Source organism: Bradyrhizobium roseum, from assembly GCF_030413175.1.
Lineage (GTDB): Bacteria > Pseudomonadota > Alphaproteobacteria > Rhizobiales > Xanthobacteraceae > Bradyrhizobium > Bradyrhizobium roseum.
Genome location: NZ_CP129212.1, coordinates 744,462 through 800,229 on the forward strand (window position 1 = coordinate 744,462; position 55,768 = coordinate 800,229).

Consider the following 55,768-nt stretch of genomic DNA (forward strand, 5'->3'; position numbering starts at 1 on the left):
GCCGTCAGCAGGATCAGGCCGCGAAAGGCGGGGCCGGGGAACAACGGCTCCATGGTTGCAGGCTCCCTGCTATTTCGGTATCGCGCCGGCGGCTGCCGCGCTGTTCCTGAGCGCATCTGCGCGCGGCATGGCCTGGCCGCAGGCGGCGCTGAGCTGGTGCGAGTGCTCGTGCAGGCAGGCAAGTATCCGCCCGCCGCCGGGTTGCACGCCCGCGCACAGGCGGTCGTAATCGCTGCGACAAACCAGCATCAGCGTCTTCGCTTCACTGCGCATTTGCGGCGACAGCTGCGCCTGCGCCGAACAAGCCACGGGGAACGCGGCCGATATAACAGCTGAACCGGCCAGCGTGAGAGCCGGAATCGAAGGTATGGAAAACCTGGGCATCATGATCTCCTGTAAGTGACCGGGACAGTGGCGGGAGCCGCGACCGCCCGAGGCAATCAAGCGTCGGGCGATCGCTGCTGCCGTCAGTAGCGGGTGACGGTGCCCTGACGGGTGTAGGAGTTGCCGTAGGGGCCGGTGCGGGTCACGGAGCGCGTGCAGCTACCGTTGGCGCAGCCGCCCGAAGCCTGAACACTCGACGTTCCGCGCGGGCCGGTCGCAGTTCCGGAGCGGGTCCAGGCGCTGGCGTCGGCGACGGCAGCGATCGAAAGGGCGCCGGCAAGCGTGGACATGGCGATGAGCTTCTTCATGGTCGCGGTCTCCTCGATGGATGAAGGCTGCCGTTGCGGTAGCCATGCGAGGAGCATGCGGGCGCCATGTCAGCCGGATATTGCCGCGGAGAAACGGTTGGTATCGTTTTGTCGACCGGATGTAACAGTGTGTAACAACGCCGCTTCGGGCCTTGCACGGCGCGCGACCATGTCCACAATAAGGCCATGACCGCGCCCTCTGCTTCACTTTTGATCGTGGAAGACGATCCCGAAATCCGCCGCCTGCTCGCCGATTTTCTGCAGCAGGAAGGATTCGAGGTCGAGTGTGCCGACAGCGGCAAGGCGATGGACGCGGTGCTGCAACGGCTGCGTCCGGATCTGCTGGTGCTCGACCTGATGCTGCCGGGCGAGGACGGGCTTTCGATCTGCCGGCGGCTTCGTGCGGACGACAATATCCCGATCCTGATGCTGACGGCGAAGAGCGACGAGATCGATCGCGTGGTCGGCCTGGAAATGGGCGCCGACGATTATCTGGCCAAGCCTTTTGCGCCGCGCGAGTTGCTGGCGCGGGTCCGCGCTATTCTTCGTCGCGCCAGGGCGGCGCCGGCCAAGCTGCCGGTGCGGCGCTACGCGTTCGACAAGTTCGTGATCGATCTCGACGCGCGCAGCATCGAGTTCGGTGATTCCAGTCAGGATTCCCTGCAGCTCACCAGCGCTGAATTCGATCTGTTGGGCTGCTTCGTGCAGCGGCCACGCCGCGTGCTGACGCGCGACCAGATCCTCGACTGGACCCGCGGACGTTCCGCCGAACCGTTCGACCGCACCGTCGACATGCTGATCTCGCGCCTGCGCAAGAAGCTCGATGCCGCAAGCCCCGGCTCGGGGTTGATCACCACCGTGCGCAATGGCGGCTATCTGTTCACGCCATCCGTGAAGCAGGTGTCGTGATGCTGCGCGTGACGCTGGCCACGCGTCTTGCGCTGATCGTGATCGTGGCATTGTCGGCGATCAGCATCATCATCATTGCGGTGTTCTACCGGACGTCGGTCCGGGAAACCGAATCGGCGCGGCCTTCGCCGGGGCGGCTGGCGGCGATTGCGGAAATGGTCGAGCGGTCCGATCCGGCGATGCGCCGCACGTTCCTTGCGGCCGTGTCATCGCCGCAATTCGTGGTTCGCGTCGAGGCTGCCGGTGCTCCTGCAGTGCTGCCGCCGCGCATCGTGAGACCTCAGCAGGCCCGGCTTGACGATATCTACTCCGCAGCGCTGCCCGGGCGCGACGTTACAGTTTGGCCAACGACGGCTGCGACCCACGACCGCTGGTTTCCGCGGCTGGCGCGCGCAATGTCGAACGCGGTCGAGTTCAGGATCGGGTTGCGTACCGGCGAAACGCTGGTCGTCGACGCCACGACCCGCTTGCCCGTGACGTCGTTCGGCCTGCCGGTTGGTCTCGGCGTCGGATTGTTCGGCACCGTCGTGGCGCTGCTGGCCTTGCTGGTGATGCAGCGCGAAACCCGACCGCTGGCACAACTCGCGGCCGCCGTCGATCGCGTCGACCTTTCCACCGATCCGCCGCCGCTGCCCGAAGCGCGCCGCAGCGCGCCGGAGATTCGCGCGGTCATCGCTGCATTCAATCGCCTGCAGACGCGGCTGAGCGAAATGATGCGTGCGCGCATGACATTGATCGGCGGCATCGCCCATGACGTGCGGACGTTTGCGACCCGGCTGCGGCTGCGCGTCGAGAAAATCCAGGACGCCGCCGAACGGCAGCGCGCGGTCGCCGACATCGACGACATGATCCGCCTGCTCGACGACGCGCTGCTGTCGAGCCGCGTCGGCGCCGGACAGCTCTCGCAGGAGATGGTGGATTTTGCAGCGTTGGTGCGCACCGAGGCCGACGACCGCCGCACGCAGGGAGGGCGCGTCGAATTGTCGGCGGACGACGCGACGCGCGACGTCATCGTGCTCGGCGACCGGTTGGCATTGCGGCGCATCGTCGCCAACATCATCGACAACGCGATCAAATACGGTCGCGTCGCCTGCCTGCGGCTACAGTTGAACAATCACATGATCGTCCTGACCGTCGATGACGAAGGGCCGGGGATTCCGGCCGACCGGCGTCAGGCCATGCTGGAGCCGTTCAATCGCCTTGAGACCTCGCGCAACCGCGCCACGGGCGGTGCGGGGCTCGGGCTTGCCGTCGTGCGCAGCCTGGTGGAGGCGCATGACGGCACGATCGCTCTGATGGCAGCGCCGGGCGGCGGCACCCGCGTGCACATCGAATTGCCGGTGTTTCGTCCCGGCGCATGATTACGGGATGCCGGAGCGAGCCGCTCAATCCTTCCGGAACACGATCGACGCCATCCAACCCGTCATCAGCGCCATGGCCGCGGTGATCAGCCCGTAGACAAAACCGTGCTGCTGCGCCGTGGTGGCGACGAACTGCTCGAAGCCGACCTTGACGATCTCGAACGCGGTGTCGGTCTTGGCCACCAGGGCGCCGTCGGTGAACAGCTTGATCTCGACGTTATAGAGGCCGATCGGCACTTCCGCGGGCAGCGGAATGCTGGTGCGGAACAGCGTCGGCGTCAGGAAGGTCACCGCCGAGGTTTCCTCGCGATACAGCCCATGCTGCTTGCGCAGCCGCACGAAGGCGCTGCGGAACACATCGTCGGGCACCACGTCGGCGTAATCGCCGCTGACGCGCTGGGTCAGCAGCACGTTGTTCAACCCAAGCTGCTGCCGCCGCTGCACCTCGGGCGACGCGATGGCGTCGAACGGCCGGTTGGAGAACAGCGCCAGATAGGTCGGCACTTTCAGGAATTGCCGGGAGTCGGTGTTGATCCAGATCCCGAACTTGCGTTCCTTGCGGCGCGTCACCATGTCGGCGCGCGGGCCGGCCACCGTCACCACGAGATCATAGGTGCGATTGGCCGGCGTGTTGGCGTCCTTTTCCACCGAGCCGAACAGGACGAGTTCCTCGCCGGAGTAATTCGGCGTCACGGTGACGCGGTGGTTCGACACCGACACGATCAGCTTTTCGGCCCATGCGGGCGAGGCCGCGAGCGTAGCGCCCAGCGCAAGCCATCCAAGGAGGAGGATGAGGCGCGGGGTCATCCGGTCACCCCGGTCTGGCGAATGGTGAAGAGGTCCTCCGGGCGCAGCACCAGCTCGACGGCAAAGCGGACGCCGACGGCGAGCACCAGGAGGCCGAGCAGCAGCCGCAAATGTTCGCCGCGGATCTTCTGACCCGCGCGGGCGCCGAACTGCGCGCCGGTGACGCCGCCGATCATCAGGATCAGCGCCAGCACGGCATCGACCAGATGGTTGGTGATGGCGTGCAGCATGGTGGCGAACACCATCGTGACCAGGGTCAGGACCATCGAGGTGCCGATCACGGTCGAGGTCGGCACCCGCAGCACGTAGATCAACAGCGGCACCAGGATGAAGCCGCCGCCGATGCCCATCACCGCGCCGATGAAGCCGATGATGAGGCCGATCACCACGACGGGAATCACGGACAGATAGATCTTCGAGCGCTTGAAGCGCATCTTCAGCGGCAGTCCGTGGATCCAGACATGGCTGCCGGGGCGGCGCAGGGTGACCGGCCCGCCGCGACGGGCGCGCAGCAGCGCGCGCAAGCCTTCCCAGAACATCAGGCCGCCGACGGTGGTCAGCAGGATCACGTAGGACGTCGCGATCATCAGGTCGAGCTGGCCCAGCGAGCGCAGCAGCGTGAAGGTCCATACCCCCAGCGCCGTGCCCATCGTGCCGCCGGTCAACAGCACCGCTGCCAGCAGTGGATCGATGGCGCGCCGTCGCCAGTAGGACAGCGCGCCGGAGAACGAGGAAGCGGCGATGTGGCTGGCGACGGAGGCGACCGCAACCGCGGGCGCAATGCCGACGAAGATCAGCAGCGGCGTCATCAGAAAGCCGCCACCGATCCCGAACATGCCGGACACGAACCCCACCGCCGCGCCCATCGCCAGGATGAGGAAAACATTGACCGGAATGTCGGCGATCGGGAGGTAGAGCTGCACGCGCGTCTGCTTTTTTTAAGCTTTGCCGCACGAGACGGCCCGGTGGCCGTCCACGGCTTGGTTTCTGTTGTATCTGCCGGCAGTGGGAGCCGGTTCGCGCATGCAGTGCGTGCACAGGGCCGGTTCCCGCATCCCTGCATAACTGAATTCGGCCGCGTGAGGGACTAAAAATGCCCGGCAAGGCAAATTTTTGCCTGCTGTGTGCTCGCGTCGTCAGGGTGTTGAAACGCCGTTACAAATGCGGGAAAGCGAGGTCGCCCGCCGGCGGGCTCAGGGATTTCCGAGCGGGTCGGTGACGAGGTTCATTGCCAGCGCCTGTTTGGGGCTGAGCCAGCGAATTTCCCGGGTCTCGGACATCGCTTCGACGATGGCGGATGAGACCCCCATTTTGGTCATGTAGCCCAGCACGGCGCCGGAAATCCGCTGCGCTTCCGCGACGGGGTCATCGACGGGCCTCGTTGTGACAAACCTGTGAACGCCCAATGCCGAGCCCAGCACGCCGAAGCGGGTCTTGCCTCCGGCGTACACCATCACGCAGGCGCTGGCGCAATAGGCGGGTTTGACGCGGCCCGAGGCGTCGGCGCTGCCGACGGCGGTTGCGAGCCCGCGCTGGCGGATGATCTCGCCCATGATCGTGGCCTGGGCCAGATCGCCGCCGGGCGAGGCCAGCAGGACGATGTCGCCGGGAACAAGATTGGCCTGGTCCAGCCGGTCGCGAAACCAGTTCGCGGCGGCGGGGCCGATCGTCCCGCTGACGAACAGGGCGCGACGGCCTTTGACTGATGCATCGAGGTTGAGTGTGTCGATCACCTGCGAGGCCAGGCTCGGCGAGACGTACTGGTCCTTCCAGTAGTCCCAGGCATCCGGCTGCGACAGGTCGCGATAGGCGCGAATGCAGACGCCGGAGACCATCAGGATGAAGATGGCGATCGACCAGAAATGCCGTTTGTGTCGGGGCGGTTGCGGTTGCGGCGGCGGTGGGGACGTCTGACTGGCGGGGGTGCGTGGCGCGGCGACCGCGGGGCCGGTGGGCGACCTGCGAAAGCGGTTTTCTTCCTGGCGATCCTCGCTCGACAATCGGTCCTCATTGCAGTCCCGCCCGCATGGGGCCGGGCCGGCAGCACTATACGGATTTATGGCCGAGGATATGGCGGCGATGCGGTTGCCTGAACAGGCCGCGGCATCGCGGCCGTCTTAATGAATGGCGGCGGTGCGCTTGGTTACAGCCGGCTTGGTCGCGGGCTTGCCGGTGGCCGGTGCGGGAGCCGAATCCCAGCCGCCGGCGGGCGAGGCGACGTTGACGGCGTCGTCGGGCTGCGGCTCCGGCGTGAAGGTCTGAATCGCGAGCCGTGCAGCCGCCAGCGACTGGACGTCGAGGCGTTTGGCGACGTCGTCGCGCTTGCGCGCGGCATCCGCGTCGCCTTGGGCCGCCGCGAGGCTGAACCATTTGAAGGATTCGGCGAGGTTCTGTTCGACGCCGATGCCGCGGGCATAGAGGATGCCGAGGTTGAACTGGCTGTCGGCGACGCCGCGGTCGGCGGCCTTGCGGAACCAGGTCGACGCGCTCTTGTAGTTGGCACCCTTGCCGCCGCCGTCGGCGTCGAGCACGGCGAGATTATGCATCGCCTTGGCGCTGCCGCGCTCGGCCGCCTGCGCGTAGTAGCGTCGCGCGATGTCGACGTCCTTCTTCACGCTGAGGCCCTTCTCGTAGAAGGTGCCGAGTCGGAACAGCGCCGGCACCACGCCGGCCTGCGCCGCGCGGTCGTACCATTTCGCGGCCTGGTCGAGGTCCGGGGCGACGCCCTTGCCTTCGGCAAAGCGCACGCCGATCTCGTAAGCCGCAGCCGGGTCGCCCTTCAGCGCGGCAGTGCGCAAGGCCGGGCCGCCGATTCCATCGGGCAGCCGCTCGCTCGGCGGCACCGCGATCATGGCCAGCCTGGCGCCGGTGGCGGGCATGGTCGTGATCGCGCCGGTGATGTCGCTGGTCGCAGCCGGCGGCGCGGAAACCGGTAGCGCCGGAGCCGGCGGGGACGTCGGCAAAGACGGCGGGACGGCGATCCGCGCGCTGTCCAGCGTGTTCGGCGCGAAGGAATTGTTCGACTGCTTCTCGACCGGCGTCGGCGACATCATCAGGGGCGCGGCCGGCAGTGTCGGCGCCGCAGGCAGGACCGGAGCGCTGCTTTCCGCAGGCGCGGGAGCACGCGCCGGAGCTGCCGGTTCGCTGGGATGTTCCATCATCGGCAGTTGCAGCCCGCTGCCGGTGTCGAGCAGCGTCATCGCCATCTTGAACGTGCCGAGCACGATCACGACCACGCTCGCGCCGATCAGCAGCGAGCGGATCTTGGTCGACATTGTGGAGGGGACCTTGTCGTCCGCCTTCTCGCTAGCCTTGGCCTTGTCGCCGCCCTTGTCCTTCGAGGGTTTTGCGCGTCCTGGCTTCTCGAGCGGCGGCGCGGCGGCGGCGGCCTGCGCGGCGCGGCGGGCGGCGGCAATGAAGCTCGACGAACTGACCGGCTCTTTCGGCGCGGCGGCGATCTCGCTGATCGCGCTTTCGGAAGCCGCGATCCGTTCTGACGGCGAAGACATCCGAACCGGCGGCCGGGTACCCGGCTCGAGCGGATGATCCGGCGGCAGGTCCGGCGCGATGGCGGCGCGCGGCGCGGCGGCATGCGGCTCCAGGATGTCGCTGATCGCGCGCGGCGGCACCGGCGGGGCGGCGGGCACAGCCGTCTCCGCGACATGGAACTCGCGCGGCGCGGCGGCAAATTGCTCGTGCGCGCTGGACTGCAGCGCCGCGGGGTTCGGCAGTTCCGGCTTCGACTGCTGCGGCCAGGTCTGCAGCGGCGTCATCGGGCGGGGCAATTCCTCGCGCACTTCGATCGGCGGCGACGACAGGGGCGCAACCGGCGGCGCGGTGCGAACCGTACGCAGATCGCCTTCGATCGTGGACAGGCGGTCGACCACGTGGCCGAGCGTGCTGTTGACGGTCTCGAGCGAATCCTGCGTGCGGCGGTCGGTTTCCGTCTGGCTGAAGCGGATGTCGGACAACTCGCGCTTCACCAGATCGACGATGCCGGGGTCCATCGACGGGCCGGTGTCGGCGGGAGGACGATTGTTGGAATCGGCGAGCGCGACCAGGCTGGCGTGCTGGCGTTCCAGCGAACGCAAGATGTCGTGCAGGCCTTCCTCGACCCGCCCGAGATCGATGGCGGGCGTGGCGGAAGAGCGGTCGTTGCCGGAAGCTTCCAGGCGCTCGAGCAGGTAGGATACCCGCTGCTCGAGATGGGCAAACGCCGACGCATTGTCGCTGCCGGCCGGGATGCGGTCGAGCCGTTCGGACAGCGTGCGCACCGCATTTTCCAGCAGTTCGGAATGTTCGCTGGCAGCCGGCGGCTGCCTTGATTCCACGGTCGCGGTCAGCGCGGTCAGGCGCTGCTCGATCATGTTCCAGGCGTCGCTGTTAGCGTCGAAGCGCGGAAGCTGATCGACCTTGGCCGACAGCGTGTGCACGTCCTGGGCGAGCCGGGCCAGCGCGTCGTTGGAGGCGACGTTGGAGACGATGCCGCGCAACGCTGCGATCGCGCTTTCGAGCTGGTGCACGGTCGACGGATCGTCGTTCGAACGCAGGATCAGGTCGAGCTTGGCGCCGAGATTGCGGATCGCCTCGTCGTAGCCGGCCAACTGCTCGGCCGGCGTCAGCGAGCGCAGCACCTCGCGGATTTCGCCGAGCGCGCGTTCGATGCCGGCCAACGTCTGGCCGTCGCTGCCGTGCTGCTTGTTTTCGTCGATACGGCGGGACAGCGAGCGGATTTCGTTTTCGAGCGATTCGATTTCGCGGCGCGGCACCGCCTCGGTGATGGCCTGGCGGATCTCGGCGAGTTCGCTGCGGAACGCCGCGATCGATTCTTCCAAATGATCGGGACGATGCAGCGCCTCGATCTGGCTGGTGATCTTGAGCAGATGGCGCTCGAGCGAGGAAAAGTCCGGACCGGCCGGCGCGGCCTGCGCCGCACCCGTTGCCGATTGGCGTGGCGCCTGGCGCTGCGGCGGAGCGTCGAGTTCGTTCTGGCGGGCGACGATTTCGGCGATCGAAAAATCCATCGAGCCCGGGCTGAGCGGCGGCGAGGGGCGGTAGACCTGGGCGGCGGCGCGCTCGACAACGTCGGACTGACGCTGCTTTTCCTGCATCTGGGCCTGCCGGGTCGGCGCGGGGTTCGAGATCTGCGACAGTCGCGCGTCGAGGCGCGAGATGGCCTCGTTGAGCTGGCGGGCCACCGTCGGCTCGCTGCGGGTTTCGCGCGCCGGCCGTGAGATGTGCTCGATCTGCCGGGTGATCGAATCCAGCCGCTGGTGAATGTCGGCCACGTCAGGCATCTGCCGCGGCGCGGAAGACGCGCCGTAGCTGGGCGAGGCCGGCTCGCCGACGGTCGAATTGAGCCAGTCGTTCAAGGTCATGCCGGCGCGGCGTGCCGCCGCCTCGGCCCTTTCACGGACGGAGGGATCAATGCCGTCAACACTCCACGATACGCGCGAATTCATGCTTTCGTCCGGTTCCGCTTCGGCGCCCCACCAGCGCCATCAGCCTCCCCGCGCGTCCCAGAGTAGAGACAATCTCATTTCGGCGCGGGTCGCCTGCCTCAGCGTCGACTTTTTCGCGTTACGGTAAAGAACGGGTTAAAGAACGGGACGGACCGCGCCAAAAGTTACCGGCGGGGGCGAGTCCATCGCTTGATCCGGATTCAAGAATATCGAAAACAACCCCATGCACAGTAGGCAGGGGCTTGATCTAGCCGCTGTTTTCGCGGTCGCCGCGCAGGCCTTCTTCGATCGGCACCACGTTGCTCCGTTCCGCGCTGGCGGTGAGCGCGGACAGCGCCTCGATCGCCTCCTCGCACCACTCGGCCACCGCGCGCTCGTGCGCCAGGCCGATGCGCAGCCCGAGCAGCTTGCCGAGGTCGGCGGGCGGTGCGGTGCCGTCGGGGAAGCGTTTGTTGAGCAGGCGCTCGTAGCGGGCAAACCGGTCGCGGTGGTGCTCCAGCCGGGCCATCAGGTCGGTGCGCAATGGTTCGACATCGACGCTGTCGAGCGCATAGAGCCGCACCAGCAGGTCGTCCTTGATCGAGGCGGGTACGCTCGGCCGCGCGGCCCAGTTCCGCAGCGCGGCGCGGCCCTCCGGCGTCAACGTATAAACCAGCTTGTTCGGCTTGCCCGACTGCACCACCTCGCGGCCCTGGATATGGCCGCGGTCGCGAAGTTTGGTCAGTTCCCGATAAATTTGCTGGTGGTCGGCCTTCCAGAAGAATCCAATGGAATTGTCGAACGTCTTGGCGAGCTCATAGCCCGTCATCGGACGTTCGGTCAGGCAGGCAAGGATCGCGTCGCCTAGCGCCATGACGCCGGCCTCCGAGTTTACAGCGATTGACTTTATGCATAAAGTTGCATATGCGTCAATGCGCATAAGCGCCGGAGCGATCGGTTCCCCGGCGGTAGCTCAGTGCCCGTCAGAACGACCCGCCAGAGGAGACATGATGACCATGAGCGGCCTCGACAAGTGGTACGGCTACATGAAGTCCCATGACACGGCGGCGTTGTGGGATTTGCTGCACCCCGATGCGGTGTTCGAAAGCCCCGTCGTCCACACGCCGCAGCGCGGGCGCGACATCACCTTCAAATACCTGGCGGGCGCCGAGAAGGTGCTGGGCGGCCCCGGCTTCAAATATACCGGCGAGTGGCGCAACGACCATGGTGCCGTCCTCGAATTCGAGAACGAGATCGAGGGCATCAAGATCAACGGCGTCGACATCATCAGCTTCAGCGATGACGGTAAGATCACGCACTTCAAGGTGATGGTGCGTCCGCTGAAGGGAATCAACCTGCTGCACCGACTGATGGGGGAGCAACTCGCCAAACAGTGAGGCGCGGCTCGCGCGCCGTCGCCGTTTATGTCGCATCGGTCGATGGGATATTTGAAGCCAGCTCACTCCCCGGAATCTCTCGAACCGGATAAGGTCCGGGTCCGGTACGCCACCCGCGAATTTTATCTCGAACGCCTTCGCCACCCTTTGCCCCTGCCGGGAGAACATCATGCCGATCTACAAAGCCCCCGTGGAAGACGTCACCTTCCTGCTCAACGACGTGTTCCAGATCGACCGCTACGACAATCTGCCCGGCTTCAGCGACGCCTCCGCCGATGTGCGCGAGGCGATTTTGAGCGAGGCGGCAAAACTCTCCGAAGAGGTGCTGCAGCCGCTCAACCGCGTCGGCGACCTCGAAGGCTGCAAGCGGCATGACGACGGTTCGGTGACGACGCCGAAGGGATTCAAGGAAGCCTTCAAGCAGGTCGCCGAAGGCGGCTGGCTGGGCCTGTCGGCGCCGGCGGAATATGGCGGGCAGGGGCTGCCGGTGACGCTGAGCCAGGTCGTCACCGAATTCCAGAGCGCCGCCAACATGGCGTTCTCGATGTATGGCGGGCTCACGATGGGCGCCACCGCGGCGTTGCTGGTGCACGGCAAGCCCGAGCAGAAGAACATGTTCGTGCCGAAGATGATCGCCGGTGAGTGGACCGGCACCATGAACCTCACAGAGCCGCAATGCGGCACGGATCTCGGCCTGTTGCGCACCAAGGCGGTCAAGCAGGCCGACGGCAGCTACAAGATTTCCGGCACCAAGATCTTCATCTCGTCCGGCGAACACGACATGGCCGACAACATCATCCATCTGGTGCTGGCGCGCATCGAAGGCGCGCCGGCCGGCATCAAGGGGGTCTCGCTGTTCGTGGTGCCGAAGGTGCTGGTCAATGCCGACGGGTCGCTGGGCGCGCGCAACGGCGTGACGTGTGGCTCGATCGAGCACAAGATGGGCATCCACGGCAATTCCACCTGCGTGATGAACTACGACAACGCCACCGGCTGGCTGATCGGCGAAGAAAACAAGGGCATGCAGGGCATGTTCGTGATGATGAACGAGGCCCGCCTCGGCGTCGCCGTGCAGGGCCTTGCACAGTCCGAAGTCGCCTATCAGAACGCCGTGGCCTATGCGCGCGAGCGCCTGCAGGGCCGCGCACTGACCGGTGCGAAGGAGGCGGACAAGCCGGCGGACCCGATCATCGTGCACCCGGACGTGCGCCGCGTGCTGCTGACGATCCGCGCCTTCAACGAGGCCGCGCGCGCCATGGTGGTGTGGACCGCGCTGAAGAGCGACGTCGCCCACCGTTCCGCCGATCCGAAGGACCGCGAGGCGGCCGACGACCACATGGGCCTGATGACGCCGGTCATGAAGGGCGTGATGACCGACGTCGGCTTCTCCAATTCGGTGATGGCGCAGCAGATGTATGGCGGTCACGGCTATATCGCCGAGCACGGCATGGAGCAGTTCGTGCGCGATGCCCGCATCGCCATGCTCTACGAGGGCGCCAACGGCATCCAGGCGCTCGATCTGGTCGGGCGCAAGCTGCCGCGCAATGGCGGCCGCGCGGCGATGGCGTTCTTTGCCGAAGTCGGCGCCTTCGCCAAGGAGCACGGCGGCGATGAGGCGATGCAGCCGTTCATCACGCCGCTGTCGACCGCGCTCGGTCACCTGCAGCAGGCCACCGGCTGGCTGATGCAGAACGCGATGACCAAGCCCGACAATGCCGGCGCGGCGGCGACCGATTACATGCAACTGTTCGGCCTCGTTGCCTTCGGCTTCATGTGGGCGCGGATGGCCAAGGTCGCGCAGGACAAGATCGCCTCCAGCGGCGCAACGCCCTATCTCAACACCAAGCTCGTGACCGGCCGCTTCTTCATGGAGCGGATGCTGCCGGAAACCCACGTCCATCTCGCGCGCATCCAGACCGGCTGCGCCACCACCATGGAATTGGCGGCGGAAGCGTTCTGAGATTTCTCACCGCTGCTTCGTTCCGTCGTCTATAATATTACGAGCATCATACGGGAGGGCGTCATGCCTGAGGCATATATCTACGATCACGTTCGTACTCCGCGCGGCCGCGGCAAGGCCGACGGCGCGCTCCATGAAGTCACTGCGCTGGCGCTCGCGTCCGTGCCGCTGCAGGCGCTGAAGGAACGCAACAATCTGGCGGAGGACGTGGTTGATGACGTCATCCTCGGCGTGGTCGACCCGGTCGGCGAGGCGGGCAGCGACATCGCGCGCTTCGCGGCGCTGAAGGCGGGGCTCGGCGAATCCGTGCCCGGCGTCCAGATCAGCCGCTTCTGCGCCTCCGGCCTCGATGCCGTGAACTTTGCCGCGGCCCAGATCATGGCCGGCCAGCATGAACTCGTGATCGGCGGGGGCGCCGAATCGATGAGCCGCGTCGGCATCGGCGCCTCCGGCGGCGCCTGGCCGATGGATCCCTCGATGGCGGTGCCGTCCTATTTCATGCCGCAGGGCGTCTCGGCCGACCTGATCGCGACCAAGTATGGTTTCTCGCGCGACGATGTCGACGCCTATGCGGTGCAGAGCCAGCAGCGCGCCGCAAAAGCCTGGGACGAGGGCCGCTTCAACAAGTCGGTGGTGCCGGTCAAGGACATCAACGGCCTGACCATCCTGGCCAAGGACGAGCACATGCGACCGACCACGACGATGCAGTCGCTCGGCCAGCTGCAACCGTCCTTCGTCGTCATGGGCCAGATGGGCGGCTTCGATGCGGTGGCGATCCAGTCGCATCCCGAGGTCGAGAAGATCAACTATGTGCACCACGCCGGCAACTCCTCGGGGATCGTCGACGGCGCCGGCGCGGTGCTGCTCGGCAGCAAGGAAGCCGGGGCCAAGCACAGCCTGAAGCCGCGCGCCAAGATTCGCGCCTTCGCCAATATCGGCTCGGAGCCCGCAATGATGCTGACCGGGCCGGTCGATGTCACCGAAAAGCTGTTCGAGCGTTCCGGCATGAAGAAGTCGGATATCGATTTGTTCGAACTGAACGAGGCGTTTGCGTCCGTCGTGCTGCGTTACATGCAGGCGTTCGATATCGATCCGTCCAAGATCAACGTCAATGGCGGCGCGATCGCGCTCGGTCATCCGCTCGGCGCCACCGGGGCGATGATCCTCGGTACCGTGCTGGATGAGCTGGAGCGGACCAACAAGTCCACCGCGCTGGTGACGCTGTGCATCGGCGGCGGCATGGGGACGGCGACGATCATCGAGAGAGTGTGATCGTAGGGTGGGTTAGCCGAAGGCGTAACCCACCCTACCACCGCGCATGAAGCGGTGGGTTACGCTTCGCTAACCCACCCTACGCGACCGACGAATTTCAAATTCAACCGCCGCGCCTTTGATCGGCTGCCGGCACCGAGGGAGCAACCACCATGGCCTTCACGAATTTCAAGCTGGAAACCGACGCCGACGGCATTGCGCTCGTCACCTGGGACATCCCCGGACGTTCGATGAACGTGCTGGACGAGACCTCGACCAGCGAACTCGAGGCGATCCTGAAGCAGACGACGGAGGACGCCGCGGTGAAGGGCGTCGTCATCACCTCCGCCAAGGACGCGTTCTGCGCCGGCGCCGATCTATCGATGCTCGAGGGCATGAACGTCGCCTATGCCAAGATGCTGAAGGAGAAGGGCGAGGAAGCCGCCAACCAGATGCTGTTCGACCAGGCCCGCCGCTTCTCGCTGGTGCTGCGCGGCATCGAAACCTGCGGCAAGCCGTGGGCGGCGGCGATCAACGGGCTGGCGCTCGGCGGCGGCTTTGAGGTGACACTGTCCTGCCACTACCGCGTCGCGGCGGAGAATCCGAAGACGCGCCTCGGTCTGCCCGAGGTGAAGGTCGGCCTCTTCCCGGGTGCCGGCGGCACCCAGCGCGTGCCGCGGCTGGTGCCGCCGCAGGATGCGATGACGATCCTGCTCAAGGGCGATCCGGTGACCGTCGAGAAGGCCAAGGCGCTCAATCTGATTCACGCCGTGGTGCCGGCCGCTGACCTGGTCAAGGCGGCAAAGGACTGGATCAAGGGCGGCGGCAAGGCCGTCGCGCCCTGGGACGAGAAGGGTTTCAAGCTGCCGGGCGGTCCGGTGTTCTCCAAGGCCGGCATGATGATGTTTCCGGCCGGCAACGCCATCTACCGCCGCGAGACCTATGACAATTATCCGGCGGCGCGCGCCATCATGAGCTGCGTCTATGAAGGCCTGCAGTTGCCGATCGACGCCGCGCTGCGCGTCGAGTCGCGATACTTCACCAAAGTGCTGCGCTCCAAGGAAGCGGCGGCGATGATCCGCAGCCTGTTCCTGTCGATGCAGGAGCTGAACAAGGGCGCCCGGCGTCCGGCCAACGTGCCGCCGACCAAGATCAAGAAGGTCGCCGTGATCGGCGCCGGCTTCATGGGTGCCAGCGTCGGCTACGTTTCGGCGAAGGCCGGTCTCGACGTCGTCCTGATCGACCGCGACCAGGAGAGCGCCGACAAGGGCAAGGCGCACGCCAAGAGCGTCATCGACGGTCTCATCGCCAAGGGCCGCGCCAAGCCGGCGGAGGCCGACGCCATCCTGTCGCGCATCACACCGACCGCGGACTACGCCACACTTGGGGATTGCGACCTCGTCATCGAGGCGGTGTTCGAGGATCGCAAGGTCAAGGCGGACACCTTCGCCAAGGCGCAGCAATATCTCAAGCCGGACGCGATCTTCGCCTCCAACACCTCGACGCTGCCGATCACCTCGCTCGCCGAAAGCTTCAAGGAGCAGGGCAAGTTCGTCGGCATCCACTTCTTCTCGCCGGTCGAGAAGATGATGCTGGTGGAAATCATTCTGGGCAAGAACACCGGCGACGTCGCGCTGGCTGCCGCGCTCGACTATGTGCGGGCCATCGGCAAGACGCCGATCGTCGTCAATGATTCACGCGGCTTCTATGCCAACCGCTGCGTCGGCCGCTACATCGCCGAAGGCAACGAGATGTTTTTGGAAGGCGTGCCGCCGGCGATGATCGAGAACTGTGCCAAGATGGCCGGCATGCCGGTCGGCCCGCTCTCGCTGTCGGATGAAGTCGCCCTCGATCTCGGCCTCAAGGTCATCAAGGCGACCGAAGCCGATCTCGGCCCCAACGCCATCAACCCCGACCAGAAGAAGCTGATGGTGGAGCTGGTCGAGAAGCAGGGGCGTCTGGGGCGCAAGAACAGCAAGGGATTCTACGACTACCCCGAGAAGGGCAAGGGGCAGAAGAGCCTGTGGCCGGGTCTCTCCGCGCTGCAGCCGAAGCAGCTCGATCCGGATACGCTCGACATCGAGGAATTGAAGCAGCGTTTCCTGGTGGTGCAGGCGGTGGAGGCCGCGCGCACGGTGGAGGACCACGTCATCACGGATCCGCGCGAGGCCGATGTCGGCTCGATTCTCGGTTTCGGCTTCGCGCCGTTCACCGGCGGCACGCTGTCCTATATCGACTTCATGGGCGCTCGGAAGTTCGTCGAACTCTGCCACAAGCTCGAGGCCAAGTATGGCGCGCGCTTCACCCCGCCGAAACTGCTGGAAGACATGGCGGCGAAGGGCGAGACGTTCTACGGCAGGTTCGCGCCGAAGAAGGCCGCGGCGTAAGGCTGCGCAGCAAACACAGCGTCGTCCCTGCCTTCGCCGGGACGACGGCAGAGTGTGGGCTAACCCCTCAAACCATCCGCGGCTGCACGATCAGGCTGTTCAGCTCATCGCGGCTCTGCGGCTTGGCGAACTTGACGGCAAATCCGTCCGGCGCGTGGCGGATGACGCGGCCGACGCAGGCGCCGATGGCGAGCGGCGTTCCGATCGGGGGCTGCAATTCCGACGTCACGGCGACGCCCGACTTAGAGGCGTCGATGACGAAGCAGCTGTGAATGGCGCCGTCGGCCAGTGTCAGGGTGGTCTGCGCGGCTTTCGGGACGAAGCGCGGCGCATTGCGGACGTCGACGATGCTGGCGGGATCCTGGGTCTTCTTCTCCAGCCAAGTGAGCTTGTTTGCGAGCTTCGCGCGCATCGTCTGCGTCATCTCGAGTTCAAGCAACACACCGCCTCGCGCGGTGTCGCTGATCATGCCCTCGAAGTTGCCGATGTCGCGGAAATAGGAAATGAGATTGTCGCCGACCTTGCCCGCTACGGGCATGTCGACGATCATCCGGAACGGCGAAACGCGCGTCGCGCGGCAGGTGAAGGTGCGAAGCTTGCCCTGCGGATCGTACCAGTTGGAAAGCACATAGCTGCCTTCCATCACGATATCGACGGCGCGCTGCTTCAGGAATCGCTCGATGGACACGACCGGGCCTCACGGAGAGTACAATACCGCTTCAGCAGATTTTCGATCGTTGTGGTGAAGCACTGAACGATGAAACGCGGCATTGGCCGGATACGACATGCCCGGCGGATATCCTCGAAGTTACGAGCGAGTCGCTAAAAAACCGTGATATTTTGCTGCATTTTGTAGGCTTCCGGCTCGTTACTTCTACGTATTTTTACAGGGTATTCGCGATTTTTGGATGAGGTTCTGACGATCGCACAATCGGGAATTGCCGGAGATACCTTGCGCCGCCTTGCGCAAAAAAACGGGTGAGGAGTTTACATCTTCCTCACCCTTTCGATTGCAGCCATCCGTCGTCGCTGTGGTCGGCTGCGATGCGCCGGCGCCTTACGCCGCCTTCAACAGCCCTTCTTTGGTGAGCGCTTCCTGCACCTTCGGGCGGGCGGCGACGCGGTTCTTGTAGGCGACAAGATTCGGCATAGCGGAGAGGTCGAACTTCATCCGGTCCGCCCACGACAGCATCGTGAACAAATAGCCGTCGGCGACGGTGAAATCCTTGCCCATCAGGTAATCGCGGCCGCCGAGCTGGCTGTCGACATACTTGAACTTGCCCATCACCCGGTCCTTGAAGAATGCCTTGGCCTCGTCGGCGAGTACCGGCGAGAACATCGGGCCGAAATTCTTGTGCAGCTCTGCGGTGATGAAGTTCAGCCACTCCAAGAGCTTGTAGCGGTCGCCGCTGTCGCGGGCGGGGGCGAGGTTCTTCGCCGCGGCCTGGTCGGCGATCATCTGGACAATGACCGGCCCTTCGGTGATCAATTCGCCCGAATCGAGCGCCAGCGCCGGCACCTGGCCCTTCGGGTTGATCTTCAAAAAGTCGTCACCGTTCTCCAGCTTCTTGGCGCGCAGGTCGACTTTCACGAGGTCATAGGGCAGACCGGCCTCGAGTAGCGCGATATGGGGGGATAGCGAGCAGGCGCCTGGGGAATAGTACAATTTCATCGGCTTTTCCTTCCCTCGTAATTGATTGACGGGCTGACTAAATGCATCTGCATGGAATAGTCAAGATTGATGCAGGTGCATTTAGTGCGCTACACTGATCTCCGACTGATATGGACGGGACTATGAAACGCAAACCTTCGACCGAGGCGACCGCCGCCTGGATCCGCCTGATGCGGGTGCAGAGCCGGGTGCTCGACGCCGTCGAGCAGGATCTGAAGAAGGCGGGCTTTCCGCCGCTGGCCTGGTACGACGCGCTCTTGGAACTGTCGCGCGCGCCGTCCGGCGAGATGCGCCCGGTGGAACTGGAAAAGCAGATGCTGATCCCGCAATACTCGACCTCGCGGCTGATCGACCGGCTCGTCGACGAGGGACTGGCGGCGCGGCGCGAATGCAAGATCGACAAGCGCGGCCAGTTCGTCGAGATCACCGAGGCCGGACGCGAAATGCAGAAGAAGATGTGGAGCGCCTATTCGGCGGCGATCGAAAAGCACGTCGGCTCCAAATTGTCCGACGCCGACGCCATGAAGCTTTGCGGCCTGCTTGACCGGCTGGGCTGCTCGTGCTCCGAGGTCAAGGCAGCCGCCGCCCGCGACGGCGTGCCGGCGCGATGACCGCCCTGAACTTTTTCGTTGTTGCGGACGATGCCGTCCGCATTCCCTTGGCCACTCGGCGCTTTCGGTCGAATCGCCTGACATCCGGATGTTCCCATGGCGCGTGACCAGATCGATATGAGGCCGCTGGAATCACGCGACGAACTCGTCGCGTGGTTCGAGGCCGGCATCAAGCCGCCGTCCGAGTTTCGCATCGGCACCGAGCACGAGAAGACCCCGTTCACGCTGGAAGGCCATCAGCCCGTCCCCTACGAAGGCGCACGCGGCATCGGCGCGCTGCTCGAAGGCATGCAGCTCCTGCTCGGCTGGGAGCCGATCATGGAGGGCGGCAACATTATCGGGCTCTACGACATCACCGGCGGCGGCGCGATTTCGCTGGAGCCCGGCGGGCAGTTCGAGCTGTCGGGGGCGCCGGTCGAGACCATCCACCAAACCCAGTCCGAGCTGATGGCGCATCTGGCGCAGGTGCGCGAGATCGCAACCCCGTTGGGGATCGGCTTTCTCGGGCTCGGCATGACGCCTTCCTGGTCACGATCGCAGATGCCGGTCATGCCCAAGGGCCGCTACAAGATCATGACCAACTACATGCCGAAGGTCGGCAAATACGGCCTCGACATGATGTACCGCACCTGCACGGTGCAGACCAATCTCGACTTCTCCTCCGAAGCCGACATGGTCAAGAAGCTCCGGGTATCGGTGGCGCTGCAACCGATCGCGACCGCCTTGTTCGCCAATTCGCCGTTCACAGAAGGCAAGCCGAACGGCTTCCTGTCGTTCCGATCCGAGATCTGGCGCGATACCGACAATGCGCGTGCCGGCATGATCCCCTGGGTGTTCGAGGACGGCATGGGGTTCGAGCGCTGGGTCGATTACGCGCTCGATGTGCCGATGTATTTCGTCAAGCGCGGCGACCAGTACATCGACGTATCCGGCATGTCGTTCCGTTCGCTGATGGCGGGCCGCCTCGACAATCTCGCCGGCGAGCGCGCGACCATCTCCGACTGGGCCAATCATCTCTCGACGATCTTCCCGGAAGTCCGCCTCAAGCGCTATCTGGAAATGCGCGGCGCCGACGGCGTGCCGTGGGGCCGGCTGCCGGCATTGCCGGCGTTCTGGGTCGGGCTGCTCTACGACGACCAGAGCTTGAACGCGGCCTGGGATCTGGTCAGCCACTGGACAGCGCAGGAGCGCCAGGCCTTGCGGGACGACGTGCCGCGCTTCGGCTTCAAGGCCAGGATCCGGGATCGCTATTTGTTCGAGATCGCCCGGGAGTGCCTGACGCTGTCGCATGCCGGCCTGCGCCGGCGTGGCCATATCGATCAACTCGGCCGCGACGAGAGCCGCTACCTCGAACCGCTGGAGCACATCCTGGAAGCGGGCCGGACGCCCGCCGAAGAGATGCTGGACAAGTTCAACGGCCCGTGGGGCGGTTCCGTCGAGCCTGTATACCAGGAATACGCGTTCTGACCGAAGGGCCTGCCTGAACTTTCGCGGCCGTTCATCCACCGTACAGGTTGATGGCGCTCAAATGGCCAATCAACGGTCTGTGCGGGAGGGTTTTGCCGTCCCGCGCCGCAACGCGTACTCGAAAGCAACCCGCGAATGGGGACTGGTCGCCTGCTCAGGGCGTGTGTGGTGATGCTTGCCCTCTTGGCGGCGGCCGCATCCGTGCGCCCGGCGCAGGCGCAGGCGAATTTCGACCGGCCGGGCAGCGACTATCTCAGCGCCCCCGTGACCTCGGGCGACCCGGCCGAATGCGCGCTGGTGTGCGAACGCGACCGCCGCTGCCGCGCCTGGACCTTCAGCTACCCGACCGACCTCGCCAACCGCGCGGTGTGCTGGCTCAAGAGCAACGTGCCGCCGCGGGTGCAGAGCGATTGCTGCGTCTCCGGCGTCCGTGGCGCCGGCGTGCTCGAACGGCGCAACGACGCCGTCGAAACCTCGATCGACCGCTTCGGCGGCGACTACAAGAGTTTCGACCTCAAGCGCAGCGACGGCGACGACGCCTGCAAGGCCGCCTGCGCCGCCGACAACAAATGCCGCGCCTGGACCTATGCGCGGCCGGGCTACGCCGGCAAGGAAGCGCACTGCTTCCTGAAAAAGGACATCAAGCCGCCGCGCCGGAAGGCTGGGTTTATCTCGGGCGTGGTCAGGTAACATTTCGGGCGGCTGCTTCGTACCTCCCACTGCGACGCGCGTGCTGACAAATATGGCCGGCGGCGCGGTATCAGGGAGATCGAAATGTCCACGATGAAATTCTCGCGCAGGTTCTTTCACGCGGCCGTGATCGGGGTGACGCTGCTGGCGGCAGGATGGTCGCTGCCGGCGTCGGCCGGCAGTGCGGTGCCGTTTTCCGCCGAAGCCTTCAAGGCGGCCCAGGCGGGCGGTGGCCCGATCCTGGTCGAGATCCATGCCGACTGGTGTCCGACCTGCAAGGCGCAGACGCCGATCCTGGAAAAGCTTGCGGCGGAGCCGAAGTTCAAGGACCTGAAAATATTCCGCGTCGATTTCGACGGGATGAAAGCGGCGGTGAAGGACTTCAAGGCGCAGAGCCAGTCGACCCTGATCGTGTTCAAGGGACCGGCCGAGCGCGGCCGCTCCGTCGGCGACACCAAGCCGGCCTCGATCGCGGCGCTGCTCGACAAGAGCCTGTAGCGTAACGCCGGTGGGCACGCTCGCACTGGCCTTTGCGGCCGGATTACTGTCGATCTTGTCGCCCTGCGTGCTGCCGCTGGTGCCGATCGTGCTCGGGGCCGCGGTCGCGGCCCATCCGTTCGGCGCATTGGCGCTGGCCTCGGGCCTTTCGGTCTCGTTCACGGGCATCGGCCTGCTGCTGGCGGTGGCGGGCTTCGGGCTCGGCATCGACGCCGGCTTGTTTCGCGTCGCTGCCGCCATCGTCATGATCGCGCTCGGCGCGGTGCTGCTGGTGCCGTCATGGCAGGCGCAACTGGCGGCCGCCGGCAGTCCGGTGTCGGCCTGGGCCGACCGGCAGTTCGGCGGCGTTGCCTCCTCCGGGCTCGCCGGCCAGTTCGGCATCGGCCTTCTGCTCGGCGCGGTCTGGTCGCCCTGCGTCGGCCCGACGCTGGGGGCCGCGTCGCTGCTCGCCTCGCAGGGCCGCGATCTGCCGCAGGTCGCGCTGACCATGGCGGTGTTCGGCATCGGCGCCGGCCTGCCGCTGGTGTTGCTCGGGCTGCTGTCGCGCGCCACCCTGATGCGGGTCAGGGCGCGGCTGATGTCGGCCGGCAGTCTCGGCAAAGGTCTGCTCGGCGCCGCCTTCATCCTGATCGGGGTGGCGATCGTCACCGGCGCCGACAAGCGGATCGAGGCCGCGCTGGTCGAAGCGTCGCCGCAATGGCTGACGGATTTGACGACGTCGTTCTAGCTATGCGATGGCAGGCAGCACTGTGATTTCGGGCCACAATGATTTCCAACGCGCGGCTTTCGCCGCATAGTTCGCCGCCGAAAAATTCGGCGCCGGATTGGGGCGCACGATCATCGCCGCGACATCGTCAAAGCCGTTCGGTGCGTACACCTCATAGCCATGCTCCGTGCGCCGCAGCCCGATCTGGGTGTTTTTGGTAAGGAAGCGGTCGATGCCGTCGCTCGAACGGCGCAGTTCGGGATAGGGCAGGCCGTGTTTTTCGCCGTACCACAGATGCACGCGCGCCTGGTTGCGGGCCTCGACCCCGATGCCACGTTTTGTGAGGCGCTCGGCAAGCGTGCGGATGATCCTGTCTTCCGCTTCCCATGAGGTGTCGGGATCGAAATAGAACACGTCGTAATCGTTGATGCCGTAATCGACCGCGCGCCCGGTCAATACGTTCCACACCGTCTGGACCAGACATCCCGCCACCAGCCAGGAATCCGGCAGTCCGAGTTGAAACAGTTCTTCGGTAATGATGGCGTTGGCGGGATTCTTTAGAACTGCTGTGAGGAACTGGTCCTGATCCATCGGCCCGCCGCCTACTCCTCACCTGGATGACGAAAGCCTCACTGCACGGACGTAAAGAACCGCGCCAGCCGGAATCCCGACAGCCACGTCCATACCGGCTGGCTGCGCATGCCGAGATCCCAGGAGCCGACCACGGCGTCCGCCCGGCCGATCAGGCTGTCGACCGGCAGCAAGCCGACGCCGCCGTCGCGCACCGCGACGCGGCTGTCGGCCGAATTGTCCCTGTTATCGCCGAGCACGAACAATTTTCCCGGCGGCACCGTCACCTCGGGCGTGTTGTCGAGCCGGCCATTGTCGCGGATCTTGAAGATGGCGTGGCTGACGCCGTTCGGCAGCGTTTCGACAAACTTGTAGGCCCGCTCGGTGTTGCCGCGCTCGTCTTCCGCCGTGCCGATCCCGTCCGGCTTCAGCGCGGCGGCGTGGTCGTTGATGAAGAGCTGTCCCTGCCGCAGCTGGATGCGGTCGCCCGGCAATCCCACGACGCGCTTGACCCAGGCTTGCGAGCGGTCGCCCGGCCAGCGGAACACGACGACGTCGCCGCGCTTGGGCGTGTCGCCGAACAGGCGGCCGGTCTCCGGCAGCGTGATCTGGATCGGCAGCGACGACGCGCCGTAACCGTAGGGGAATTTTGACGCCACCAGCGCGTCGCCGATCAGCAGCGTCGGCTCCATCGAGCCGGACGGCACGTAGAACGGCTCGGCGATCGCGCCCTTGGCGACGAACACGATGCCGACGATCGCAGCCAGCTGCACGGCCTGGGCGCGCCAGCTCGACGGCTTGCCCGGACGGTGCTTTTCGCCGGCCGTTTTCGCGTCGCTCACTAGCCGGTTCCTCCGACCGTGATCTTTTCCATCCGCAGCGTCGGCTGGCCGACGCCGACCGGCACGCCCTGGCCGTTCTTGCCGCAGGTGCCGATGCCGGTATCGAGCGCGAGGTCGTTGCCGACCATGGTGATGCGATGCAGGTCGGTCGGCCCGTTGCCGATCAGCATGGCACCCTTGAGGGGGGCGCCGAGCTTGCCGTTCTCAATTTTGTACGCCTCGGTGCACTGGAACACATATTTGCCCGAGGTGATGTCGACCTGGCCGCCGCCGAAATTCGCGGCGTAGATGCCGTTCTTCACCGAAGCCAGGATCTCCGCCGGATCGCGCTGGCCGGCCAGCATGTAGGTGTTGGTCATGCGCGGCATCGGCACGTGGGCATAGCTCTGGCGGCGACCGTTGCCGGTCGGCTTCATGTTCATCAGCCGCGCGTTCTGGCGGTCCTGCATGTAGCCGACCAGGATGCCGTCCTCGATCAAAACCGTGCGGTTGGTCGGCGTGCCCTCGTCGTCGATCGAGAGCGAGCCGCGCCGCGACGCCATGGTGCCGTCGTCCACCACCGTGACGCCCTTGGCCGCGACCTGCTTGCCCATCAGCCCTGCAAAGGCCGACGTCTGCTTGCGGTTGAAATCGCCTTCGAGGCCGTGGCCGACCGCCTCATGCAGCATCACGCCGGGCCAGCCGGCGCCGAGCACCACGTCCATTTCGCCGGCCGGGGCTGGCACCGATTCCAGGTTGACCAGCGCCTCGCGGATCGCGCCGTCGGCCGCCTCGCGCCACGCCTTGGTCTCGATGAAGCGCGCATAGCCCTCGCGGCCGCCATATCCCTTGCTGCCGCTCTCCTGCCGGTCGCCTTGCCCGGCGACCACGGAAATATTGACCCGCACCAGCGGGCGGATGTCGCGATAGCTCTCGCCGTCGGGGCGCAGGATTTCGACCACCTGCCAGGTGGCGCCGAGGCTGATGGAAGCCTGCCGCACCCGCGGATCCTTGTCGCGGACATAGGCGTCGATCTCGGCCAGCAGTTTCACCTTGGCCTCGAAGCCCGGCGCTTCCAGCGGATTGTCGTCGCCGTAGAGCCGCACGTTGGTATGCGCCGGCGCCGCGGCAAAATGGCCGCTGTATCCGCCGCGCACCGCCGCCACCGCATCCGCCGCGCGAATCAGCGCCGGCAGGGAGACGTCGGACGAATGCGCATAGCCGACGGCGTCGTCCTTGACGGCGCGCAGGCCAAACCCTTGGCTGGTGTCGTAGGTCGCTTGCTTCAGCCGGCCGTTGTCAAAGCCGAGCGCTTCGGTCTGGCCATATTCCAGAAACAGCTCGCCATCGTCGGCCCCCTCGAGACCCCGCGTGATCTCGCGACGAACGGCATCGCGGTCGAGATTGGCGCGGTCGAGCAGGGAAGTTGTCGCGGGATTGGTCATGCAGGCTCCGATTCAGCGCAAATGCCGGGGGCGTACCCACTCTCGCAGGAACGACAATCGCCCGAAGATAGTCATGCGCCCAACGAAAGGGGAGCCCCCTCACGGCAGCTTGTCATACCCTTCCCCCAGCCCGTTCAGGCTGAGCGGAAAGCCGATGCCCTCTTCGGGCGTCTCAAAGATAATGAAAGTTGCGGTTTTGGCGCTCCGGAGCTGGCCGAGCAGCTTCTCCTCCAGCACCACCTCGGCCACGCATCCGTTCGGCAGGCAGCGGACGAATCCAGCCCGGCCGACGTCCTGGTTGTCGAGCTTCAGCCCGAGCCCTGACGGCAGCAGCACGCCGAGCGGCGCGACCACCCGCATCAGCTTGCTCTTCTGGTCGGCCGTCTTCAGCACGATCACGGTGAGGCCGGCGTTGGAGCGGTCCTCCGCTACCACGCTCTGGATCAGGGCGCATTGCTCGCCCTGGGCACCCGGCGGGGTGTCGCAGCGGATCTGCCAGTCGCCATGGACCGAGCGCACCGCGCCCTGGGCGGTGGCGGCCTGGGTCAGGCCCAGCATGAGGGCCGCGGCGAGCAGGCCGGCCAGCCAGCGGGCCGGTTCCCGACCCACTCTCGCCTGATGTTTCGAACGCCCCATCTGGGTCGATCCTCTTATCGATTTCCGGCGGTGCAGGGACATTTACGGCCCAGACCGCCAAGCCTGCATTGTAACTGGACTTATCCGGACTGATACGCAATGACGGCGCCTTGAAGGCGGTCCGCGGCCAATCCACGCGGTCCGGCACCGGCCTTTAGCCTTACCGAATCAGACCCTCGAGGACCGCTGCACCTGTGCCTACATCCGGCAATCGGACTGTCAAGCGCCGAAGCCCCCGCCGCGCGGCCGGGACTGCCTGATTTAACGAGAAAATCCGACATCCGCTGAATAGCAGGTGAAGCATGGCTTTGTGCCTTACTACTGCATTGCGAGCGCCCTGGAATTATGGTTTGAGAGGCGGGATTTCGACGCGTTCTAACGATCTGGCCCGACTACTTTTGAAGCTGGACTTCCAAAGTACCTCCGGTTGGCCGTTTGTGAGGGCGGATCGTGCGGCATTTTTCGCCATTCGGCGAAAGTGCTTTGGGGACTTAATTCAAGGGAGCGCGAGCGGCATGAAGATGTCGAGTGGCCAGATGGGCCGGCGATTGCTGGGGTTTTTGGTGGCGGTCATGACGCTTGCCGCCGGCGGGACGGCGCTGGCGGCACAACCCAAGCCGTGGGAAATCACGCTGCAGGACGCAGCCACCCCGGTGATGGAAAGCATCATCAGCTTCCATAATTTGCTGTTGTGGATCATCACGATCATCACTTTGTTCGTGCTGGCGCTTCTGGTCATCGTGGTGGTGAAGTTCAACGCCAAGGCCAACCCGGTCCCCTCCAAAACCACCCACAACACCCTCATCGAGGTGGCTTGGACGCTGATCCCGGTGCTGATCCTGGTCGCCATCGCGGTGCCTTCGTTCCGTCTCTTGTTCCTGCAGCTCGACATTCCCAAGGCCGACCTCACGGTGAAGGTCACCGGCAAGCAGTGGTATTGGAGCTACGCCTATCCCGATAACGGCAAGTTCGAGTTCGATTCGCTGATGGCGGCGGACAAGCCGCCGCGCCTGCTCGGTGTCGACAACGAGATGGTGGTGCCGGTCAACAAGGTGATCCGGGTCCAGACCACCGGCGCCGACGTCATCCACGCGTTCGCAGTGCCTTCATTCGGCATCAAGATCGACTCGATCCCCGGCCGCCTGAACGAGACCTGGTTCAAGGCCACCAAGACCGGCATGTATTACGGTCAGTGCTCCGAGCTGTGCGGCAAGGATCACGCCTTCATGCCGATCGCGGTCAAGGTGGTCTCCGATCAGGAATTCGCTTCGTGGGTCGAGGCGGCGAAGAAGAAATATGCGGCCAACCCGGCAAACACTTTCGCCTCGGCCGGTGGTCAGGTTGCGCAGTAAGGCGCGGCCAGACGACGAGCTGAGCGATAAGCCGACGGACAAGGGCGACGGGACCTGAACGGGTCCGAAAAGGGACTGCAAGGCAGGATTTCAAAATGGCAACGACCGCAGCGACACACCACGATCACGCCCATGACGATCATGCGCATGCCAATCCGACCGGATGGCGGCGCTGGGTCTATTCGACGAACCATAAGGACATCGGCACGATGTACCTTATTTTCGCGATCTTCGCGGGCATTATCGGCGCCGCGATGTCGATCGCGATCCGCATCGAGCTGATGTACCCGGGCGTCCAGTTCTTCCACGAGTCGCACACCTACAATGTGTTCGTGACCTCGCACGGCCTGATCATGATCTTCTTCATGGTGATGCCGGCGATGATCGGCGGCTTCGGCAACTGGTTCGTGCCGCTGATGATCGGCGCGCCCGACATGGCGTTCCCGCGCATGAACAACATCTCGTTCTGGCTGCTGCCGGCCTCCTTTGCGCTGCTCCTGATGTCGACCTTCGTCGAAGGTGCGCCGGGCGCCAACGGCGTCGGCGCGGGCTGGACCATGTATGTGCCGCTGTCGACGTCGGGCCATCCGGGACCGGCCGTCGATTTTGCGATCCTTTCGCTGCATCTGGCCGGCGCCTCCTCGATTCTGGGCTCCATCAACTTCATCACCACCATCTTCAACATGCGCGCGCCGGGCATGACCCTGCACAAGATGCCGCTGTTCGTATGGTCGATCCTGGTGACCGTGTTCCTGCTGCTGCTGTCGCTTCCGGTGCTCGCCGGCGCCATCACCATGATGCTGACCGACCGCAATTTCGGCACCACCTTCTTCTCCGCCGATGGCGGCGGCGACCCGCTGCTGTTCCAGCATTTGTTCTGGTTCTTCGGTCACCCCGAAGTGTACATCCTGATCCTGCCCGGCTTCGGCATGATCAGCCAGATCGTCTCCACCTTCTCGAAGAAGCCCGTGTTCGGCTATCTCGGCATGGCCTACGCCATGGTCGCGATCGGCGGCATCGGCTTCGTGGTGTGGGCGCACCACATGTACACCGTCGGCATGTCCTCGGCGACGCAGGCCTATTTCGTCGCCGCCACCATGGTGATCGCGGTGCCGACCGGCGTGAAGATCTTCTCCTGGATCGCCACGATGTGGGGCGGCTCGATCGAGTTCCGCACCCCCATGCTGTGGGCGATCGGCTTTATCTTCCTGTTCACGGTCGGCGGCGTCACCGGCGTCGTGCTGGCCAATGCCGGCGTCGACCGCGTGCTGCAGGAGACCTACTACGTCGTCGCGCACTTCCACTACGTGCTGTCGCTCGGCGCCGTGTTCGCGATCTTCGCCGGCTGGTACTACTGGTTCCCGAAAATGTCGGGCTACATGTATTCGGAGGCCATCGGCAAGGCGCACTTCTGGGTCACCTTCATCGGCGTCAACCTGGTGTTCTTTCCGCAGCACTTCCTCGGCCTGTCGGGCATGCCGCGCCGCTACATCGACTATCCGGATGCGTTCGCGGGCTGGAACCTGGTGTCGTCGCTCGGCTCCTACGTTTCGGGCTTCGGCGTGCTGATCTTCATCTACGGCGTGGTCGACGCGTTTGCGAAGAAGCGGGTGGCCGAGGCCAACCCGTGGGGCGCCGGCGCCACCACGCTGGAATGGACGCTGCCGTCGCCGCCGCCCTTCCACCAGTTCGAAGTGCTGCCGCGCGTCCAGTAAAGCCACTTCGCGGCGCGCAGCTGTTGCGCGCCGCAGTCTTCGTGAAGCGAGATCAATCTTGTCGGTAGTCGATCACAACGCCATCGATGCTCTTCCCCGGATTTCCGAGGCGGAGGTCGGTGATTACCTCGCGCTGTTGAAGCCGCGGGTGATGTCGCTCGTGATCTTCACTGCGCTGGTCGGCCTCGTGATCGCGCCCGGCCATGTTCACCCGGTGCTGGCGTTCACCGCCATCCTGTGCATCGCGGTCGGGGCAGGGGCCTCGGGTGCGATGAACATGGCGTATGAAGCCGACATCGACGCGCTGATGTCACGCACCGCCAACCGGCCGATCCCGCGCGGACGTATCACTTCCGGCGAAGCGATGGCGTTCGGCCTGATCCTGGCATTCTTCTCGGTGCTCACGCTCGGTATTCTCGTCAATTTGCTGGCGGGCGCGCTGCTGGCGTTCACGATCTTCTTCTACGTGGTGGTCTATACGATGTGGCTGAAGCGCTGGACGGCGCAGAACATCGTGATCGGCGGCGCCGCGGGCGCGCTGCCTCCCGTCGTGGCGTGGGCCGCGGCCACCGGCTCGCTGTCGATGGAGCCGCTGCTGCTGTTCCTCATCATCTTCTTCTGGACCCCGCCGCACTTCTGGGCGCTGGCGCTGTTCCGGTCCGACGACTATGCCCGCGCCGGCGTTCCGATGCTGCCCGTCGTCGCCGGGCCGGATGCGACGCGGCTGCAGATCCTGCTGTACACCATCGTGCTGGTCGCGGTCGCGGTCTCGCCGTGGCCGCTTGGCTATTTCGACGCGGTCTATGGCGTCACCTCGCTGGTGCTCGGCGCCGGCATGATGTGGCTGGCGATCGAGGTCTACCGCTACCGCGAGGGCAAGCAGGCGCAGCGCGCGACGCGCCGGCTGTTTGCGTTCTCGATCCTCTATCTGTTCGCGCTGTTTGCGACCCTGTTGCTCGAAGTGGTCGTCCGCGCCGTCATACCTTTGATCGGGTAGGGAGCGCATGGCGACCACATGGACGACAATCAGAAGCCGGATGGAATCGTCCTCACAGAGGCGCAGAAAAGAAGCCGCCGCCAGCGCTCGATCGCGATTGCGCTCGCGCTCGGCGTTCTCGTCGTGTTGTTTTTCGCCGTCACCATGGTCAAGGGGCCGGCAGTTCTCGTCCGGCCCATGTGATTGATAGCTGAGATGGAAAACGAACCGCAGAAGCCCAAGGCAATGACGGGGAGCGGCAAGGCCGCCCCGCGCCGCACGCTGACACGCGATGCGGTTGTCGCCTCGATCTGCGGCTTCGTCGTGGTGTTCATGGTCGGTGCGTCCTATGCGGCCGTGCCGTTCTACGACTGGTTCTGCCGCGCCACCGGTTTCAACGGCACCACGCAGGTCGCGACCTCGGCGCCGTCGGACGCGCCGCTGGCGCGCAAGATTTTTGTGCGGTTCGACGCCAATGTCGGCCCCGGCCTGCCGTGGAAGTTCGAGCCCGAGCAGAACGAGATCGAGGTCAGGATCGGCGAAGTCGTCACCGTGTTCTATCACGTGACGAACCAGGCCGCGCGCGCCACCGCAGGCGTTGCCGCCTACAATGTCGCGCCGCTCACCGTCGGCGCCTATTTCCAGAAGATCAACTGCTTCTGCTTCAATGAGCAGATCATGGGGCCGGGCGAGAAGCGCGAGATGCCCGTGGTGTTCTACGTCGACCCCGCGCTGGCCAAGGACAGCGAGAACGACGGGCTGAACACGATCACGCTATCCTATACCTTCTATCCCGTGCGCGAGACCGCGCCGAAGCCGCTGGCGGCCGGCGAGGGCGACAAGCGCAAGGGAAACCTGTGACAAGAAGCCTGTGACTGCCGGTTTTCGTATCTGACGGAAATTCGGCTTCGAGATTTGAGACGAATATGTGCCGAAGGGAACGGCACATGCAACGGAGAGACCGCAATGGCTACGGCGCACGCGAAGCACCACGACTATCACCTCGTCGATCCGAGCCCGTGGCCCGTGGTCGGCTCGATCTCGGCCTTCGTCATGGCGGTCGGTGCGATCACCTGGATGCATCACATGACCGCCGCAGCTCCGTTCATCTTCGGCTTCGGCACCATCGGGGTGCTCTACACCATGGCGAGCTGGTGGGGCGACGTGATCCGCGAAGCCCAGTACAAGGGCGACCACACCCGCGTGGTGCAGATCAGCCATCGCTACGGCATGATCCTGTTCATCGCCTCCGAGGTGATGTTCTTCGTCGCCTGGTTCTGGGCCTTCTTCAATTCAGCGCTGTTCCCGGCGGATGCCGTTCACGCCACCCGCGACGCCGTGTTCGGCTGCGGTCCGGGAACGGCGATGGGCGCCTGCAGCGTGCCGGGCACCTGGCCGCCGAAGGGCATCGAGACCTTCGACCCCTGGCACCTGCCGCTGCTCAACACGCTGCTGCTGTTGACCTCGGGCACGACCGTCACCTGGGCGCATCACGCGCTGCTCGAGAACGACCGCCAGGGCCTGAAATACGGCCTGATCCTCACCGTGCTGCTGGGCGCCGCCTTCACCTGCGTGCAAGCTTATGAATACGCCCACGCCACCTTCGCATTCTCCGGCAACGTCTATGGCGCCACCTTCTTCATGGCGACCGGCTTCCACGGTTTCCACGTGCTGGTCGGCACCGTGTTCCTGCTGGTGTGCCTGATCCGCGCCTATGCGGGACATTTCACCTCGAAGCAGCATCTCGGCTTCGAATTCGCCGCCTGGTACTGGCACTTCGTCGACGTGGTGTGGCTGTTCCTGTTCGTTTGCATCTATGTCTGGTTCCGCGGCGCGGGGGCTGCGGCCGGCGGGCACTGATCCAGATTAGACGTGCTACAAGGGGGCGGCCGGAAGGTCCGCCCCTTTTTGCTTTTTCTTCCTTCTCCCCTTGTGGGAGAAGGTGGCGGACGCAGTCCGCCGGATGAGGGCTTCTCTCGACGAGCAAGACTCGCAGAGGCAAACCCCTCACCCGTCTCGAATGAGCTGACGCTCATTCGATCCACTCTCTCCCACGAGGAGAGAGGGAAAAGGATGAGTATGATGCCTGATCAATCACCCACTCTGGCCGAGAGCGCGCTGCGCGGCATCGCCTGCCGCTGCCCGCGCTGCGGCAAGGGCAAGCTCTATGCGGGCTTCCTCGACCTGCGTCCGAACTGCGAGGCGTGCGGGCTCGACTACGCCTTCATCGACGCCGGCGACGGGCCTGCGATCTTCATCATCATGCTGGCGGGCGCCATCGTCGTCACGGCGGCGCTGATCGTCGAAATCAAGTACCAGCCGCCGTTCTGGCTGCACGCGGCGTTGTGGCTGCCGCTGATCCTGGCAACCACGCTGCTGCCGCTGCGCTCGATGAAATCGCTGTTGATCGCGCTGCAATTTCACCACAAGGCGGCGCCCGGCCGGCTGATCGACCGCGAGCCGAAATGAGCGGTGTGTCATCACGGCGGCCGGCGGTCACCGGCTTCGCCATCTTCACGCTGCTGATGGTGATGGCCTTTACCGGCCTCGGGATCTGGCAATTGCAGCGCCGGGTCGCCAAGCACACTCTGATCGCGATGCTGAACGAGCGGCTTGCGGCTGCGCCCGAGGCGCTGCCGTCGCCGTCGCAATGGACCTCGCTGACGCCGGCCAAGGACGAATTCCGCCGCGTCAGCTTTACCGCCACCTACGCGCCGGTGCCGGACGCGATGGTGTACAGCGCGGGTTCTGCCGTTCGCATCGACGTCTCCGGCCCGGGCACCTGGGCGTTCCTGCCGGCGCAACTCGCCGATGGCAACACCGTGGTGATCAACACCGGTTTCGTCCAGAACACGATGCAGGATCGTGGCCAGCAGGATCGCGCAGCAGGCCGGCTGATCACGGGCGACCCTGTCGAACTCACCGGCTATCTCCGGTTTCCGGAAAGCGCCGGCACGCTGACGCCGCCGGAGAACACGACCAAGCGGCTCTGGTTCACCCGCGATCATCTCGCGATGGCGCGCGCGCTGGGCTGGGGCGAGGCCCGCAAGGCCGTCGCGCCGTTCTACATCGATCTGGAAACGCCGGCGCCCGGGAGCGGCATTCCAAAGCCCGGCCCGCTCTCGGTGCATCTGAAGGACGATCACCTGCAATACGCCATCACATGGTTTACGCTGGCATTCGCGGTCGTCATCGCCTTTGGCGTGTGGTGGCGCGCCCAGCGCCGCGCCTGAGCTTTAGCGGCCGCGCCCGTATTCCACCGGATGGTTGCCGGAACCTTTGTTCCCCACAATGGTTGCTGTCCAACCTGCAAACCGGGCAACAGGCCGTTCAGTGTCCATTCATGACGATCGCCATATTCCGCCAGCCGCGTCAGCGCTGGGGACGACGTATATCGGTGTGGATGGGATTGCGGGTTTGGCGGACGATTTCGATCAGGTTGCGCTGGTGGTCGATTGGCTCGACGCCTGCCGGAATCGCGACCTCGCCGCCTTGCTCGACCTTTATGCCGACGATGCGAAGCTCGAATGCCAGTGCGGCCAGGCCAAGGACAGCCAGGGGCGCGCCGAACTCGAGTCCTACTGGCGGCCACGCCTCAAGACGCTTGCCCCGGCCGCTTTCGGGCTGGAGGAAATCACGCCCGCCGCCGGGAGCGTCGTGCTCGATTATCTGAGCTACGAGGGAAAGCCGGTCCGCATCGCATTCAGCTTTACGCGCGACGGCAAGATCCAGCACACCTTCTGTGCGCCAGCGGGGCAGACGCAGCGCGAGCCGGCCGCCGGCATTGTGCATCAGGCGGACTGACCGCCATCTTCTTCTGTACCCCGTGCGCGCGATGCGACATCGCTCAACGGAAGCCGGCAGCGCACACGGGTACGACCTTCCTCGCGCAGCAATTCGAACGTTCCGCTCAGCGCCCGTGCCCGCTCCAGCATGCCGGTCAACCCCCGGCCGAACATCTGATCCGCGGCAAAGCCGACGCCGTCGTCGACTATTTCCACGATCGCCTCGCGGTCGTTGATGTCTGCCGTAACGTGCATCGCCTTCGCGCCGGCGTGGCGAAGCACGTTGGTGACCGCCTCCTGGATCACGCGGTAGATCGTCTGCGACAGCAAGCCGTCGACACCGTTCAGGTCGGCGTCGATCTTTGACGTCACTGTGAGGCCGGGCGGCTGCGTCCTCGCGTTCTGCAGCAGCGTCTGGATGCTGCGCTCCAGGCCGAGCTCCTGGATGTAGAGCGGCCGCAGCCGGTCGAGGATACGGCGGTTCGCCTGCTGCAGCGTTTCGACCGACTGCAGGATTCCCTCGGCGGCAGCCTTCGACTTGGCCTGGCCTGACGGGATCGATTCCAGCAGCGCCACCGTGTTGGCGCGGATGCCGAACAGCAGCGGGCCGAGTTCGTCATGCAGCTCGCGCGCCACGTCCTGGCGCTCGTCGTCCTGCAAGGACACGATCTGCCGCAACAATCGACGGTTGTCGTGGCTAAGCCGATTGAGGGTGCGGGCGAGTTCGTTGGCTTCCTGCGCGCTCTTGCGAATCTCGGGCGGGCCGGAGGGCGCGATCGGCTGTTCGTATTCGCCCGCACGCAAGCGCGTCAGGCCCTCGCCGAGGCTTTGCAGCGGCTGCAGCGCAGAACGCGTGGCGAAATGGGCGATGGCGCCGGTCAACAGCATCAGGCTGATACCCGCGCAGGCGATCGCGAGAAATCCGATCCACTTCTCATAGATGTCGGCGGATATGTCGGGCGCGACGACGATGTCTCCAACCTGCTTTCCCCCGATTTCGACGGGGAAGGCTGCTTTTAATTCGGGCAGGACGAGCAGGCGGACGAACCAATCAGGCACCGTATCCGGCAGGCCATGCACCTCGGGCGGCCGATCATCGGAGACGCTCCCTACATGTCGAAAGCGGATCCCTTCAGAAGTCCCGAGCGACCGTACGAACGCATCCAGCGTCGCCTGCGGATTCTGGGACGCTTGAAGCGCGCCGTTGAGCGCGGCCGCAACGGCCTTGGCTGAACGTGCGGCTGGTTCGGTTTCCTCTAGAAGTTGCGTCGTGGCAAAGATCTGGAGCGAGACAGCTCCAGCCAGCAGAGCGACAGCGAACAACAGCCCGAGCAACAGCAGCAGTCGCGCGCGAAGAGAAAGCCTTTCCCATATCCGGATCAATATAACCCTCGCAACCCAAGATTTCTCTTTTAAAAAATCGCCAACGGCCTATTTAATCCCGAAGGGGATGAGTGAATGCAGAATATTACCAGATCGGCAACCAGGGTGTTGATCGTCGACGACCATCCGGTGGTCCTGTCGGGTTGCAGGTCGCTGTTTGCGTCGGACAATACAGTGCGTATCGAAGAAGCCGCCGACGCCAAATCCGGGCACCGCGCCTATGTGGCGAGGCGGCCCGACGTCACCGTGATCGATATCAAGCTTCCGGATGTGTCGGGTTTCGAACTGATGCGGCGCATCCGCAAGGACGATCCCGACGCCAGGATCATCATGTTCAGCATGAACGACGATCCGGCGTTCGTGGTGCGCGCCATCGAGATGGGCGCGCAGGGTTACGTTTCGAAATGTGACGATCCGAGGTTGCTGGTGAAGGCCGTGCGCAAGGTGGCTGCCGGCGACAATTTCATTTCGCCGCAACTGGCGGAAGCGGTGACCTTCTCAGGTGCTTCGATCAAGGCCAATCCGGCGTCGCAGATGACAGCGCGCGAACTGGAAATATTGCGGCTGCTCGGCCGCGGCGACAAGATCGTCGAGGTCGCCGATGCGCTGGAGATTTCCTACAAGACGGTGGCCAACACCACTTCGCTGCTCAAGCAGAAGCTCGGCGCCAAGAATCATTCGGACCTGATCCGGATCGCGGTGGAGATGGAACTCGGCTGAACCGGCCGCGCCGGTCGGGCGCGACCCGTTCGAGCCGCTGCATTCGCGCATCGCCCGGGCAATGGAATGGCGAGCGCGAATCCAGCGAAGGCCTATCGTCAGTGACGGTAGCCGCGTCCCCTGTGCCAGCCGTGCTTGTGGTGGCCGCGTCCCCTGTACCATCCGTAATGATGTCCGCGTCCCCGATGCATGCCATGGCCGCGCCCATGCTTGACCTGGACTACGGAGCCGTCTTCCGCGGCCATCGGGGCCATACCCAGCCTGGCGGAAGCGGATGCGCTCATGGCTAGCGAAGCAATCAATGCGGCGCCTATCAGGACAATTCGTCTCATCAAGTTTCCTCCCGTTCGCGTGATTGACGTCATGCACAAGCGAGCCGGCGAGCGTTTGTTCCTGAGGGCGGGAAGCAAAAGCGGTCATGAGGAATGTCGGCCATCCTTCTGTTCATCTACGAGCGCGATGCTGCGGCGCACCCGGAAGCTGTTTTAAGGTTGCTGTAGATGTCTCGGGAAAAAGTTGCAATATGTGGGCTCGATGTGGAGGCGGGAGTGAGGAATGGCTGACAAGGATATCGTGGAGATTGCCTGCACCCGAGCGTGGGGCGTCTATCTCCTGATCCACCGCAATATCGCCGAGACCGACGTCCGTCGCGAAAAATTGCGGCGTTTTATCTGTGAGCGTTGGAAGGCCGGCACTAATGAAAGCGAGCTGCTGGCCGTCGAAGGCCTCAAATATCTCAAGACGCTGGACGGGCCGCCGGCCGGCTAGCGGTTCACGCGGCGGTTGCCGGAGGAAATATTTAATTCGGGAAAAATAGGAACCGTGGACTTCTTCGGGTGTTGACCGGCCGTTGTGAAAACTTGAGGAGGAAGCCTTGAAGAAATTTCTGATGACGGGAGCGCTAATCCTTGCCGCGTCGGCGGCTGCTGAAACCGCGGTCGCTGCCGAGTTCTACGTGGTTCGCGACGCCTCCACGAAGAAGTGCACGATCGTCGATACCAAGCCGACGACCACCACGACCACGGTCGTCGACAACGGCACGTTCAAGACCAGGACCGAAGCCGAAACCGGCATGAAGACCATGAAGGTCTGCACCGAGTAACGACAGACCCTTCCAAGAGAGAGAGCCGCGGCGCTGCCGCGGCTCTCTTTTTGTTTGGCAATGGCAAGTGCGCGGCGTCAAATCCCGCGTGGCGGGAATATGGCGGTGGACTAAAAATGTTTGCGCAGCCGGGCGCTCGAATTGGCGTAAAAAGGCGCTAGAGTGATGGCATGGAAAACGTCACGCGCCCCCTGCCGTTCTCGGCGTTCGAATGGCTGCTGTCCGGGCGCTACTTGCGGGCGCGGCGCAAGGAAGGGTTCATTTCCGTCATTGCCGGCTTCTCGTTTCTCGGCATCATGCTCGGCGTCGCGACGCTGATCATCGTGATGGCCGTGATGAACGGCTTTCGCAAGGAGTTGATCGACAAGATCGTCGGCATGAACGGCCATCTGGCGGTGCAACCGCTGGAGTCACCGCTGACGGACTGGCAGGACGTCGCAGCGCGCATCGGCCAGGTGTCGGGCGTGAAGCTGGTCGTTCCAGTGGTGGACGGTCCGGCGCTGGCCTCGTCGGCGCAGACCGCCTCCGGCGTGCTCATTCGCGGCATTCGCGCCGACGATCTGAACAAGCTTGCCTCGGTCGCCAGCAATATCCGGGATGGCTCGCTGGAGGCATTTCAGCAGGGAGAGGGCGTCGCCATCGGACGCCGGCTTGCCGAACAATTGAGCTTGCGCGCCGGCGACCCCATCACGCTGGTCGCGCCCGGCGAAAACCTGACGTCGAAGGCCGTTACGCCGCGCATGAAGCCGTACAAGGTCGCGGCGGTGTTCTCTACCGACATGTCGGAATATGATTCCGTGATGGTCTTCCTGCCGCTCGCCGAGGCGCAGGCCTATTTCAACCGCGCCAACGACGTCAGCGCGATCGAGATCTTCCTCGAAGCCAGGCCGGATCGGGTCGACGATTTCCGCAAGCCCGTGGCGGACGCCGCCGCGCGGCCGGTGTACCTGGTCGACTGGCGGCGGCGCACCTCGGCGTTTTTCGCCGCGCTCCAGGTCGAGCGCAACGTCATGTTCCTGATCTTGACCCTGATCGTGCTGGTGGCCGCGCTGAACATCGTGTCGGGCCTGATCATGCTGGTCAAGGACAAGGGCAGCGATATCGCCATCCTGCGCACCGTGGGTGCCTCGCGCGGATCGATCATGCGGGTGTTCCTGATCGCGGGTGCCGCGATCGGCGTGGTCGGCACGCTGACCGGGCTCCTGGTCGGTATGCTTGTTTGTGTGAATATCGAAAAGATCCGGCAATTCCTTTCCTGGATCACCAACACCGAGCTGTTTCCGCCAAAGCTCTATTTCCTGTCGAAAATGCCGGCGGAGATCGATTTCGGCGAGACCGCCGCCGTGGTGGCCATGGCGTTGACGCTGTCCTTCCTGGCGACCCTCTATCCTTCCTGGCGTGCGGCCCGGCTCGATCCGGTCGAGGCGTTTCGCTATGGCTAGCGGGACGCCTTGTCGACCGCTCGGCCTAGCTTCTTTTTGACCCCATGGCATTTCCCCTTCGCCGCAAACGCTTTATGGTGGCCCTTGCTTCGCCCCGGGGCGAAATAAATTCATGATGGATATCAAAGGCTTGGCATAAGGCTTGCGCCTTTGGAGGGTGGTTTGACGCGCTATATTTCGACGCGGGGGGAGGCCCCGGTCCTGGGTTTCTGCGATGTGATGCTGACCGGGCTCGCCCGCGACGGCGGTCTTTATGTGCCCGAGATCTGGCCGCAACTCTCTGCCGAGACCATCGCGGGATTTTTCGGCCGGCCCTATTGGGAAGTCGCCGTCGACGTGATCAAGCCGTTCGCCGCCGGTGAAATTTCCGACGCCGATCTCGGCCGCATGGCGAACGAAGCCTATGCCACCTTCCGCCATCCCGCGGTAGCGCCGCTCGACCAGATCGGGCCCAATCAATTCGTGCTGGAACTGTTTCACGGCCCGACGCTGGCGTTCAAGGACGTTGCGATGCAGCTGATCTCGCGGCTGATGGATCACGTGCTGGCCAAGCGCAATCAGCGCACCACCATCGTGGTCGCGACCTCGGGCGATACCGGCGGCGCCGCGGTCGACGCGTTCGCGGGCCTCGACAATGTCGATCTGGTCGCGCTGTTTCCGAACGGGCGGATCTCCGACGTGCAGCGGCGGATGATGACGACGGCGGGTGCGCCGAACGTGCATGCGGTGGCGATCGAGGGCACGTTCGACGATTGCCAGGCGCTCGTGAAGGCGATGTTCAACAACCACGGCTTCCGCGACGCGGTCGCGCTGTCCGGCGTCAACTCGATCAACTGGGCGCGGATCGTGGCGCAGGTAGTCTACTATTTCACCTCCGCCGTCGCGCTCGGCGCGCCCGCGCGCGCCGTGGACTTCACCGTGCCGACCGGCAATTTCGGCGACATTTTTGCGGGCTATGTCGCGAAGAAAATGGGGCTGCCGGTGCGCTGGCTGCGCATCGCCTCCAACATCAACGACATCCTGCCGCGCACGCTCAAGACCGGCATCTACGAGGTGAAGGAAGTTCACGCCTCCGCGTCGCCCTCGATGGACATCCAGATCTCCTCGAATTTCGAACGGCTGCTGTTCGAGGCGAGCGGCCGCGACGCCGCCAGCGTTCGCCGGCTGATGGACTCCCTGAAGCAGTCCGGGCGCTTCGTGCTGCCGGACGCGATGCTGGGCGCGATCCGCGAGGAGTTCGACGCCGGCCGCGCCGACGAGACCGAGACGTCGGCGGCGATCCGCGCCGCCTGGCGCGAGGCCGGCGATCTCGTCGATCCCCATACCGCGGTGGCGCTGGCGGTGGCCGAGCGCGACACCTCGGATTCGCGGATTCCCAACATCGTGTTGTCGACCGCGCATCCCGCGAAATTCCCCGATGCGGTGGAAGCCGCCTGTGGCGTGCGGCCGCAACTGCCGCCCTGGCTCGATGGACTCATGACCAAATCCGAACACATCACGGTAATGAAAAACGATTCAGCCGAAGTGGAGAAATTCGTGCGCTCGGTGAGCCGTGCCGCGAAGCAGGGAGTAGCCGGATGACCGTTGACGTTACCAAGCTGCCGTCCGGCCTGACCGTCGTCACCGACAGCATGCCGCATCTTGAAACCGCGGCGCTCGGCGTCTGGGCCGGCGTCGGCGGCCGCGACGAGAAGCCGAACGAGCACGGCATCTCGCATCTGCTCGAACACATGGCCTTCAAGGGCACGACGCGCCGGTCTTCGCGCGAAATCGTCGAGGAAATCGAGGCGGTCGGCGGCGATCTCAACGCCGGCACCTCGACCGAGACCACCGCCTATTATGCGCGGGTGATGAAGGCCGACGTGCCGCTGGCGCTCGATGTGCTGTCCGACATCCTGGCCAACCCGTCCTTCGTGCCTGACGAACTGGAGCGCGAGAAGAGCGTCATCGTGCAGGAAATCGGTGCGGCGCAGGACACGCCCGACGACGTCGTGTTCGAGCATCTTAACGAGCTCTGTTTCCCGGATCAGCCGATAGGCCGTTCGCTGCTCGGCACCGCCAACACGCTGAAGGATTTCGACCGCGACATGCTCAGCAATTATCTGTCGACGCATTACCGCGGCCCCGACATGGTGGTGGCCGCCGCCGGCGCGGTCGACCACCAGCGTGTGGTCGAGGAAGCGGCGCAGCGATTTGTCAGTTTCGACGCCACGCCGGCGCCGAAGCCGACGCCCGCGATGTTCGGCAAGGGCGGCTCGCGCGTGGTGCATCGCGATCTCGAACAGGCGCATCTGACGCTGGCGCTCGAGGGCGTGCCGCAGACCGACCTGTCGCTGTTCTCGCTGCAGGTGTTCACCAACACGCTGGGCGGCGGGATGTCGTCGCGGCTGTTCCAGGAAGTGCGCGAGAAGCGCGGCCTGTGCTATTCGATCTACACCTTTCACGCGCCCTATTCGGACACCGGCTTTTTCGGCCTCTATACCGGCACCGATCCCGAGGACGCGCCGGAGATGATGGAAGTGATCGTCGACGTCATCAACGACGCCGTGGAAACCCTGACGGAAGCCGAGATCGCCCGCGCCAAGGCGCAGATGAAGGCAGGCCTTCTGATGGCGCTGGAAAGCTGCTCCTCGCGCGCCGAACAGCTGGCGCGCCATGTGCTGGCCTACGGCCGGCCGCAGACGGTGGAAGAGCTGGTCGCCCGCATCGATGCGGTCAGCGTCGAATCGACTCGCAATGCCGCGCATGCGCTGCTGTCCCGCAGCCGGCCGGCGGTGGTCGCGCTGGGCAGCGGCCGGGGGCTGGACACGGCGGTGTCTTTTGCGGAAGGATTAACGAGGTCGAAAGCGAAGTCGCTGCTACACTAACGCCAACTTCTCCCCTCAAGATTGCGACGAGGGAGAGGTAACTCGGGCGGGAGAGTTGAGGGCATGGCCCTGTTTCGTTTGCCAACCAGCGGACCGGCCGCGCTCGTGCCGCGCGGCCATGGGCTTCTCTTGCGCGCGCCGCAGATGGCGGACTTCCTGCAATGGTCGCAGTTGCGCGAGCACAGCCGCGCCTATCTCACGCCATGGGAGCCGATCTGGCCGTCGGACGATCTGACCCGCGCCGGCTTTCGCCGCAGGCTGCGCCGCTACGCCGAGGATATCGCCGCCGACCGCTCCTATCCGTTCATCATCTTCCGCGCCTCCGACGGCGCGATGATCGGCGGCATCACGCTCGCCAATGTCCGCCGCGGCATCGTGCAGGCCGGCACGATCGGCTACTGGGTCGGCGAGCCCTATGCCGGGCGCGGCTACATGACCGCGGCGCTGCGGGTGCTGCTGCCGACGCTGTTCGGCGAGCTCAGTCTGCACCGCATCGAGGCCGCTTGCATTCCCACCAATTCGCCCTCGATCCGGGTGCTGGAGAAATCCGGCTTCACCCGCGAGGGGTTGGCGCGGCGCTATCTCTGCATCAACGGCGTCTGGCAGGACCACCTGCTGTTCGGCCTGCTGCATGAGGATTTCCGCGGCTGAACCGTTGATTTCCAAGCTGTTTGGTGGCGTTTGGGTGGCCTTGGGTTCGCCGCCATTGGGCTGCTATAAGGCCGCCGGGGTCAATGACAGGGCATGATGAATCAGGGACGTCGCATGGGTGACAATCATTTGGCGAGGATGATGGCGGCTGCGGCGGTCGCGGGCGGGCTGGTCTGCCTGGTGGTGGCGCCCGCATCGGCGCAGTCGCTCACCGACCGTTTCAAGAGCCTGTTCGGCGGCAAGTCGGACGAGGCGCCGGCGACCAGCGCGCCGGGGGCGGCGGTACCGCAGGACACCGGCGATCTGACCTGCCCTCCGGTTACGGTAAGAGCCGGCGCATCCACCTACGCGGTTGCGGCGCCCGGCAAGCAGCCGGTCGGCAACGACCTCAAATTCCAGGCGACGATCTCCAGAATGGCGCGCGAATGCAGCGTCAATGCCGGCGTGATCACGGCGCGGATCGGCATTCAGGGCCGCGTTATTGCCGGTCCGGCCGGCGCCCCTTCGTCGGTCCAGGTTCCGATTCGTGTGGCGGTGGTGCAGGGCGGCGTCGCTGAGAAGACCATCGCCACCAAGGCCTACCAGACAACGGTCACCATGACCGAAGGCGGCAGCGAGCCGTTCACGCTGGTGGCCGAGGATCTGACCTATCCGGCGCCTGCCGGCGCCGTCGGCGACAGCTATATCTTCTATATCGGTTTCGATCCGCAGTCCCTGAAGCCGGAACGCGCGGCGCCGAAAAAGAAGAAGCAATAAAAAAGCCGGCGCGATCGTCTCGCGCCGGCTTTTTGTTGGGTTTGAAAACCGCTCAGTTCAGCTTGGCGCGAACCTCGGCGATGCCCCTGGTGAGCAGGTCGTCGGCGACCGAGCCTTTGACCGACTTCGCCAGGATGGCCGAGGCGGCGTCGACTGCGGCGTTGGCGGCGGCGGCGCGGACGTCGGCCAGCGCCTGGGCTTCGGCGAGTGCGATCTTGCTCTCGGCGGTCTTGGTGCGGCGGGCGACGAAGTCTTCCAGCTTGGCCTTGGACTCCACCGCGATGCGTTCGGCTTCGGCCTTGGCATTGGCGATGATTTCCTCGGCCTCGCGTTCGGCGCTGGCCCGGCGGGTCTGGTACTCGCCAAGCAGCTTCGCGGCCTCTTCCCTGAGACGCTTGGCGTCGTCGAGTTCGGCCTTGATGCGCTGGGCGCGATGATCGAGCGCCGTCAGCACCGCCTTGTGGATGCCGAGATAGGCAAACAGCGCCATCAGGATGATGAAGGCGATCGCGACCCAGGTTTCCGGTTGGGCAAACATCCCGTTATCCCTTCAACGTGGCATCGACGGCGCTGCTGACGGTCTTGCCGTCGGGCAGCACGCCGGTGAGGCGTTGCACGATCGCGCCGGCCGCGTCCGCAGCGATGCCGCGGACGTTGCTCATTGCGGTTTCGCGCGTCGCCGCGATCTGCTTCTCGGCGGCGGCGAGCTTGGCGGTGAGCTGATCTTCCAGCTTCTTGCGCTCGGCCTCCGCCGTGGCGTTCAGGTTGTCGCGGGTCTCGTTGCCGATGGCCTGCGCGCGGGAACGCGCCGAAGCGAGCTCCGTCTCATAGGCCTTCAACGCAGCGTCGGAATCGTCCTTCAGCTTCTGCGCCGCGGCCAAGTCGCCCTCGATCGCGTTCTGACGTGCATCGATCACGCTTTCGACGCGTGGCAGCGCGAAGCGGGATACGATCACATAGAGCGCGACGAATGCGATAACGAGCGACACCAGCTGCGAGGCAAACGTGCTTGACTCGAACGGAGGAAATGTTCCGCCGTGGCCGCCGTCTGCTTCGGTGTGGGCACTGGTACCATGACTTTTTTCAGCCACGGGGTTCTCCTGTTGCCGTCAGGCGCGCCGCCCGGGGGGCGGCGCGGGAAAGTGCAGTTCAGAGCGGAACGAAAAGTAGCAGCAGCGCGACCAGCAGCGAGAAGATGCCGAGCGCTTCGGTCACGGCGAAGCCGAAGATCAGGTTGCCGAACTGGCCCTGCGCAGCCGAAGGATTGCGTATCGCCGCGGCGAGGTAGTTGCCGAAGATGAATGCCACGCCGATTGCCGCGCCGCCCATGCCGATGCATGCGATGCCCGCGCCGATGAATTTTGCTGCTGCCGGTTCCATTTTCTAGAGCTCCTTGAGAGATAAGACAGAGTGAGGGTAGAAATTCCCCGGACGCTTAGTGTCCCGGATGAATGGCGTCGTTGAGGTAGATGCAGGCGAGGATCGCGAACACGTAGGCCTGCAGGAATGCGACCAGCAGTTCAAGCGCGGTCAGCGCCACCGTGAGCGCCAGCGGCGCGATGCCGCCGATCCAGCCGATGGTGCCGAGCGAGACGCCGAGCATGGCGACGAAGCCAGCGAACACCTTCAGCGCGATGTGGCCGGCCAGCATGTTGGCGAACAGACGCAGCGCATGCGAAACCGGCTTCACGAAGAAGAACGACAGGACTTCGATGAAAACGACCAGCGGCATAACAAAGGCCGGAACGCCGGAGGGCACGAAAATCTTGAAGAATTTCAGGCCGTTTTTGTACACGCCGTAGATCAGAACCGTGAACCAGACCAGAAGAGCCAGCGCCGTAGTGACGATGATGTGACTCGAAACCGTAAACGTGTAGGGAATGATGCCGATCAGGTTCGAGACGCAGATGAACATGAACAGCGAGAAGATCAGCGGGAAAAACTTCATGCCTTCCGCGCCGGCGGTCGAGCGGATCGTCGCGGCCACGAACTCGTAGGAGATTTCCGCGATCGACTGCAGCCGTCCGGGCACCAGTTGTCCTCTTGCCATGCCGCCGATCATCAACAGCGAAATCACCGCTACCGAGAGGAACATGTAAAGAGATGAATTGGTGAAGGCGATCGTCTGATTGCCAATACGGCCGATCGTGAACAGGGGCTCGATATTGAACTGATGGATCGGGTCGATTTTCATCCGCGCGGCTCGTTATCCACCGGCCTGGCCGGCAATCGAATTTCAACTGTCGTGACTTCCCGTCGACGCTCAGCGCCTGCCTGGACCTGCGCCGGCGGTTCGCACCACGTTGACCACACCGGCGACGAAGCCGAGCAGAAGAAACACGATGAAACCGAACGGCGATGTCGACAATAAACGGTCGAACCCCCAGCCAATCGCCGCCCCGACGACAACGCCCGCGACCAATTCCGAGGAGAGCCGGAAACCAAGCGCCATAGCAGAAGCTCTGGCGGCTGTGTCTCCGCTTTCAGTTCCGGGTTGATCAGTCTTGATTTTGCGGCTGTCGCGAATTTCGGACAATCGGGTATCGAGACTTCCGAGCCTTGCGGAAAGCGCAGCTTCGTCGGACGACGATTTATCGCGATCGCCACTTACGTTGTGTTTCTTGTCCTGGGCCATGCCCACGACACTAAACGATGCCAACGGTTGATGGAAATTACGCCCGTCACCCTTGAAAGCCGCGCGGACCATACTTAGCGCGTCTATTCAAGTCAAGATTAGGTCGCATCGGGTTATTTTGTTGATTTAATTGATGTTTTTCAGTCTTGGCCTGCGACATGGTAGACCCGGGATCGCAGTGCAGCAGGTTTGCCACAGGTATCGATCTTGCGCAGCCTTGAGCGCTCTGTTGGGATGTCGAAAGCGAAGCAGGAATCCCTTGTGCCGGAGCCCGCATGCCACGTCAGGTTGATTACTATTTCTCGCTCCAATCGCCCTGGGCCTATATCGGCCACCAGTCCTTTCGTCGCCTGGTAAGTACTTATGATCTCAAGGTAAATCATAAACCTGTGGTGCTGGTCGACCTGTTCTCGGAGACCGGCGGGTTGCCCCTGTTGAAGCGCCACCCGGTGCGGCAGCGCTACCGGATGGTTGAATTGCAGCGCTGGCGCGACAAGCGCGGTTTGACATTTCATCTGCAGCCGGCGAACTGGCCGTTCAACGCGCGTCTGGCCGATGGCGTCGTGATCGCGGCGCTCGAGGCCGGCCACGATCCCGACAACTATCTGCGCCGCGCCTTTGCCGCCGTCTGGGAAGATCAGCTCAACCTTGCCGATCCCGCAACCATCGCAAAACTTGCCGATGACTCGGGGCTTCCCGGCCAGGAACTGGTGGAGCGTTCCGGCGCGGAGGACATCAGCGCCAGATATGAACAGAATCGGCAGGAGGCACTGGACGCCGACGTGTTCGGCTCGCCGGTCTACGTGCTGGACGGCGAGGTGTTCTGGGGGCAGGACCGCCTTGAATTGCTGGACGACGCATTGAAGTCCGGCCGGGCGCCCTATACCTCAAAGGTCCAGGACGCGCCTTGAAAGCGCCCCGGCGGTCGAGGAAACCGGTAACTCCTGAGGCGGGAGCAAGCCCATGAGCACAGCGAGATCGTCGTCGAAATTCTCCACGATTTTCTTGCTGGCCGTTTGCTGCGCTGGCGCCGGTCAAGCGCTTGCGGGCCCGATGCCCGAGACCGAGAACGGCCGCTACGCGCTTTCGCCGGCGGGTGACGGCGTGCTCCGTCTCGACACCCGCACCGGCGCGGTCTCGACCTGCAACAATTCTGGCGCGGGCTGGGCTTGCTACACTGTGCCCGACGAGCGCGCGGCGATGGACAGCGAAATCGGCCGCCTGCAGTCCGACATTGTCCGCCTGCAGGCCGAGAACGAACGACTCAAGTCGCAGCTCGCCGCGCGCGAGCCGGCGGTGCCCGGCAAGATAGAAGAGCCTTTGCCGAAATCGGACTCGCTCAAGCCCGCCGAGCCGAAGGCGGCGGAGGGCGGCCGCAAGATCGAAATCCCGCTGCCGAGCGACCGCGACATGGACCGCATGATGTCGTTCCTGGAGCGGGCGTGGCGGCGCCTGATCGAGATGGCCAACCGCGTGCAGCGGGACATCGACGGCAAGATTTGACGGGTAGCTCCGTCGTGCGTTGCGCTTTCTCCTCTCGTCGTCCCGGCGAAGGCTGAACTTGTAGGGTGGGCAAAGCGAAGCGTGCCCACCGTCTCACAACGAGTTCGATGATGGATGGTGGGCACGTCGCTTCGCTCCTTTGCCCACGCTACAAAGATAGGCATTATGACTTCACCCAAATCCCTCTCTCGCACGACGCCTTCCGTCGTCACCGCCAATACCATCGTCTCCTCGCTGCTGACGGTGGAAACGCGCGGCGCAGGCTTTACCGACCTGAGCTCCGAAGTGACAAAATTCCTGCGCGACGTGCATGCGCGCGAAGGCGCAGTGACGCTGTTCATTCGCCACACCTCGGCGTCGCTGACGATCCAGGAAAATGCCGACCCGACCGTGCTGGTTGATCTGGCCACCGCGCTCGATCGCCTCGCGCCGGAGAGCGCCGGATGGCGTCATGACACCGAGGGGCCGGATGACATGCCGGCGCATATCAAGGCCATGCTGACGTCAACCTCGCTGCACGTCCCGGTGCTGCAGGGCGCCCCCGCGCTGGGCACGTGGCAGGCGATCTATCTGGTCGAGCATCGCGCGCGGCCGCACCGGCGCGAGATCGTGCTGCAGTTCGTCGGCGTGGCGGAGTGAGGCGGCCGCAAAGCAAAACGGCCGCGGATCGCTCCGCGGCCGTTTCATGATCTCGTTACGCTGAACGAAACCGATTACTTCGTGATGTCGACGTCCTTGGTTTCCGGCAGGAAGAAGAAGCCGACAACCGCGGTGATCGATGCGAAGATGATCGGATACCACAGACCCGCGTAGATATCGCCGGTCGAGGCCACGATCGCGAAGGCGGTCGCCGGCAGCAATCCGCCGAACCAGCCGTTGCCGATGTGGTAGGGCAGCGACATCGAGGTGTAGCGGATTTTGGTCGGGAACAGTTCGACCAGCATCGCCGCGATCGGCCCGTACACCATGGTGACGTAGATCACCAGGATGAACAGCAGCCCGATCACCGCGGCGACCTGCGGTTTGAAGATGTCGAACGGATGCGTCATCTTCACGATCTGGGCGTCGCCGGCCTTCGGGTAGCCCGCGGCCTGCACCGCCGCCAGCACGGCTGGATTCGATGTCTTGGCATCCGCATAGGCCGTCTCCTTGCCGTTGACGACGACTTTTACGCCGGAGCCTGCGGCGCCGTAGCTGGTCGTATACCTGACCGACTGCTGCGCGAGGTAGGCGCGGGCCGTGTCGCAAGGCGCCGTGAAGACGCGGGTGCCGACCGGGTTGAACAGATCGCCGCACAGCGCGGGATCCGAGACGACCTCGACCTTCACGGTTTCGATCGCTTTCTCCAGCGCCGGGTTGGCGTTGGAGGTGATCATCTTGAAGATCGGGAAGAAGGTCAGCGCCGCGATCAGGCAGCCTGCCAGGATGATGGGCTTGCGGCCGATCTTGTCGGACAGCACGCCGAACACGATGAAGAAGCCGGTGCCGAACAGCAGCGACCAGGCGATCAACAGGTTGGCGGTGTAGCCATCGACCTTGAGGATCGATTGCATGAAGAACAGCGCGTAGAACTGGCCGGTGTACCAGACCACGCCCTGGCCCATCACGCCGCCGAGCAGGGCGATGATCACGATCTTGGCGTTGCTCCAGTTGGCGAAGGCTTCGGTCAAGGGGGCCTTCGAACTCTTGCCCTCATCCTTCATCTTCTGGAAGACCGGCGATTCATTGAGCCGCAGCCGGATCCAGACCGAGATACCGAGCAGCAGCACCGAGACCAGGAACGGAATACGCCAGCCCCATTTCGCGAATTCCGGTTCGCCGAGCGCGGTACGGGTGAACAGGATCACCAGCAGCGACAGGAACAGGCCGAGCGTGGCCGTGGTCTGGATGAACGAGGTGTAGTAGCCGCGTTTGCCCATCGGGGCATGTTCGGCCACATAGGTTGCCGCACCGCCATATTCGCCGCCGAGCGCGAGGCCCTGCAGCAGGCGCAACGCGATCAGGATGATCGGCGCCGCGATGCCGATGGTCGCCGCGTTGGGCAGGATGCCGACGATGAACGTCGAGAGGCCCATGATCAGGATGGTGACGAGGAAGGTGTATTTGCGGCCGACGATGTCGCCGACGCGACCGAACACGATGGCGCCGAACGGACGGACGATGAAGCCCGCGGCGAACGCCAGCAGCGCGAAGATGTCGCGCGTGGCCTGGTTGAACATCGGCTGGTTTGTCGCGGGATCGATCACGCCGAAGAACTGCGCGCCGATCACGCTGGCGAGCGAGCCGAACAGATAGAAGTCGTACCATTCGAAGACGGTGCCGAGCGAGGAAGCGAGAATGACGAAACGTTCGTCCTTCGTCATTCCTGCGGCCTTGCCGGATGTGGCAGTCATAGTGGACATTTCAACACTCCCCAAAATTGATGCAAAGTCCGCCCTTGCCGAACTTGGCCGGATTAGCTGGGCTTGGTGCCAAGGTAACATCCCCGTGAAAGCACCCCCAATACGACTTTCGGCCCTTTGCACGGCGTGTGCGGCCGGGTTTGTGCGGGGTCCCGCGGAACGCGGAGGCGTATTGCAGCGCACAAGTGTGCGGGTTAACTGCTTTCAAACATGATAGGATTGGCCGCTTGCGCTCGTCTGTCCAACGCGGGACAAAGCGGAGCGGACCCCTCGCAAGCCAGTGCAAGAGAGCCGAATGACGACCTCTGCCATTACCCGCCTCGTCATCGCCGATGACCATCCGCTGTTCCGCGATGCGTTGCGTCAGGCGGTTGTCAGCGTCATGGCGTCCGCCGTCGTCAGCCAAGCCGGCTCGTTCGACGATCTTACCGCGATGCTGGAACGGGATTCCGAGGTCGACCTGATCCTGCTCGATCTCACCATGCCTGGAATCTCCGGCTTCTCAGGCCTGATCTATTTGCGCGCGCAATACCCGGCGATCCCGGTGGTCATCGTCTCCGCCAGCGACGATGCCGGAACCATCCGCCGCTCGCTGGATTTCGGCGCCTCCGGCTTCATTCCCAAGCGCTTCGGCGTCGAAACGCTGCGCGACGCGATCATGAAGGTGATGGAGGGCGAGGTCTGGGTTCCGCCGGACACCGATCTGTCCTCGGCCGACGACCCCGACATGTCGCGCCTGCGCGACCGCCTGGTAACGCTGACGCCGCAGCAGGTGCGGGTGCTGATGATGCTGTCGGAAGGGCTGCTCAACAAGCAGATCGCCTACGAGCTCGGCGTCTCGGAAGCCACCATCAAGGCGCACGTCTCGGCGATCCTGCAGAAGCTCGGCGTCGAGAGCCGGACCCAGGCCGTGATCGCGGCGGCGAAGATTGCCGGCGGCCAATGGCGCCAGGGCACGCCGACGGGTTAGCATCCGACGTAAACTCTCGGCCGTCATTCCGGGGCGCGCCTTTTTGGCGCGAACCCGGAATCCAACAAGCAACGGGTCCAGCGGTGAATTGGATTCCGGGTTCGCGCCAAGGGGCGCGCCCCGGAATGACGACCATCTATTCCGCCGCCACCATCTGCTGCGCGCGCCATTGGCCGAGCAGCGCGCGCAGCGAGGCCGGCTTCACCGGCTTGTTGAGGATCGCGATGTTTTCCTCGCGGGCGGCGGCGCGGACGTTGGGGCTGCGGTCCGCCGTGATGAGGATGGCTGGAATGGCTTCGCCGAAGCGGCGGCGGATCTCGCGGATCGCGGCGACACCGTTGCCGCGGTCGAGATGGTAGTCGACCAGGAGGCCGGTCACGCTGTTGCCGGAGGCTTCGATCGCTGCGATCGCGGCGTCCGGATCGGCCACCGCGATCACCTCGGCGTCCCACGCCGTCAGCAGCGTCTTCATGCCGTCGAGGATCGCCGGATCGTTCTCGATGCAGACGATCAGGGCGCCGCTCATCGGCGTCTTCGAAAGCGGCGTTGCGCTGGTGACCGCGGCGGTATGGTCGATGGCGTTGGCAACCGGCACCGTCACCGAAAACACCGAACCGCCGCTGGCGGTGGCGTCGATCGCGATACCGTGGTTGAGCACGCGCGCCAGCCGCTCGACGATCGACAGGCCAAGGCCGAGGCCGCGCGCGATCCGTGCGCCCTGTTCGAGGCGGTGAAATTCCTTGAAGATCTCGCCGCGCTTGGTCACGGGGATGCCGACGCCGGTGTCCCAGACGCCGATCTGCAGCGACTGTCCGTGGCGGCGGCAGCCGACCAGCACGCGGCCGCGCGGGGTGTATTTGATGGCGTTGGAAATGAAATTCTGCAGCAGCCGGCGCAACAGCGAGCGGTCGGACTGCACCGGCAGCGAGCAGGGCACGAAGGTCAGCTTCAGCCCCTTGGCGCGGGCGATCGGCGCGAACTCGATCTCGAGCGAGCGCATCAGGTCGGCCATCTTGAAGCTCGAGATCGAGGTCGTCATCGCGCCCGCGTCGAGCCGCGAGATATCCAGCAGCGCGCCGAGGATTTCCTCGATCGCCTCCAGCGAGTCGTCGATGTTCTCGACTAGGCGCGAATCCTCGCCGCCGGTCTGCCGCTCGACCATGCTCGTCACATAGAGCCGCGCCGCGTTGAGCGGCTGCAGGATGTCGTGGCTGGCAGCCGCCAGGAACCGCGTTTTCGAGATGTTGGCGTCCTCGGCGGTGCTCTTGGCCTGGGCCAGCTCGGAGTTCAGCCGCGTCAGTTCCTCGGTGCGGTCGCGCACGCGTTTTTCCAGCGTCGCATTGGCGCGTTCCAGCGCCTCGGCCGCCTCAAAACTCGGGGTGACGTCGGAAAAGGTGATGACGAACCCGCCGCCCGGCATCCGGTTGGAGCGGACCTCGATCACCATGTGGCGGTCGGGCAGGCGCTCCAGATAGGGGGCGCCCTCGGTGGTGTAGGCCTCCAGCCGCCGCTGCAGCAGCGTATCGGGATCGCCAGGATCGGCTGCGCTGACGGCGCCCATGAATTCGAGGATTTCCTGCAAGGGAATGCCGAGCTGCACCAGATGCGGCGGCAGCGCGAGGATTTCGCCGAACTGGGCGTTCGAGCAGATCAGCTGCAGGTCCGCATCGAACACCGCAATGCCCTGGCGCACATGGTTCAGCGCGGTCTGCAGGATCTCGCGGTTGAAATGCAGCGCGGCGTGGGAATCGTCGAGCAGTTTCAGCGCGGCCTTGGCAGAGACGGTGCGCTTGCGCAGCAGCAGCGACATCACGAGGCGCGAGGAGGCCGCCCCGATCGAGGAGGCGATCAGGCGTTCGGCGTGCTGCAGCAATTCGAAATCGGCGGGGGCCGATGGATCGAGATGGCCTGGATGGCTGATGGCGAAGGCCTCGAACGCCTGGGCGGCGCGCTCCGGGCCGAGATATTGCGCCACCGTGCTCTGGATGTCCTGCACGGTCACGGTGGTACGCCAGCGACGAAACGTCGGCGCGATCGGCGTCAGCGCGCTGGGTACGAACAGGTCCGCCTGCAGCCGCTCGATCGACGACGGCCGTTGCGCCAGCGACATCACGATATAGGTGAGGATGTTGAGCGACAGCGACCAGATCACGCCATGCATCAGCGGCGGCAGATCGGCGCCGAATAGCGCCCGCGGTCGCAGCGCCTCGATGCCGAACGGGCCATGTTGCAGGAAAAGCAGACCGGCGGTGCTGCCTTCCAGGAAGCTCGGCACGAACAGCGTATAGGCCCACACGGCAAAGCCGACCAGCATACCGGTCATGGCGCCGCGCGCGGTGCCTTCGCGCCAGAAAAGTCCACCGAAGAAGGCCGGCGCCAGTTGCGCCAGCGCTGCGAACGACAAGAGGCCGATCGCCGCCAACTGCGTGTTGCCGAGCGCGCGATAGTACAGATACGCCATCACCATGATGGCGAAGATGGCAAAGCGCCGGATGCTGAGCAGGAAGTCGCCAAAATCCTTGCTGCCGTCGCGCGCCGCCCGGCCGCGCTGCAGCACCAGCGGCAGCACGATGTCATTGGAGACCATGATGGAGAGCGCGACGCATTCCACGATCACCATCGCGGTCGCCGCCGACAGGCCGCCGACGAAGACGGCAATGCTGAGCAGCGTGGCATCCGCCTCGATCGGCAGCGCCAGCACGTACATGTCGCTGTCGACGGCGCCGAACGGGAAGGTGACGAGGCCGGCAAGGGCAATCGGAATCACGAACAGATTGATCGCGACCAGATAGAGCGGAAACAGCCAGCGGGCGCGGCTGACCTCCGCCGGGCTGGAGTTCTCGACCACGCTGACGTGAAACTGCCGCGGCAGCAGCATGATCGCGCAGAAAGACAATAGCGTCATGGTGAGGAAATTGCCGATCGACGGAGAATAGTTCATCGCGCGCACAGCCTCCGGCGTCTTCATCGCGCGTTCGATCAGTTCGACCGGCGTGAACATCCAGAAGGTGACGAAGGCGCCGGCGGCGAGGAAGGCCACCAGCTTGACGATGGATTCGGTGGCGACCGCCAGCATCAGGCCGTGCTGGTGTTCGGTGGCGTCGGTCTGCCGGGTGCCGAACAGCACCGCGAACGCCGCCATCGCCAGCGTCACCACCAGCGCGATGTCGCCGATGATCGGGATCGAGGAGAACAGCTTGTCCTCGCCCAAAATCGTTTCCAGCGAGGACGCCACCGCCTTGAGCTGCAGCGCGATATACGGCACGGAGCCGACGATCGCGATGACGGCGACGGTGGCGGCCACCGCCTGGCTCTTGCCGTAGCGCGCCGCGATGAAGTCGGCGATCGAGGTGATGTTCTGCGATTTGGCGAGCTGGATCACGCGTCGCAGCAGCGGCGTGCACAGGCCGATCATCAGGATCGGGCCGACATAGATCGCAAGGAAGTCGATGCTGGTGCGGGTGGCGAAACCGACCGAGCCGAAGAAGGTCCACGAGGTGCAGTAGATCGCCAGCGACAGCGGATAGATCAGCATGCCGGCGCGGCCACGCTGGCCCGGCGACAGCCGGTCGCCATAGCTGGCGACGAAGAACAGCAGGCCGATATAGGCAAAGGCGGCGGCGATTACGCCCCAGTCGTGCAGCATCGCTGCTTGTCTCCCTCTCCGGTCGGACGCGCGCTGGCGCCAATGCCGGAAACCAGGAGTATAAACGCTTTGGGCCAGCAGCGCATCGCGCCACCGGCCCAATTTTGCGAGGCTTGGGTGAGTAGGGTTACTCGGCCGCCAGCGATTTCTGCTTCACCGGCAGGCCAAGACGGTCCCAGACCTGCAGCAGCGCCTCGGCGAGCCCGTCAATCAGGCCGTCGTCGTGGTAGGGCGAGGGCGTGATGCGCAGCCGCTCGGTGCCCTTGGCGACCGTCGGATAGTTGATCGGCTGGATGTAGATGCCGTGCTCCTCCAGCAGCATGTCGCAGGCCTGCTTGCACTTCTCGGGGTCGCCGACGAACAGCGGCACGATGTGGGTGTCGCTCGACATCACGGGCAGGCCGGCGGCGTTGAGAATCGCCTTGACGCGGGCGGCGCGGTCCTGATGACGTTCGCGCTCCCAGTTCGAGCCCTTCAGGTGGCGGATCGCGGCGGTGGCGGCCGAGCAGATCGCCGGCGGCAGCGCGGTGGTGAAGATGAAGCCCGGCGCATAGGAGCGGACCGCGTCGATGATCTCGGCATTGCCGGCGATATAGCCGCCGAGGCAGCCGAACGCCTTGGCGAGCGTGCCTTCAAGCACGTCGATGCGATGCATGACGCCGTCACGCTCGGCGATGCCGCCGCCGCGCGGGCCGTACATGCCGACCGCATGGACTTCGTCGACATAGGTCATGGCGCCGTATTTATCGGCGAGATCGCAGATCTTCGACAGCGGCGCGACGTCGCCGTCCATCGAATACAGGCTCTCGCAGGCGATCAGCTTCGGCCGGTCAGGGCCGGCGGCGATCAGGAGTTCTTCCAGATGCGCCATGTCGTTATGGCGGAAGATCTGGCGTTCGCAGCCGGCCTGGCGCACGCCCTCGATCATCGAATTGTGGTTCAGCGCGTCGGAGAGGATCAGGCAGTTCGGAATCAGCTTGGCGATCGTCGAGATGCCGGTCTGGTTCGAGACGTAGCCCGAGGTGAACAGCAGCGAGGCCTGCTTGCCGTGCAGGTCGGCGAGTTCCTGTTCGAGCTGCACCAGCGGATGATGGGTGCCGGCGATGTTGCGGGTGCCGCCGGCGCCGGTGCCGACTCTTGTGGCGGTTTCGACCATGGCGCCGACCACCTTGGGATGCTGGCCCATGCCGAGATAATCGTTGGAACACCAGATCACGACGTCGCGCTTGCCCTTGGGCGAGTGCCACACCGCGTGGGGAAATCGGCCGGCGATCCGTTCGAGATCGGCGAAAACGCGGTAGCGCCGCTCGTCATGCAGGCGATTGAGGGCGGACTGGAAGAATTGGCTGTAATCCATCGCGAAACCCGAGGCGGAGGAAGAGCTGAGGCGGAACCGGCCGGTTTCGCTCGGCCTTTTTAGAGCCTTTCCAGCTTGGGTGTCCATGCGGAATCCCACATTTCAGGGCCGCTCCGGGATACTACCTAGGCGAAGAAATATTGATCAGGATCAAGACGCTAGGCGGGATTCGGTCCCGGGATTTTCGCCGCGCCGCCGAAACCGTGAACCGCCCGCTGGGCGACCCAAATCCGGCTAACCGTCCAGTTCCCTGATGGCGCGATGGGCGGCGATGACGGCATCTTCTTCGGACTTGCTGTCTTCCGCCGTCACAAAGCCCCGGATCGCGTCCCCCCGCGTGATCGTGGCGGGTTGAACAATCGGCGTCATGTTGGCGCGCCAAAGTCCGGGTTGGCGTTGAAAGGTAACGATCCTGTAGTCAGACGTCTTGGCCATTGCAGTCCTTTTGGCAGTCCTTTGGCGGTCGTCCTGTCGCGCCAGCAGCGCCAAGGCGGAACGATCGTGTTTTTCCGGGCGGTTCAACAACCGCGGCAGATGTTCTTCAGTTTGGCGGCGGTTCGGGCGTCCTCCGCGAGGAAGGGGTCCCTGTATTCAGGTCGCGAGGCGTCTCTCTCAAGCGCCTTGGGCTTTTCTGTTTTCGGAGGCGACGCGGCGTCGTAGCAGGCGAGTCGCGCGCTCGTGCTTTCGATCAAACGGCACTCCTGGCCTGCGGCAAGCGCGCCCGATGCGAAGGCGAACAGCGCCAATACGGCGGCAACCGTTTTCATGCATTTTCCTTTGCGTGCGGCATTGCCCGGGGATCGGGAAGTCACATCGATGAATAGCGAACCGCACTTTTCAGCGCGCCATCGATCTCGTCGGCCAATTCGACCTCACCGATCGCATGAAGCGCGGACGCCATCGTCGATGCCTGCGCGGCACTCATCGAAAGCGGCTCGCTCGTCTCATAGCTGAACTTGATCCGCCAAATTCCGCCGGGGTTGCGGTGCGGCTCGACAAGCAACGCGGGAAGATCAGGTAGTCCGTTCTCAACAAGCAGGGCTGACCGCGTCAACATGACGGCATCAAATCAGGGCTACACGCATGGAAAATTTGAACACGAAAAAACGTCCGGTGTGGCGTCAATTTTAACATGCCGCGACCGTGCGCCCATTTGGGTGCAATAGCCATGGGTTAGTTTGGTCA

At 64.5% G+C, this 55,768-nt stretch carries 58 protein-coding genes (1 of these 58 running past the window's edge); 32 read left to right on the forward strand and 26 right to left on the reverse strand.

Annotated elements, in window-relative coordinates:
• From QUH67_RS03360 to QUH67_RS03370, 3 genes are all read right to left on the reverse strand, one after another.
• On the reverse strand, positions 1-53 hold the 5' end (the start) of the coding sequence (locus QUH67_RS03360; RefSeq protein ID WP_300945230.1) for a sterol desaturase family protein. Its footprint begins 781 nt before the window's first position; only the first 53 of its 834 coding nucleotides appear in the window; its start codon is at positions 51-53; its stop codon lies beyond the left edge, outside the window.
• A 16-nt stretch (positions 54-69) separates the two neighbouring features.
• Positions 70-273 carry a cysteine rich repeat-containing protein gene (locus QUH67_RS03365; protein WP_300945231.1) on the reverse strand — a complete coding sequence of 68 codons (204 nt, stop codon included), beginning with the start codon at positions 271-273 and terminating at the stop codon, positions 70-72.
• A gap of 194 nt (positions 274-467) precedes the next feature.
• A complete protein-coding gene (locus tag QUH67_RS03370) occupies positions 468-692 on the reverse strand; it encodes a hypothetical protein (protein WP_300945232.1) in 225 nt (74 codons plus the stop codon).
• A 186-nt stretch (positions 693-878) separates the two neighbouring features.
• Between QUH67_RS03370 and QUH67_RS03375 the strand changes: the two genes are divergently transcribed.
• Both QUH67_RS03375 and QUH67_RS03380 read left to right on the forward strand, forming a co-directional pair.
• Positions 879-1,601 carry a response regulator gene (locus QUH67_RS03375; protein WP_300945233.1) on the forward strand — a complete coding sequence of 241 codons (723 nt, stop codon included), beginning with the start codon at positions 879-881 and terminating at the stop codon, positions 1,599-1,601.
• A complete protein-coding gene (locus QUH67_RS03380; protein ID WP_300947926.1) occupies positions 1,601-2,962 on the forward strand; it encodes a sensor histidine kinase in 1,362 nt (453 codons plus the stop codon). The genes QUH67_RS03375 and QUH67_RS03380 overlap by 1 nt, the downstream gene beginning before the upstream one ends.
• A 24-nt stretch (positions 2,963-2,986) precedes the next feature.
• Here QUH67_RS03380 and QUH67_RS03385 read toward each other — a convergent pair whose 3' ends face one another.
• The 5 genes from QUH67_RS03385 to QUH67_RS03405 form a co-directional block, all read right to left on the reverse strand.
• Complete coding sequence (locus QUH67_RS03385; RefSeq protein WP_300945234.1) at positions 2,987-3,769, reverse strand: TIGR02186 family protein; 783 nt, start codon at positions 3,767-3,769, stop codon at positions 2,987-2,989.
• The gene (locus tag QUH67_RS03390) at positions 3,766-4,692 is read right to left on the reverse strand and encodes a sulfite exporter TauE/SafE family protein (RefSeq protein WP_300945235.1); all 927 of its coding nucleotides are present in this window, start codon (positions 4,690-4,692) and stop codon (positions 3,766-3,768) included. The genes QUH67_RS03385 and QUH67_RS03390 overlap by 4 nt, the downstream gene beginning before the upstream one ends.
• Positions 4,693-4,962: 270 nt before the next feature.
• Entirely contained in the window at positions 4,963-5,769 is an 807-nt protein-coding gene (locus QUH67_RS03395; RefSeq protein ID WP_300945236.1) for a COG3904 family protein, read from the reverse strand.
• Positions 5,770-5,886: 117 nt separating this feature from the next.
• Positions 5,887-9,231, reverse strand: a complete 3,345-nt coding sequence (locus QUH67_RS03400; RefSeq protein ID WP_300945237.1) for a hypothetical protein — start codon at positions 9,229-9,231, stop codon at positions 5,887-5,889.
• A 247-nt stretch (positions 9,232-9,478) separates the two neighbouring features.
• On the reverse strand, positions 9,479-10,084 hold the full coding sequence (locus tag QUH67_RS03405; RefSeq protein ID WP_300945238.1) for a PadR family transcriptional regulator: 606 nt from the start codon (positions 10,082-10,084) through the stop codon (positions 9,479-9,481).
• 136 nt (positions 10,085-10,220) lie between these two features.
• Here QUH67_RS03405 and QUH67_RS03410 point away from each other — a divergent pair, with 136 nt between their 5' ends.
• The 4 genes from QUH67_RS03410 to QUH67_RS03425 all read left to right on the forward strand — a co-directional run bounded on the left by QUH67_RS03410 (position 10,221) and on the right by QUH67_RS03425 (position 16,205).
• On the forward strand, positions 10,221-10,607 hold the full coding sequence (locus QUH67_RS03410; RefSeq protein WP_300947927.1) for a nuclear transport factor 2 family protein: 387 nt from the start codon (positions 10,221-10,223) through the stop codon (positions 10,605-10,607).
• A 169-nt stretch (positions 10,608-10,776) separates the two neighbouring features.
• Positions 10,777-12,567: an acyl-CoA dehydrogenase C-terminal domain-containing protein gene (locus tag QUH67_RS03415; protein ID WP_300945239.1), complete on the forward strand. Its 1,791-nt coding sequence runs from the start codon at positions 10,777-10,779 to the stop codon at positions 12,565-12,567.
• 63 nt (positions 12,568-12,630) lie between these two features.
• Positions 12,631-13,839 carry an acetyl-CoA C-acetyltransferase gene (locus tag QUH67_RS03420; RefSeq protein ID WP_300945240.1) on the forward strand — a complete coding sequence of 403 codons (1,209 nt, stop codon included), beginning with the start codon at positions 12,631-12,633 and terminating at the stop codon, positions 13,837-13,839.
• Between the two features lie 152 nt (positions 13,840-13,991).
• Positions 13,992-16,205, forward strand: a complete 2,214-nt coding sequence (locus tag QUH67_RS03425) for an FAD-dependent oxidoreductase (protein WP_300945241.1) — start codon at positions 13,992-13,994, stop codon at positions 16,203-16,205.
• Positions 16,206-16,272: 67 nt separating this feature from the next.
• Here the strand turns inward: QUH67_RS03425 and QUH67_RS03430 are convergent, their stop codons facing one another.
• Complete coding sequence (locus tag QUH67_RS03430) at positions 16,273-16,893, reverse strand: PilZ domain-containing protein (protein WP_300945242.1); 621 nt, start codon at positions 16,891-16,893, stop codon at positions 16,273-16,275.
• A gap of 369 nt (positions 16,894-17,262) precedes the next feature.
• Positions 17,263-17,877: a glutathione transferase GstA gene (gene gstA / locus QUH67_RS03435; RefSeq protein ID WP_300945243.1), complete on the reverse strand. Its 615-nt coding sequence runs from the start codon at positions 17,875-17,877 to the stop codon at positions 17,263-17,265.
• A 122-nt stretch (positions 17,878-17,999) separates the two neighbouring features.
• Here gstA and QUH67_RS03440 point away from each other — a divergent pair, with 122 nt between their 5' ends.
• The 5 genes from QUH67_RS03440 (at position 18,000) to QUH67_RS03460 (ending at position 21,870) form a co-directional block, all read left to right on the forward strand.
• A complete protein-coding gene (locus tag QUH67_RS03440; protein WP_300945245.1) occupies positions 18,000-18,488 on the forward strand; it encodes a MarR family winged helix-turn-helix transcriptional regulator in 489 nt (162 codons plus the stop codon).
• A gap of 96 nt (positions 18,489-18,584) precedes the next feature.
• Entirely contained in the window at positions 18,585-19,955 is a 1,371-nt protein-coding gene (locus tag QUH67_RS03445; protein WP_300945246.1) for a glutamate--cysteine ligase, read from the forward strand.
• Positions 19,956-20,126: 171 nt separating this feature from the next.
• Positions 20,127-20,645 (forward strand): PAN domain-containing protein, encoded by a 519-nt coding sequence (locus QUH67_RS03450; protein ID WP_300947928.1) that lies wholly within the window; start codon positions 20,127-20,129, stop codon positions 20,643-20,645.
• A gap of 93 nt (positions 20,646-20,738) precedes the next feature.
• Positions 20,739-21,143, forward strand: a complete 405-nt coding sequence (locus QUH67_RS03455) for a thioredoxin family protein (RefSeq protein WP_300947929.1) — start codon at positions 20,739-20,741, stop codon at positions 21,141-21,143.
• 10 nt (positions 21,144-21,153) lie between these two features.
• On the forward strand, positions 21,154-21,870 hold the full coding sequence (locus QUH67_RS03460) for a cytochrome c biogenesis CcdA family protein (protein ID WP_300945247.1): 717 nt from the start codon (positions 21,154-21,156) through the stop codon (positions 21,868-21,870).
• On the opposite strand, the gene QUH67_RS03465 is transcribed toward QUH67_RS03460, so the two are convergent.
• The 4 genes from QUH67_RS03465 to QUH67_RS03480 form a co-directional block, all read right to left on the reverse strand.
• Entirely contained in the window at positions 21,871-22,440 is a 570-nt protein-coding gene (locus QUH67_RS03465) for a nucleotidyltransferase family protein (RefSeq protein ID WP_300945248.1), read from the reverse strand. It abuts the gene before it with no gap.
• 38 nt (positions 22,441-22,478) lie between these two features.
• A complete protein-coding gene (gene lepB / locus QUH67_RS03470) occupies positions 22,479-23,192 on the reverse strand; it encodes a signal peptidase I (protein WP_300947930.1) in 714 nt (237 codons plus the stop codon).
• 68 nt (positions 23,193-23,260) lie between these two features.
• A complete protein-coding gene (gene tldD, locus QUH67_RS03475) occupies positions 23,261-24,685 on the reverse strand; it encodes a metalloprotease TldD (RefSeq protein ID WP_300945249.1) in 1,425 nt (474 codons plus the stop codon).
• 99 nt (positions 24,686-24,784) lie between these two features.
• A complete protein-coding gene (locus tag QUH67_RS03480; RefSeq protein WP_300945250.1) occupies positions 24,785-25,321 on the reverse strand; it encodes an invasion associated locus B family protein in 537 nt (178 codons plus the stop codon).
• Positions 25,322-25,836: 515 nt separating this feature from the next.
• Between QUH67_RS03480 and coxB the strand changes: the two genes are divergently transcribed.
• The 9 genes from coxB (at position 25,837) to QUH67_RS03525 (ending at position 33,168) form a co-directional block, all read left to right on the forward strand.
• Positions 25,837-26,673 carry a cytochrome c oxidase subunit II gene (coxB, locus tag QUH67_RS03485; RefSeq protein WP_300945251.1) on the forward strand — a complete coding sequence of 279 codons (837 nt, stop codon included), beginning with the start codon at positions 25,837-25,839 and terminating at the stop codon, positions 26,671-26,673.
• A 95-nt stretch (positions 26,674-26,768) separates the two neighbouring features.
• On the forward strand, positions 26,769-28,388 hold the full coding sequence (gene ctaD, locus QUH67_RS03490) for a cytochrome c oxidase subunit I (RefSeq protein WP_300945252.1): 1,620 nt from the start codon (positions 26,769-26,771) through the stop codon (positions 28,386-28,388).
• Positions 28,389-28,446: 58 nt separating this feature from the next.
• A complete protein-coding gene (locus QUH67_RS03495; protein ID WP_300945253.1) occupies positions 28,447-29,385 on the forward strand; it encodes a heme o synthase in 939 nt (312 codons plus the stop codon).
• Positions 29,386-29,403: 18 nt separating this feature from the next.
• Positions 29,404-29,568, forward strand: a complete 165-nt coding sequence (locus QUH67_RS03500) for a CoxF protein (RefSeq protein ID WP_300945254.1) — start codon at positions 29,404-29,406, stop codon at positions 29,566-29,568.
• A 12-nt stretch (positions 29,569-29,580) separates the two neighbouring features.
• Complete coding sequence (locus tag QUH67_RS03505) at positions 29,581-30,225, forward strand: cytochrome c oxidase assembly protein (protein WP_300945255.1); 645 nt, start codon at positions 29,581-29,583, stop codon at positions 30,223-30,225.
• A gap of 105 nt (positions 30,226-30,330) precedes the next feature.
• Positions 30,331-31,224, forward strand: coding sequence for a cytochrome c oxidase subunit 3 (locus tag QUH67_RS03510; RefSeq protein WP_300945256.1), 894 nt, complete (start codon positions 30,331-30,333; stop codon positions 31,222-31,224).
• A 222-nt stretch (positions 31,225-31,446) separates the two neighbouring features.
• Positions 31,447-31,833 carry a DUF983 domain-containing protein gene (locus QUH67_RS03515; RefSeq protein WP_300945257.1) on the forward strand — a complete coding sequence of 129 codons (387 nt, stop codon included), beginning with the start codon at positions 31,447-31,449 and terminating at the stop codon, positions 31,831-31,833.
• Positions 31,830-32,597, forward strand: coding sequence for an SURF1 family protein (locus QUH67_RS03520; RefSeq protein ID WP_300945258.1), 768 nt, complete (start codon positions 31,830-31,832; stop codon positions 32,595-32,597). Before QUH67_RS03515 ends, QUH67_RS03520 begins: the two co-directional genes overlap by 4 nt.
• A gap of 184 nt (positions 32,598-32,781) precedes the next feature.
• Positions 32,782-33,168 (forward strand): nuclear transport factor 2 family protein, encoded by a 387-nt coding sequence (locus QUH67_RS03525; RefSeq protein WP_300945259.1) that lies wholly within the window; start codon positions 32,782-32,784, stop codon positions 33,166-33,168.
• Here QUH67_RS03525 and QUH67_RS03530 read toward each other — a convergent pair.
• A complete protein-coding gene (locus QUH67_RS03530) occupies positions 33,156-34,532 on the reverse strand; it encodes a histidine kinase (protein ID WP_320416118.1) in 1,377 nt (458 codons plus the stop codon). The two genes, QUH67_RS03525 and QUH67_RS03530, sit on opposite strands and share 13 nt — an antisense overlap.
• 75 nt (positions 34,533-34,607) lie before the next feature.
• On the opposite strand from QUH67_RS03530, the gene QUH67_RS03535 reads away from it, so the two are divergent.
• The 8 genes from QUH67_RS03535 (at position 34,608) to QUH67_RS03570 (ending at position 42,070) form a co-directional block, all read left to right on the forward strand.
• A complete protein-coding gene (locus QUH67_RS03535; RefSeq protein WP_300945260.1) occupies positions 34,608-35,252 on the forward strand; it encodes a response regulator transcription factor in 645 nt (214 codons plus the stop codon).
• 555 nt (positions 35,253-35,807) lie between these two features.
• Positions 35,808-36,020, forward strand: a complete 213-nt coding sequence (locus tag QUH67_RS03540; RefSeq protein ID WP_300945261.1) for a hypothetical protein — start codon at positions 35,808-35,810, stop codon at positions 36,018-36,020.
• A 106-nt stretch (positions 36,021-36,126) separates the two neighbouring features.
• Positions 36,127-36,354 carry a hypothetical protein gene (locus QUH67_RS03545; protein ID WP_300945262.1) on the forward strand — a complete coding sequence of 76 codons (228 nt, stop codon included), beginning with the start codon at positions 36,127-36,129 and terminating at the stop codon, positions 36,352-36,354.
• A 170-nt stretch (positions 36,355-36,524) separates the two neighbouring features.
• On the forward strand, positions 36,525-37,796 hold the full coding sequence (locus tag QUH67_RS03550; protein ID WP_300945263.1) for a lipoprotein-releasing ABC transporter permease subunit: 1,272 nt from the start codon (positions 36,525-36,527) through the stop codon (positions 37,794-37,796).
• Between the two features lie 162 nt (positions 37,797-37,958).
• The gene (gene thrC, locus QUH67_RS03555; RefSeq protein WP_300945264.1) at positions 37,959-39,377 is read left to right on the forward strand and encodes a threonine synthase; all 1,419 of its coding nucleotides are present in this window, start codon (positions 37,959-37,961) and stop codon (positions 39,375-39,377) included.
• A complete protein-coding gene (locus tag QUH67_RS03560; RefSeq protein ID WP_300945265.1) occupies positions 39,374-40,663 on the forward strand; it encodes a M16 family metallopeptidase in 1,290 nt (429 codons plus the stop codon). The genes thrC and QUH67_RS03560 overlap by 4 nt, the downstream gene beginning before the upstream one ends.
• Before the next feature lie 63 nt (positions 40,664-40,726).
• Positions 40,727-41,314: a GNAT family N-acetyltransferase gene (locus tag QUH67_RS03565; protein ID WP_300945266.1), complete on the forward strand. Its 588-nt coding sequence runs from the start codon at positions 40,727-40,729 to the stop codon at positions 41,312-41,314.
• A gap of 114 nt (positions 41,315-41,428) precedes the next feature.
• Positions 41,429-42,070, forward strand: coding sequence for a hypothetical protein (locus QUH67_RS03570; protein WP_407080404.1), 642 nt, complete (start codon positions 41,429-41,431; stop codon positions 42,068-42,070).
• A gap of 52 nt (positions 42,071-42,122) precedes the next feature.
• Here QUH67_RS03570 and QUH67_RS03575 read toward each other — a convergent pair whose 3' ends face one another.
• From QUH67_RS03575 to QUH67_RS03595, 5 genes are all read right to left on the reverse strand, one after another.
• Positions 42,123-42,608 carry a F0F1 ATP synthase subunit B family protein gene (locus QUH67_RS03575; protein ID WP_300945267.1) on the reverse strand — a complete coding sequence of 162 codons (486 nt, stop codon included), beginning with the start codon at positions 42,606-42,608 and terminating at the stop codon, positions 42,123-42,125.
• Between the two features lie 4 nt (positions 42,609-42,612).
• Positions 42,613-43,161 carry a F0F1 ATP synthase subunit B family protein gene (locus tag QUH67_RS03580; RefSeq protein WP_300945268.1) on the reverse strand — a complete coding sequence of 183 codons (549 nt, stop codon included), beginning with the start codon at positions 43,159-43,161 and terminating at the stop codon, positions 42,613-42,615.
• A gap of 58 nt (positions 43,162-43,219) precedes the next feature.
• Positions 43,220-43,450: a F0F1 ATP synthase subunit C gene (locus tag QUH67_RS03585; RefSeq protein WP_300945269.1), complete on the reverse strand. Its 231-nt coding sequence runs from the start codon at positions 43,448-43,450 to the stop codon at positions 43,220-43,222.
• Between the two features lie 55 nt (positions 43,451-43,505).
• Complete coding sequence (locus tag QUH67_RS03590) at positions 43,506-44,264, reverse strand: F0F1 ATP synthase subunit A (RefSeq protein WP_300945270.1); 759 nt, start codon at positions 44,262-44,264, stop codon at positions 43,506-43,508.
• A 69-nt stretch (positions 44,265-44,333) separates the two neighbouring features.
• Positions 44,334-44,705 carry an AtpZ/AtpI family protein gene (locus tag QUH67_RS03595; protein WP_300945271.1) on the reverse strand — a complete coding sequence of 124 codons (372 nt, stop codon included), beginning with the start codon at positions 44,703-44,705 and terminating at the stop codon, positions 44,334-44,336.
• Positions 44,706-44,980: 275 nt separating this feature from the next.
• Between QUH67_RS03595 and QUH67_RS03600 the strand changes: the two genes are divergently transcribed.
• From QUH67_RS03600 to QUH67_RS03610, 3 genes are all read left to right on the forward strand, one after another.
• A complete protein-coding gene (locus tag QUH67_RS03600; RefSeq protein WP_300945272.1) occupies positions 44,981-45,616 on the forward strand; it encodes a 2-hydroxychromene-2-carboxylate isomerase in 636 nt (211 codons plus the stop codon).
• A gap of 52 nt (positions 45,617-45,668) precedes the next feature.
• Entirely contained in the window at positions 45,669-46,208 is a 540-nt protein-coding gene (locus tag QUH67_RS03605) for a hypothetical protein (RefSeq protein ID WP_300945273.1), read from the forward strand.
• A gap of 165 nt (positions 46,209-46,373) precedes the next feature.
• Positions 46,374-46,847 (forward strand): secondary thiamine-phosphate synthase enzyme YjbQ, encoded by a 474-nt coding sequence (locus tag QUH67_RS03610; protein WP_300945274.1) that lies wholly within the window; start codon positions 46,374-46,376, stop codon positions 46,845-46,847.
• A 74-nt stretch (positions 46,848-46,921) separates the two neighbouring features.
• Here the strand turns inward: QUH67_RS03610 and QUH67_RS03615 are convergent, their stop codons facing one another.
• Entirely contained in the window at positions 46,922-48,571 is a 1,650-nt protein-coding gene (locus QUH67_RS03615) for an MFS transporter (protein ID WP_407080442.1), read from the reverse strand.
• 334 nt (positions 48,572-48,905) lie between these two features.
• Between QUH67_RS03615 and QUH67_RS03620 the strand changes: the two genes are divergently transcribed.
• Positions 48,906-49,580 (forward strand): response regulator, encoded by a 675-nt coding sequence (locus tag QUH67_RS03620; protein ID WP_300945276.1) that lies wholly within the window; start codon positions 48,906-48,908, stop codon positions 49,578-49,580.
• Between the two features lie 136 nt (positions 49,581-49,716).
• On the opposite strand, the gene QUH67_RS03625 is transcribed toward QUH67_RS03620, so the two are convergent.
• From QUH67_RS03625 to QUH67_RS03645, 5 genes are all read right to left on the reverse strand, one after another.
• Positions 49,717-53,226, reverse strand: coding sequence for a hybrid sensor histidine kinase/response regulator (locus QUH67_RS03625; protein WP_300945277.1), 3,510 nt, complete (start codon positions 53,224-53,226; stop codon positions 49,717-49,719).
• Positions 53,227-53,353: 127 nt separating this feature from the next.
• On the reverse strand, positions 53,354-54,583 hold the full coding sequence (hemA, locus tag QUH67_RS03630; RefSeq protein WP_300945278.1) for a 5-aminolevulinate synthase: 1,230 nt from the start codon (positions 54,581-54,583) through the stop codon (positions 53,354-53,356).
• A gap of 234 nt (positions 54,584-54,817) precedes the next feature.
• Entirely contained in the window at positions 54,818-55,072 is a 255-nt protein-coding gene (locus QUH67_RS03635) for a hypothetical protein (protein ID WP_300945279.1), read from the reverse strand.
• A gap of 29 nt (positions 55,073-55,101) precedes the next feature.
• A complete protein-coding gene (locus QUH67_RS03640) occupies positions 55,102-55,350 on the reverse strand; it encodes a hypothetical protein (RefSeq protein ID WP_300945280.1) in 249 nt (82 codons plus the stop codon).
• A gap of 41 nt (positions 55,351-55,391) precedes the next feature.
• Positions 55,392-55,640: a hypothetical protein gene (locus QUH67_RS03645; RefSeq protein WP_300945281.1), complete on the reverse strand. Its 249-nt coding sequence runs from the start codon at positions 55,638-55,640 to the stop codon at positions 55,392-55,394.
• Between the last annotated feature and the right edge of the window lie 128 nt (positions 55,641-55,768).

What these genes read in the sequence shown, in the direction of transcription:
- QUH67_RS03600 (WP_300945272.1), top strand. Translation starts at nt 44,981, where the DNA reads ATGCCACGTCAGGTTGATTACTATTTCTCGCTCCAATCGCCCTGGGCC.
- ctaD (WP_300945252.1), top strand. Translation starts at nt 26,769, where the DNA reads ATGGCAACGACCGCAGCGACACACCACGATCACGCCCATGACGATCAT.
- QUH67_RS03385 (WP_300945234.1), bottom strand. Translation starts at nt 3,769, where the DNA reads ATGACCCCGCGCCTCATCCTCCTCCTTGGATGGCTTGCGCTGGGCGCT.
- QUH67_RS03505 (WP_300945255.1), top strand. Translation starts at nt 29,581, where the DNA reads ATGGAAAACGAACCGCAGAAGCCCAAGGCAATGACGGGGAGCGGCAAG.
- QUH67_RS03480 (WP_300945250.1), bottom strand. Translation starts at nt 25,321, where the DNA reads ATGGGGCGTTCGAAACATCAGGCGAGAGTGGGTCGGGAACCGGCCCGC.
- QUH67_RS03640 (WP_300945280.1), bottom strand. Translation starts at nt 55,350, where the DNA reads ATGAAAACGGTTGCCGCCGTATTGGCGCTGTTCGCCTTCGCATCGGGC.
- QUH67_RS03560 (WP_300945265.1), top strand. Translation starts at nt 39,374, where the DNA reads ATGACCGTTGACGTTACCAAGCTGCCGTCCGGCCTGACCGTCGTCACC.
- QUH67_RS03595 (WP_300945271.1), bottom strand. Translation starts at nt 44,705, where the DNA reads ATGGCCCAGGACAAGAAACACAACGTAAGTGGCGATCGCGATAAATCG.
- QUH67_RS03540 (WP_300945261.1), top strand. Translation starts at nt 35,808, where the DNA reads ATGGCTGACAAGGATATCGTGGAGATTGCCTGCACCCGAGCGTGGGGC.
- QUH67_RS03405 (WP_300945238.1), bottom strand. Translation starts at nt 10,084, where the DNA reads ATGGCGCTAGGCGACGCGATCCTTGCCTGCCTGACCGAACGTCCGATG.
- QUH67_RS03515 (WP_300945257.1), top strand. Translation starts at nt 31,447, where the DNA reads ATGCCTGATCAATCACCCACTCTGGCCGAGAGCGCGCTGCGCGGCATC.
- QUH67_RS03410 (WP_300947927.1), top strand. Translation starts at nt 10,221, where the DNA reads ATGACCATGAGCGGCCTCGACAAGTGGTACGGCTACATGAAGTCCCAT.
- QUH67_RS03645 (WP_300945281.1), bottom strand. Translation starts at nt 55,640, where the DNA reads ATGTTGACGCGGTCAGCCCTGCTTGTTGAGAACGGACTACCTGATCTT.
- coxB (WP_300945251.1), top strand. Translation starts at nt 25,837, where the DNA reads ATGAAGATGTCGAGTGGCCAGATGGGCCGGCGATTGCTGGGGTTTTTG.
- QUH67_RS03380 (WP_300947926.1), top strand. Translation starts at nt 1,601, where the DNA reads ATGCTGCGCGTGACGCTGGCCACGCGTCTTGCGCTGATCGTGATCGTG.
- QUH67_RS03550 (WP_300945263.1), top strand. Translation starts at nt 36,525, where the DNA reads ATGGAAAACGTCACGCGCCCCCTGCCGTTCTCGGCGTTCGAATGGCTG.
- QUH67_RS03450 (WP_300947928.1), top strand. Translation starts at nt 20,127, where the DNA reads ATGCTTGCCCTCTTGGCGGCGGCCGCATCCGTGCGCCCGGCGCAGGCG.
- QUH67_RS03400 (WP_300945237.1), bottom strand. Translation starts at nt 9,231, where the DNA reads ATGAATTCGCGCGTATCGTGGAGTGTTGACGGCATTGATCCCTCCGTC.
- QUH67_RS03610 (WP_300945274.1), top strand. Translation starts at nt 46,374, where the DNA reads ATGACTTCACCCAAATCCCTCTCTCGCACGACGCCTTCCGTCGTCACC.
- QUH67_RS03510 (WP_300945256.1), top strand. Translation starts at nt 30,331, where the DNA reads ATGGCTACGGCGCACGCGAAGCACCACGACTATCACCTCGTCGATCCG.
- QUH67_RS03500 (WP_300945254.1), top strand. Translation starts at nt 29,404, where the DNA reads ATGGACGACAATCAGAAGCCGGATGGAATCGTCCTCACAGAGGCGCAG.
- QUH67_RS03585 (WP_300945269.1), bottom strand. Translation starts at nt 43,450, where the DNA reads ATGGAACCGGCAGCAGCAAAATTCATCGGCGCGGGCATCGCATGCATC.
- QUH67_RS03575 (WP_300945267.1), bottom strand. Translation starts at nt 42,608, where the DNA reads ATGTTTGCCCAACCGGAAACCTGGGTCGCGATCGCCTTCATCATCCTG.
- QUH67_RS03365 (WP_300945231.1), bottom strand. Translation starts at nt 273, where the DNA reads ATGCGCAGTGAAGCGAAGACGCTGATGCTGGTTTGTCGCAGCGATTAC.
- QUH67_RS03445 (WP_300945246.1), top strand. Translation starts at nt 18,585, where the DNA reads ATGGCGCGTGACCAGATCGATATGAGGCCGCTGGAATCACGCGACGAA.
- QUH67_RS03370 (WP_300945232.1), bottom strand. Translation starts at nt 692, where the DNA reads ATGAAGAAGCTCATCGCCATGTCCACGCTTGCCGGCGCCCTTTCGATC.
- QUH67_RS03620 (WP_300945276.1), top strand. Translation starts at nt 48,906, where the DNA reads ATGACGACCTCTGCCATTACCCGCCTCGTCATCGCCGATGACCATCCG.
- QUH67_RS03520 (WP_300945258.1), top strand. Translation starts at nt 31,830, where the DNA reads ATGAGCGGTGTGTCATCACGGCGGCCGGCGGTCACCGGCTTCGCCATC.
- QUH67_RS03535 (WP_300945260.1), top strand. Translation starts at nt 34,608, where the DNA reads ATGCAGAATATTACCAGATCGGCAACCAGGGTGTTGATCGTCGACGAC.
- QUH67_RS03415 (WP_300945239.1), top strand. Translation starts at nt 10,777, where the DNA reads ATGCCGATCTACAAAGCCCCCGTGGAAGACGTCACCTTCCTGCTCAAC.
- QUH67_RS03465 (WP_300945248.1), bottom strand. Translation starts at nt 22,440, where the DNA reads ATGGATCAGGACCAGTTCCTCACAGCAGTTCTAAAGAATCCCGCCAAC.
- QUH67_RS03375 (WP_300945233.1), top strand. Translation starts at nt 879, where the DNA reads ATGACCGCGCCCTCTGCTTCACTTTTGATCGTGGAAGACGATCCCGAA.
- gstA (WP_300945243.1), bottom strand. Translation starts at nt 17,877, where the DNA reads ATGAAATTGTACTATTCCCCAGGCGCCTGCTCGCTATCCCCCCATATC.
- QUH67_RS03420 (WP_300945240.1), top strand. Translation starts at nt 12,631, where the DNA reads ATGCCTGAGGCATATATCTACGATCACGTTCGTACTCCGCGCGGCCGC.
- QUH67_RS03625 (WP_300945277.1), bottom strand. Translation starts at nt 53,226, where the DNA reads ATGCTGCACGACTGGGGCGTAATCGCCGCCGCCTTTGCCTATATCGGC.
- QUH67_RS03570 (WP_407080404.1), top strand. Translation starts at nt 41,429, where the DNA reads ATGGGTGACAATCATTTGGCGAGGATGATGGCGGCTGCGGCGGTCGCG.
- QUH67_RS03605 (WP_300945273.1), top strand. Translation starts at nt 45,669, where the DNA reads ATGAGCACAGCGAGATCGTCGTCGAAATTCTCCACGATTTTCTTGCTG.
- QUH67_RS03440 (WP_300945245.1), top strand. Translation starts at nt 18,000, where the DNA reads ATGAAACGCAAACCTTCGACCGAGGCGACCGCCGCCTGGATCCGCCTG.
- QUH67_RS03425 (WP_300945241.1), top strand. Translation starts at nt 13,992, where the DNA reads ATGGCCTTCACGAATTTCAAGCTGGAAACCGACGCCGACGGCATTGCG.
- QUH67_RS03565 (WP_300945266.1), top strand. Translation starts at nt 40,727, where the DNA reads ATGGCCCTGTTTCGTTTGCCAACCAGCGGACCGGCCGCGCTCGTGCCG.
- QUH67_RS03615 (WP_407080442.1), bottom strand. Translation starts at nt 48,571, where the DNA reads ATGACGAAGGACGAACGTTTCGTCATTCTCGCTTCCTCGCTCGGCACC.
- hemA (WP_300945278.1), bottom strand. Translation starts at nt 54,583, where the DNA reads ATGGATTACAGCCAATTCTTCCAGTCCGCCCTCAATCGCCTGCATGAC.
- QUH67_RS03455 (WP_300947929.1), top strand. Translation starts at nt 20,739, where the DNA reads ATGAAATTCTCGCGCAGGTTCTTTCACGCGGCCGTGATCGGGGTGACG.
- tldD (WP_300945249.1), bottom strand. Translation starts at nt 24,685, where the DNA reads ATGACCAATCCCGCGACAACTTCCCTGCTCGACCGCGCCAATCTCGAC.
- QUH67_RS03590 (WP_300945270.1), bottom strand. Translation starts at nt 44,264, where the DNA reads ATGAAAATCGACCCGATCCATCAGTTCAATATCGAGCCCCTGTTCACG.